60 protein-coding genes, 1 tRNA gene and 1 pseudogene (2 of these 62 running past the window's edge) are annotated in these 54,589 nt (G+C 63.7%); 22 read left to right on the top strand and 40 right to left on the bottom strand.

Translation table 11 applies throughout. The features are described from left to right. Positions 1-639 carry the 3' portion of a YeiH family protein gene (locus ASE11_RS04065; protein ID WP_056266551.1) on the top strand. The gene continues 375 nt to the left of window position 1, outside the view, so 639 of the gene's 1,014 nt are visible here — the last part of the coding sequence; the start codon falls outside the window, past its left edge; the stop codon is at positions 637-639. Positions 640-650: 11 nt separating this feature from the next. On the opposite strand, the gene ASE11_RS25715 is transcribed toward ASE11_RS04065, so the two are convergent. Beyond that, positions 651-920 carry a hypothetical protein gene (locus ASE11_RS25715; protein ID WP_156406228.1) on the bottom strand — a complete coding sequence of 90 codons (270 nt, stop codon included), beginning with the start codon at positions 918-920 and terminating at the stop codon, positions 651-653. A 128-nt stretch (positions 921-1,048) separates the two neighbouring features. Here ASE11_RS25715 and gdhA point away from each other — a divergent pair, with 128 nt between their 5' ends. Next, positions 1,049-2,392 (top strand): NADP-specific glutamate dehydrogenase, encoded by a 1,344-nt coding sequence (gene gdhA / locus ASE11_RS04070; RefSeq protein ID WP_056266556.1) that lies wholly within the window; start codon positions 1,049-1,051, stop codon positions 2,390-2,392. A gap of 564 nt (positions 2,393-2,956) precedes the next feature. Here the strand turns inward: gdhA and ASE11_RS04075 are convergent. From ASE11_RS04075 to ASE11_RS04110, 8 genes are all read right to left on the bottom strand, one after another. Then, positions 2,957-4,555: an MFS transporter gene (locus tag ASE11_RS04075; RefSeq protein ID WP_056266559.1), complete on the bottom strand. Its 1,599-nt coding sequence runs from the start codon at positions 4,553-4,555 to the stop codon at positions 2,957-2,959. A gap of 94 nt (positions 4,556-4,649) precedes the next feature. Continuing rightward, a complete protein-coding gene (locus tag ASE11_RS04080) occupies positions 4,650-5,630 on the bottom strand; it encodes a D-2-hydroxyacid dehydrogenase family protein (RefSeq protein ID WP_235501187.1) in 981 nt (326 codons plus the stop codon). Positions 5,631-5,643: 13 nt separating this feature from the next. After that, complete coding sequence (locus tag ASE11_RS04085) at positions 5,644-6,609, bottom strand: Bug family tripartite tricarboxylate transporter substrate binding protein (RefSeq protein WP_056266562.1); 966 nt, start codon at positions 6,607-6,609, stop codon at positions 5,644-5,646. Positions 6,610-6,653: 44 nt separating this feature from the next. Next, positions 6,654-7,112 carry a MaoC family dehydratase gene (locus tag ASE11_RS04090; protein WP_056266565.1) on the bottom strand — a complete coding sequence of 153 codons (459 nt, stop codon included), beginning with the start codon at positions 7,110-7,112 and terminating at the stop codon, positions 6,654-6,656. Positions 7,113-7,129: 17 nt separating this feature from the next. Then, positions 7,130-8,086: an alpha/beta fold hydrolase gene (locus tag ASE11_RS04095; RefSeq protein ID WP_056266568.1), complete on the bottom strand. Its 957-nt coding sequence runs from the start codon at positions 8,084-8,086 to the stop codon at positions 7,130-7,132. 59 nt (positions 8,087-8,145) lie between these two features. After that, positions 8,146-10,452 (bottom strand): acyl-CoA dehydrogenase, encoded by a 2,307-nt coding sequence (locus ASE11_RS04100; RefSeq protein WP_056266572.1) that lies wholly within the window; start codon positions 10,450-10,452, stop codon positions 8,146-8,148. A gap of 1 nt (position 10,453) precedes the next feature. Continuing rightward, a complete protein-coding gene (locus ASE11_RS04105; protein ID WP_056266576.1) occupies positions 10,454-11,674 on the bottom strand; it encodes a CaiB/BaiF CoA transferase family protein in 1,221 nt (406 codons plus the stop codon). 95 nt (positions 11,675-11,769) lie between these two features. After that, positions 11,770-12,948 carry a CaiB/BaiF CoA transferase family protein gene (locus ASE11_RS04110; RefSeq protein ID WP_056266579.1) on the bottom strand — a complete coding sequence of 393 codons (1,179 nt, stop codon included), beginning with the start codon at positions 12,946-12,948 and terminating at the stop codon, positions 11,770-11,772. A 176-nt stretch (positions 12,949-13,124) separates the two neighbouring features. Here ASE11_RS04110 and ASE11_RS04115 point away from each other — a divergent pair, with 176 nt between their 5' ends. The 7 genes from ASE11_RS04115 to ASE11_RS04145 all read left to right on the top strand — a co-directional run bounded on the left by ASE11_RS04115 (position 13,125) and on the right by ASE11_RS04145 (position 19,206). Further along, positions 13,125-13,994, top strand: a complete 870-nt coding sequence (locus ASE11_RS04115) for a fumarate hydratase (protein WP_156406229.1) — start codon at positions 13,125-13,127, stop codon at positions 13,992-13,994. A 4-nt stretch (positions 13,995-13,998) separates the two neighbouring features. Further along, a complete protein-coding gene (locus ASE11_RS04120; protein ID WP_056266582.1) occupies positions 13,999-14,637 on the top strand; it encodes a fumarate hydratase C-terminal domain-containing protein in 639 nt (212 codons plus the stop codon). 123 nt (positions 14,638-14,760) lie between these two features. Beyond that, complete coding sequence (locus ASE11_RS04125; protein ID WP_056266587.1) at positions 14,761-15,435, top strand: flavin reductase family protein; 675 nt, start codon at positions 14,761-14,763, stop codon at positions 15,433-15,435. Positions 15,436-15,466: 31 nt separating this feature from the next. Continuing rightward, a complete protein-coding gene (locus ASE11_RS04130; RefSeq protein WP_056266591.1) occupies positions 15,467-16,447 on the top strand; it encodes a Bug family tripartite tricarboxylate transporter substrate binding protein in 981 nt (326 codons plus the stop codon). Between the two features lie 128 nt (positions 16,448-16,575). After that, on the top strand, positions 16,576-17,805 hold the full coding sequence (locus ASE11_RS04135; protein WP_056266849.1) for a CaiB/BaiF CoA transferase family protein: 1,230 nt from the start codon (positions 16,576-16,578) through the stop codon (positions 17,803-17,805). Next, a complete protein-coding gene (locus ASE11_RS04140; protein WP_321166258.1) occupies positions 17,805-18,413 on the top strand; it encodes a glutathione S-transferase in 609 nt (202 codons plus the stop codon). The genes ASE11_RS04135 and ASE11_RS04140 overlap by 1 nt, the downstream gene beginning before the upstream one ends. Beyond that, positions 18,406-19,206, top strand: coding sequence for an enoyl-CoA hydratase-related protein (locus ASE11_RS04145; protein ID WP_082585510.1), 801 nt, complete (start codon positions 18,406-18,408; stop codon positions 19,204-19,206). The genes ASE11_RS04140 and ASE11_RS04145 overlap by 8 nt, the downstream gene beginning before the upstream one ends. A gap of 21 nt (positions 19,207-19,227) precedes the next feature. Here ASE11_RS04145 and ASE11_RS04150 read toward each other — a convergent pair whose 3' ends face one another. From ASE11_RS04150 to ASE11_RS27060, 9 genes and pseudogenes are all read right to left on the bottom strand, one after another. After that, positions 19,228-20,034: an amidohydrolase family protein gene (locus ASE11_RS04150; RefSeq protein WP_056266599.1), complete on the bottom strand. Its 807-nt coding sequence runs from the start codon at positions 20,032-20,034 to the stop codon at positions 19,228-19,230. Beyond that, on the bottom strand, positions 20,031-20,672 hold the full coding sequence (locus ASE11_RS04155) for a carboxymuconolactone decarboxylase family protein (protein WP_235501188.1): 642 nt from the start codon (positions 20,670-20,672) through the stop codon (positions 20,031-20,033). Before ASE11_RS04155 ends, ASE11_RS04150 begins: the two co-directional genes overlap by 4 nt. 19 nt (positions 20,673-20,691) lie before the next feature. Further along, positions 20,692-21,663, bottom strand: a complete 972-nt coding sequence (locus ASE11_RS04160; protein ID WP_056266606.1) for a LysR substrate-binding domain-containing protein — start codon at positions 21,661-21,663, stop codon at positions 20,692-20,694. 360 nt (positions 21,664-22,023) lie between these two features. Next, positions 22,024-22,242: pseudogene (locus tag ASE11_RS26960) on the bottom strand (3-hydroxyacyl-CoA dehydrogenase family protein); the annotation flags it as partial. Between the two features lie 47 nt (positions 22,243-22,289). Continuing rightward, positions 22,290-23,531, bottom strand: coding sequence for an acyl-CoA dehydrogenase family protein (locus ASE11_RS04165; RefSeq protein WP_056266608.1), 1,242 nt, complete (start codon positions 23,529-23,531; stop codon positions 22,290-22,292). Between the two features lie 101 nt (positions 23,532-23,632). Then, positions 23,633-24,409: an enoyl-CoA hydratase/isomerase family protein gene (locus ASE11_RS04170; RefSeq protein WP_056266612.1), complete on the bottom strand. Its 777-nt coding sequence runs from the start codon at positions 24,407-24,409 to the stop codon at positions 23,633-23,635. Between the two features lie 33 nt (positions 24,410-24,442). Then, on the bottom strand, positions 24,443-25,648 hold the full coding sequence (pcaF, locus tag ASE11_RS04175; protein ID WP_056266617.1) for a 3-oxoadipyl-CoA thiolase: 1,206 nt from the start codon (positions 25,646-25,648) through the stop codon (positions 24,443-24,445). 7 nt (positions 25,649-25,655) lie between these two features. Beyond that, positions 25,656-26,612 (bottom strand): Bug family tripartite tricarboxylate transporter substrate binding protein, encoded by a 957-nt coding sequence (locus ASE11_RS04180; RefSeq protein WP_056266622.1) that lies wholly within the window; start codon positions 26,610-26,612, stop codon positions 25,656-25,658. Between the two features lie 10 nt (positions 26,613-26,622). Beyond that, the gene (locus ASE11_RS27060) at positions 26,623-26,877 is read right to left on the bottom strand and encodes an enolase C-terminal domain-like protein (protein ID WP_414842427.1); all 255 of its coding nucleotides are present in this window, start codon (positions 26,875-26,877) and stop codon (positions 26,623-26,625) included. Positions 26,878-27,169: 292 nt separating this feature from the next. Here ASE11_RS27060 and ASE11_RS04185 point away from each other — a divergent pair, with 292 nt between their 5' ends. Then, positions 27,170-27,391, top strand: coding sequence for a hypothetical protein (locus ASE11_RS04185; protein ID WP_056266626.1), 222 nt, complete (start codon positions 27,170-27,172; stop codon positions 27,389-27,391). A gap of 228 nt (positions 27,392-27,619) precedes the next feature. Here the strand turns inward: ASE11_RS04185 and ASE11_RS04190 are convergent, their stop codons facing one another. Next, complete coding sequence (locus tag ASE11_RS04190; RefSeq protein WP_056266629.1) at positions 27,620-28,042, bottom strand: MarR family winged helix-turn-helix transcriptional regulator; 423 nt, start codon at positions 28,040-28,042, stop codon at positions 27,620-27,622. A 245-nt stretch (positions 28,043-28,287) separates the two neighbouring features. Here ASE11_RS04190 and ASE11_RS04195 point away from each other — a divergent pair, with 245 nt between their 5' ends. Further along, the gene (locus ASE11_RS04195; protein ID WP_056266859.1) at positions 28,288-28,776 is read left to right on the top strand and encodes a tripartite tricarboxylate transporter TctB family protein; all 489 of its coding nucleotides are present in this window, start codon (positions 28,288-28,290) and stop codon (positions 28,774-28,776) included. Between the two features lie 6 nt (positions 28,777-28,782). After that, entirely contained in the window at positions 28,783-30,297 is a 1,515-nt protein-coding gene (locus ASE11_RS04200; RefSeq protein WP_056266634.1) for a tripartite tricarboxylate transporter permease, read from the top strand. 300 nt (positions 30,298-30,597) lie between these two features. Here the strand turns inward: ASE11_RS04200 and ASE11_RS04205 are convergent. Next, positions 30,598-30,673: transfer RNA gene (locus tag ASE11_RS04205), tRNA-Arg, on the bottom strand. Between the two features lie 143 nt (positions 30,674-30,816). On the opposite strand from ASE11_RS04205, the gene ASE11_RS04210 reads away from it, so the two are divergent. After that, complete coding sequence (locus tag ASE11_RS04210; RefSeq protein WP_056266637.1) at positions 30,817-31,665, top strand: c-type cytochrome; 849 nt, start codon at positions 30,817-30,819, stop codon at positions 31,663-31,665. 33 nt (positions 31,666-31,698) lie between these two features. On the opposite strand, the gene ASE11_RS04215 is transcribed toward ASE11_RS04210, so the two are convergent. Genes ASE11_RS04215 through ASE11_RS04225 form a run of 3 tightly spaced genes read right to left on the bottom strand, consistent with a single transcriptional unit; the run spans position 31,699 to position 33,678 of the window. Further along, a complete protein-coding gene (locus ASE11_RS04215) occupies positions 31,699-32,235 on the bottom strand; it encodes a DUF2946 family protein (RefSeq protein ID WP_056266640.1) in 537 nt (178 codons plus the stop codon). 10 nt (positions 32,236-32,245) lie between these two features. Further along, positions 32,246-33,244 (bottom strand): YheT family hydrolase, encoded by a 999-nt coding sequence (locus ASE11_RS04220; protein WP_056266643.1) that lies wholly within the window; start codon positions 33,242-33,244, stop codon positions 32,246-32,248. Then, positions 33,241-33,678, bottom strand: a complete 438-nt coding sequence (locus tag ASE11_RS04225) for a YybH family protein (RefSeq protein ID WP_056266646.1) — start codon at positions 33,676-33,678, stop codon at positions 33,241-33,243. Before ASE11_RS04225 ends, ASE11_RS04220 begins: the two co-directional genes overlap by 4 nt. A gap of 138 nt (positions 33,679-33,816) precedes the next feature. Between ASE11_RS04225 and ASE11_RS04230 the strand changes: the two genes are divergently transcribed. Genes ASE11_RS04230 through ASE11_RS04240 form a run of 3 tightly spaced genes read left to right on the top strand, consistent with a single transcriptional unit; the run spans position 33,817 to position 35,866 of the window. After that, on the top strand, positions 33,817-34,425 hold the full coding sequence (locus ASE11_RS04230; RefSeq protein WP_056266651.1) for a LemA family protein: 609 nt from the start codon (positions 33,817-33,819) through the stop codon (positions 34,423-34,425). Further along, positions 34,422-35,336 (top strand): TPM domain-containing protein, encoded by a 915-nt coding sequence (locus ASE11_RS04235; RefSeq protein WP_056266654.1) that lies wholly within the window; start codon positions 34,422-34,424, stop codon positions 35,334-35,336. Before ASE11_RS04230 ends, ASE11_RS04235 begins: the two co-directional genes overlap by 4 nt. Positions 35,337-35,338: 2 nt before the next feature. Continuing rightward, the gene (locus ASE11_RS04240; protein WP_056266658.1) at positions 35,339-35,866 is read left to right on the top strand and encodes a TPM domain-containing protein; all 528 of its coding nucleotides are present in this window, start codon (positions 35,339-35,341) and stop codon (positions 35,864-35,866) included. A gap of 14 nt (positions 35,867-35,880) precedes the next feature. On the opposite strand, the gene ASE11_RS04245 is transcribed toward ASE11_RS04240, so the two are convergent. The 10 genes from ASE11_RS04245 to ASE11_RS04290 form a co-directional block, all read right to left on the bottom strand. Next, on the bottom strand, positions 35,881-36,453 hold the full coding sequence (locus ASE11_RS04245; RefSeq protein ID WP_056266660.1) for a cyclic nucleotide-binding domain-containing protein: 573 nt from the start codon (positions 36,451-36,453) through the stop codon (positions 35,881-35,883). Positions 36,454-36,571: 118 nt separating this feature from the next. After that, positions 36,572-36,988, bottom strand: coding sequence for a F0F1 ATP synthase subunit epsilon (locus ASE11_RS04250; RefSeq protein ID WP_056266665.1), 417 nt, complete (start codon positions 36,986-36,988; stop codon positions 36,572-36,574). Positions 36,989-37,063: 75 nt separating this feature from the next. Beyond that, positions 37,064-38,494: a F0F1 ATP synthase subunit beta gene (gene atpD, locus ASE11_RS04255; RefSeq protein WP_056266669.1), complete on the bottom strand. Its 1,431-nt coding sequence runs from the start codon at positions 38,492-38,494 to the stop codon at positions 37,064-37,066. A gap of 43 nt (positions 38,495-38,537) precedes the next feature. Then, the gene (gene atpG / locus ASE11_RS04260; RefSeq protein WP_056266673.1) at positions 38,538-39,404 is read right to left on the bottom strand and encodes a F0F1 ATP synthase subunit gamma; all 867 of its coding nucleotides are present in this window, start codon (positions 39,402-39,404) and stop codon (positions 38,538-38,540) included. Between the two features lie 31 nt (positions 39,405-39,435). Then, complete coding sequence (gene atpA / locus ASE11_RS04265) at positions 39,436-40,992, bottom strand: F0F1 ATP synthase subunit alpha (RefSeq protein ID WP_056266677.1); 1,557 nt, start codon at positions 40,990-40,992, stop codon at positions 39,436-39,438. Between the two features lie 54 nt (positions 40,993-41,046). Beyond that, positions 41,047-41,580 carry a F0F1 ATP synthase subunit delta gene (locus ASE11_RS04270; RefSeq protein ID WP_056266682.1) on the bottom strand — a complete coding sequence of 178 codons (534 nt, stop codon included), beginning with the start codon at positions 41,578-41,580 and terminating at the stop codon, positions 41,047-41,049. A gap of 29 nt (positions 41,581-41,609) precedes the next feature. Next, the gene (locus tag ASE11_RS04275; RefSeq protein ID WP_056266864.1) at positions 41,610-42,080 is read right to left on the bottom strand and encodes a F0F1 ATP synthase subunit B; all 471 of its coding nucleotides are present in this window, start codon (positions 42,078-42,080) and stop codon (positions 41,610-41,612) included. Positions 42,081-42,208: 128 nt separating this feature from the next. Further along, complete coding sequence (gene atpE, locus ASE11_RS04280; protein ID WP_009519254.1) at positions 42,209-42,454, bottom strand: F0F1 ATP synthase subunit C; 246 nt, start codon at positions 42,452-42,454, stop codon at positions 42,209-42,211. 80 nt (positions 42,455-42,534) lie between these two features. Continuing rightward, entirely contained in the window at positions 42,535-43,404 is an 870-nt protein-coding gene (gene atpB / locus ASE11_RS04285) for a F0F1 ATP synthase subunit A (RefSeq protein WP_056266686.1), read from the bottom strand. Positions 43,405-43,431: 27 nt separating this feature from the next. Beyond that, positions 43,432-43,965, bottom strand: a complete 534-nt coding sequence (locus ASE11_RS04290; RefSeq protein WP_082585513.1) for an ATP synthase subunit I — start codon at positions 43,963-43,965, stop codon at positions 43,432-43,434. Between the two features lie 132 nt (positions 43,966-44,097). Here ASE11_RS04290 and ASE11_RS04295 point away from each other — a divergent pair, with 132 nt between their 5' ends. From ASE11_RS04295 to lipA, 4 genes are read left to right on the top strand one after another with little or no spacing between them, the layout of a single operon-like run. Then, entirely contained in the window at positions 44,098-44,997 is a 900-nt protein-coding gene (locus ASE11_RS04295; RefSeq protein ID WP_056266694.1) for an aminotransferase class IV, read from the top strand. Positions 44,998-45,011: 14 nt separating this feature from the next. Further along, positions 45,012-45,296: a DUF493 family protein gene (locus ASE11_RS04300; protein ID WP_156406230.1), complete on the top strand. Its 285-nt coding sequence runs from the start codon at positions 45,012-45,014 to the stop codon at positions 45,294-45,296. Positions 45,297-45,343: 47 nt separating this feature from the next. Next, the gene (lipB, locus tag ASE11_RS04305; RefSeq protein WP_235501191.1) at positions 45,344-45,985 is read left to right on the top strand and encodes a lipoyl(octanoyl) transferase LipB; all 642 of its coding nucleotides are present in this window, start codon (positions 45,344-45,346) and stop codon (positions 45,983-45,985) included. A 26-nt stretch (positions 45,986-46,011) separates the two neighbouring features. Then, complete coding sequence (gene lipA / locus ASE11_RS04310; RefSeq protein WP_056266704.1) at positions 46,012-47,040, top strand: lipoyl synthase; 1,029 nt, start codon at positions 46,012-46,014, stop codon at positions 47,038-47,040. A gap of 6 nt (positions 47,041-47,046) precedes the next feature. Here lipA and ASE11_RS04315 read toward each other — a convergent pair whose 3' ends face one another. Further along, positions 47,047-47,910, bottom strand: a complete 864-nt coding sequence (locus ASE11_RS04315) for a UDP-2,3-diacylglucosamine diphosphatase (protein ID WP_056266708.1) — start codon at positions 47,908-47,910, stop codon at positions 47,047-47,049. Between the two features lie 49 nt (positions 47,911-47,959). Continuing rightward, positions 47,960-49,126, bottom strand: coding sequence for a galactosyldiacylglycerol synthase (locus tag ASE11_RS04320; protein WP_056266711.1), 1,167 nt, complete (start codon positions 49,124-49,126; stop codon positions 47,960-47,962). Positions 49,127-49,230: 104 nt separating this feature from the next. On the opposite strand from ASE11_RS04320, the gene ASE11_RS04325 reads away from it, so the two are divergent. Beyond that, positions 49,231-50,067 carry a DMT family transporter gene (locus ASE11_RS04325; protein ID WP_056266715.1) on the top strand — a complete coding sequence of 279 codons (837 nt, stop codon included), beginning with the start codon at positions 49,231-49,233 and terminating at the stop codon, positions 50,065-50,067. 119 nt (positions 50,068-50,186) lie between these two features. On the opposite strand, the gene ptsP is transcribed toward ASE11_RS04325, so the two are convergent. From ptsP to ASE11_RS04350, 5 genes are read right to left on the bottom strand one after another with little or no spacing between them, the layout of a single operon-like run. After that, complete coding sequence (gene ptsP, locus ASE11_RS04330; protein WP_056266719.1) at positions 50,187-51,938, bottom strand: phosphoenolpyruvate--protein phosphotransferase; 1,752 nt, start codon at positions 51,936-51,938, stop codon at positions 50,187-50,189. Continuing rightward, positions 51,935-52,204 (bottom strand): HPr family phosphocarrier protein, encoded by a 270-nt coding sequence (locus tag ASE11_RS04335; protein ID WP_056266722.1) that lies wholly within the window; start codon positions 52,202-52,204, stop codon positions 51,935-51,937. The genes ptsP and ASE11_RS04335 overlap by 4 nt, the downstream gene beginning before the upstream one ends. After that, a complete protein-coding gene (locus tag ASE11_RS04340) occupies positions 52,173-52,619 on the bottom strand; it encodes a PTS sugar transporter subunit IIA (RefSeq protein WP_056266726.1) in 447 nt (148 codons plus the stop codon). The genes ASE11_RS04335 and ASE11_RS04340 overlap by 32 nt, the downstream gene beginning before the upstream one ends. Positions 52,620-52,628: 9 nt before the next feature. Then, positions 52,629-53,894, bottom strand: a complete 1,266-nt coding sequence (locus ASE11_RS04345; RefSeq protein ID WP_056266729.1) for an MFS transporter — start codon at positions 53,892-53,894, stop codon at positions 52,629-52,631. Next, entirely contained in the window at positions 53,891-54,514 is a 624-nt protein-coding gene (locus tag ASE11_RS04350; protein WP_056266733.1) for a hypothetical protein, read from the bottom strand. The genes ASE11_RS04345 and ASE11_RS04350 overlap by 4 nt, the downstream gene beginning before the upstream one ends. On the opposite strand from ASE11_RS04350, the gene ASE11_RS04355 reads away from it, so the two are divergent. Then, positions 54,513-54,589 carry the start of a CaiB/BaiF CoA transferase family protein gene (locus ASE11_RS04355; protein WP_056266737.1) on the top strand. Its footprint extends 1,189 nt past the window's final position, so 77 of the gene's 1,266 nt are visible here — the first part of the coding sequence; it begins with the start codon at positions 54,513-54,515; its stop codon lies off the right edge, out of view. The genes ASE11_RS04350 and ASE11_RS04355 overlap by 2 nt on opposite strands.

Genomic DNA, 54,589 nt, shown 5'->3' on the forward strand with positions numbered 1-54,589 from the left:
GCGGTTGCCATCTGCGGCGCCTCGGCTGCGCTGGCACTGGCCGCGGCCATGCCCGCACACCCGCAAAAGGAACGAGCCACCCTGTTCACCGTGATCGGCGTGAGCACGCTCTCCACCCTGGCCATGGTGCTTTACCCGATGATCACGCGCGCGCTGGGCATGGAGCCTGTGGCCGCTGGCCACTTCATCGGCGGCACCATCCACGACGTGGCGCAGGTGGTGGGCGCGGGCTACAGCCTTTCGCACGAGGCCGGCGATGCGGCCACCCTCATCAAGCTCATGCGCGTGGCCATGCTGCTGCCCGTGATAGCGCTGGCCTCCTGGCTGACGCAACGCCATCTGGTGGCCCAGGGAGACGCCGCGGCCATGGGCCCGCGCCCGCCGCTCTTGCCCTGGTTTGCCGTGGCGTTTGCGCTGCTGGTGCTGATCAACAGCACCGGCTGGCTGCCTGAGCGCGTGGTGCAAACCGGTCAGGGCTTGTCGCAGATCTGCCTGGTGGCGGCCATGGCGGCCATCGGCATGAAGACGCACCTGAAAGACATCCTCACCGTGGGATGGAAGCCCGTGGCCCTGATGGTGGCTGAAACCGCCTTTCTGGCGGCTCTGTTCTACGGCATGCTGGTCGTGCAAGGCGCCTGAGCCACGCAGAATCAGCACGCTGAGGCCGGTTCGCGCTCGACCTGATCGAGCAGGCGGACGCTGCCCTCGCGCAGTTCGTTGCCCGTTGAATTGCGAGCGCTCGGACGCTCGTAAGCGAACTCGGCCACACCCTGGATAACGTCCCGCGAGGCGACCAGGAAAGACGGCCGCGACACAGTCGTCTCATTTGCGCAAAGACGGTTTGAGTTCGCTGGCCAGGCGGGTGTGCCCGTCTCAGGCTCGATGCCCACCGCGGCGAGGTTCGAAACAAGTGCATTCACTTGCTGGCGTCACCTGTGGGCCGCTGATGCGCGACCGACTTGGGCGGAAAAATGCACCAATCTGAGACGCTCCTACCAGCCTGATGCGGTTTGCGCATAATCTCATGCACAGTTTTGGAGCACGATAGATGAAATACGCCTCAGCGCAACACTTCCTTGAAGACGTCACCCGGCGCAACCCTGACCAAACCGAATTCCACCAAGCCGTCTCTGAAGTGATGGTGAGCCTCTGGCCCTACATCCAGAAACACCCCAAATACGCCGAACAAGGCCTTCTCGACCGGCTTGTGGAGCCCGAGCGCGTGGTGATGTTCCGCATCTCCTGGGTCAACGACCACGGCGATGTGCAGGTCAACCGGGGCTACCGCATCCAGCACAGCTCGGCCATCGGCCCCTACAAGGGCGGCATGCGTTTCCATCCTTCGGTCAATCTGTCGATCCTGAAATTCCTAGCGTTCGAACAGACCTTCAAGAATGCGCTGACCACCCTGCCCATGGGCGGCGGCAAAGGCGGTTCCGACTTCGACCCCAAAGGCAAGAGTCCGGGCGAGATCATGCGCTTTTGCCAGGCTTTGGTGAGCGAGTTGTTTCGCCATGTCGGGGCCGACACCGACGTGCCGGCAGGCGACATTGGCGTGGGCGGCCGTGAAGTCGGCTTCATGGCGGGGATGATGAAGAAGCTCAGCAACCGCTCGGACTGCGTGTTCACTGGCAAGGGCTTGTCTTTCGGCGGCTCGCTGGTGCGACCTGAGGCCACTGGCTACGGCACGGTGTACTTTGCTCAGGAAATGCTCAAGCAGCAGGGCCGCAGTTTCGACGGCTTGCGCGTGAGCGTGTCGGGCTCGGGCAACGTGGCCCAGTACGCGGTGGAAAAAGCCATGGCGCTGGGCGCCAAGGTGGTCACCGTGTCCGATTCGAGCGGCACAGTGATCGACGAAGACGGCTTCACCCCGGAAAAACTGGCCGAGCTGATGGAAGTGAAGAACCACCTGTACGGGCGCGTGAGCGAATACGCCACCCGAACGAAGAGCCGATTCGAGGCCGGGGTACGCCCCTGGGCCGTTGCAGTGGACGTGGCGCTGCCTTGCGCGACCCAGAACGAACTCGACGCAAACGATGCCGACACGCTCATCAGGAACGGCGTGATCTGCGTGGCCGAAGGCGCCAACATGCCGACCACCATGGACGCTGTGGAGCGCTTTGAAGCGGCGGGCGTGCTGTATGCGCCCGGCAAGGCCAGCAACGCCGGAGGCGTGGCAACCTCGGGCCTTGAGATGAGCCAGAACGCAATGCGCCTGTCCTGGCCGCGCGTCGAGGTCGACGAACGCCTTCACACCATCATGGTGGGCATCCACGAGGCGTGCCGGCTGCACGGCCGCCGTGCCGATGGCTCGGTGAGCTACGTGGACGGCGCGAACATCGCCGGTTTCGTCAAGGTGGCCGACGCCATGCTCGCGCAGGGCGTGGTCTGAAGCGACACCCGGCGACGCGGCCAGAAGGGTGACGCTGGTGTGAAGGCCGCTTCGACAAGCGCGACTTCATCTACAACCGTGAGCGCGACGAGTATCGATGCCCTGCCGGGCAGACGGTCATTCGCCGCTTCACCACCGTCGAGGACGGCACTCCGGCGGCCCGACGACGCATCAGCCGTTGGGAGCATGAAGACGTTCCAGAGATCGTCCAGGCACGCCGTGACGGGGCGCCCGAAGCCTCTCGACTTCGACAGCGCAAGGTGGAGCACTTGTGATTGCCACTTCGCTGCCGTCAAGCCACTGCAATTGCTACGGGGTGTTCGGCCGAGCACCGAAGTTGTTTGCGCACAGCCTCGACTGGACTCGGACATTCGTCGTTGAACCGTACCTCTGGTTTTGAAAAGTCCGGAAGTCGGGGAAGTGGCTGTTGGGTACAGCCACCGATGCAGTCCGAAAGGCGGCTGTATTGAGGTGCTGCGGTCATGGGGCTTTCACGACGCGGCTGGCGCCGCGCCACCAACCGCTTCCCCATCACGGAATCCACCCCTGAACACGATGCACCGCTCAGGAGGCCCCCGCCGTCGTCTCCATCAGGCTGCGTGTGACGCGCGGCGGCTCCTCACCGAGGTGAAAAGCCAGCTTGCGGTCACGCAGCGCGACGTCGGCGGCGGTGACGCGGTCGAAGCGCCGCAGGTGATCGGTCCAGGACTCGTCGATGATGACCTCGACAAAACGGCTGGGTTCGTGGATGTCGTGCAGCAGCTCCCACGACAAGGCCCCGTGGCGCAAGCGGCTGCGGCGCCCCTCGCCCAGCATCAGGCCGCGGAAGTCGGCCGCGCGTGCCGGATCGATGCGGTACTCCACCATCACCATCACATGGCCCCGGGGCGGTGGTTCTGTGATCTGGGGCGCCGGAAAAATGCGCTTGGGCGTGAGGTCGTCTTCCAGGCCGGAGTCGGGCATCAGGCGGTTGGCCAGAAACATGGAAAGCAGCCCGGTCACGGAAGCGATGCCCAGGCTGACCGGCACGCTGGTCCAGGTAGCGACTTGCCCCCAGATTGCAGCACCCAGGGCGCTGGCGCCCATGATCGCCATCTGGTACATGGACATGCCGCGCGCGCGCACCCAGTCGGGCAGGCCCATCTGGATCGAGACGCTGAGCGTGTTGGCGGAGGTGATCCAGGCCGCGCCGCCCAGAAACATCGCGGGCACCGCCACCCAGACCTGGTCGGTCAACGCCATGGTCGCCATGGCGCCCGCCTGCAGGGCCGTGCCGCGCAGGACGAGACCGTCGCGCGGATACCGGCGGCGCAAGGCGGGCAGAAACGCCGCAGAAGCGATGGCGCCCGCGCCCATGGCGGCCAGTAGCAGGGTAAAGGTACCGGCACCGCCGCCCTGCATGCCTCGCGCCAGCAGGGCCAGCAGCGCCAGCAGTGCGGTTGAGTGGAAGAAGAAGATCGAGATGCGCAGCAACACGCCCTTCAGGTGGTAGGACTGGGCCACGTACTGCAGGCCCACCCGCATTGCGGTGCCCAGGCGCTCGCGCCCCAGCGGGTGCGGCTTGTGCTCGTGCTTCCAGCGGCTGATGATGACCGCGGCCACCACAGACAACACCGCGTTGAGCAGGAACACCCAGGCGCTGCCGGCGCTGGCGATCAGCGCGCCGGCCAGCAGCGGGCCGATGATGCGCGAGGCGTTCATCGACACGCCGTTGAGTGCCAGCGCCGCAGGCAACTGATACCGGGGAACGATCGTGGGCACGATGGCCGAGAACACCGGCCAGCGCATCGCCATGCCGATGCCGTTGAAAAACGTCAGTGCCAGCAGCAGGGCCGGGGTTATCGCGCCCAGAAAGATGAAGGCGCTCAGAATCGACGCCACCACCGCCACCCACAGTTGGGTGAAGAGGAAGAAGTGCTTGCGGTTCAGGCCGTCGGCCAGCGCGCCGCTGGGCAGACCCAGCAGGAACACCGGCAAGGTGGACGCCGTCTGCACCAGCGCGACCCACAGCGGTGTTGTGGTGAGCGAAGTCATCATCCAGGCTGCCGCCACATCGCTCATCCACATGCACACGTTGGCCATGAGCCAGGTGATCCACAACATGCGGAAGAGTGGCTGGCGCAGCGGTGCGATGGGAGACAGATCGTCGTCGGAGCGGGGCATAGGGGCACTAATGTAGAGGCCGGGATTCCTTTCTGGTGGGAAAGGCTTGAATCACCCCGTGAAATTGAGTGCCGCCAAGGACGCACAGAGTGACTCAATCGTCCAGCAGAAGCATTGATCGGCCCTCTATCCATGCCCCTATGTTTTCAATCACACCCGCATAAAAAGCTGCCAGATTTTCCTGCGTGGCATAGCCCAGATGGGGTGTGAGAACCACGTTGTCAAGTCGACAAATGGGGTGCTGCTTTGGCAGTGGTTCCTGCCAGAACACATCCAGCCCGGCGCCACCGATGTGACGCTGAGACAACGCATCCAGCAGAGCGAGCTCATCGACCAGACCCGCTCGCGCGGTATTGATGAGATAGGCGCCCGGTTTCATTTGCGAAAGTCGATGAGCAGACACCAGGCCGGCCGTGCTTTCACTGAGCACAAGGTGCAGGGACAACACATCCGACTGGTCGAACAGGGCGTCGCAACTGACCAAACTCGCTCCTGCTGTTTGCGCGCGCTCCTGGGTGAGGTGGGGGCTCCAGGCGATCACCTTCATGCCCATGGCCCGACCCACCTGTGCCATTTGCCGACCAATGTTTCCCAAGCCTGCGAGCCCAAGCACACGACCGGACAAGGTCTCAGCCAACACAGGTTGCCACTCTCCGCGCAAGAGCGCCTGGTGTGATGGCAAGACGTTTTTTGTCAAAGCCAGGATGAGCGCCCAAGCCGTTTCGGCTGTGCCGGTGCGGCCGGTGCGACCTCCGAGAGCGCCCGTGACCACGATGCCACGACGGCGACACGCGTCCAGATCGATCGCCGCGTTGCGTTGGCCGGTGGTGGCCAGCAAGCGCAGCCTTGGAAGCCGCTCAATCACACGCCCTGGGAATGCCGTTCGCTCTCGCATGGCCACCACCACGTCCGCGTCTCGCAGCCACTCGACCAGCTCGTCTTCGCTGCGCGCTGACCGTGTTTGAAATCGCAGTTGAGGCTCACCAGGCAGAGCGTCCCAGTTCGCCAGACCCCGAGCAACCCCCTGGTAGTCGTCGAGAACAACAATTACCAGGGAAGGGGCGCGGCCGGTCATCTGTAGCAACGCGTCAGTTGAGCGTGATGTTCGCCTTCTTCACCACGGCACCCCACTTGAGGGACTCCTGCTGCATCAGCGCACGGTATTCCTCGGGGGTCGTTGACGATGCCTGAGCGCCCATGGTGGCGATGCGTGCAACCACCTCGGGCGTCTTGAGCGTGGTCACGAGTGCGGCGTGCATTTTCTGCGTAATGGCCTGAGGTGTCCCTTTGGCAGCAATGATGCCGTAGCTGGATTCCGAGACCACACCAGGCAATCCCAGTTCAGCGGTGGTGGGCACATCGGGCAAGGACTCGTTTCGACGCGGTGCGGACACCGCCAGTATCTTGATCCCACGGCTGGTGAACGGTTTCACCGCCGACAAGTCTGCAGCCAACACCTGAATTTCCCCACTCAGCAACGCAGTGATCGCAGGTGCCGCGCCTTTGTACGGCACATGCATCATCTTGATCCCAGCCTCTTGCGCAAACAATTCGGCGCCCAGGTGGGGCGTGGTGGCATTGCCGGCCGAGCCATAGTTCATCGCACCAGGATCTTTCTTCGCCAAAGCCACCAGCTCTTGCAAGGTATTGACCGACACCTTGGGGCCCACTGTGATGACCTGCGGAACACGGGCTACCAGCGACACGTAGTTGATTTCATCCACCACGTAGGGCATTTTCTGCAGGTGAGGCAACACGGTGATGCCACCCGGCACGCCGAAGCCGAAGGTGTAGCCGTCTGGTTCCGCCTTGATGGTGGCGTCCATACCGATCACACCACTGGCCCCTGCCTTGTTGTCCACCACGATGCTCTGCCCCAGCACCTCACCGAGACGGGGAGCAATGGCTCGCGCAAGTTGGTCCACCGGGCCTCCGGGTGGATAGGGCACGATGAGTTTGATCGGGTGGGCTGGCCAGCTGGTCTGAGCCTGCACAGGTGCCACGAGGCCAGCCAAGATGGCCGAGCCGAGGGTGAGAAGGAATCGTTTGTTCATGTCATGTCTCCTTGGATGGTTGAACAGGGTGAGGGGTGAGTGGCTCATTCGTCCTGCATCAGCAGGATGAATTCGGCCACGAGCGCCGGGCGCTCGCTGCCTTCAATTTCAAATTCGCACACGGTGGCCATGCGCGTGGCCGCGCCCACTCGCTCAGCGGTCTTCAGCGTCTGGTGCAAGCGCACCCGTGAACCGACCGGGACGGGTGCGGTGTAGCGCACCCGATCCGATCCGTAGTTCAGACCCTTGCCTCGGCGCTCGACGCGAAAGATGTCGCGTTGCATCCGGGGCACCAGCGACAACACGAACAACCCGTGGGCAATGGTCTTGCCATGAGGCATCTCCCGGCTCGCCCTCTCGGTGTCCACGTGGATCCAGAAGTCGTCACCCGTGAGCGCGGCAAATCCATCAATGTGGCGCTGTTCGATGGTGAACCAGTCGCTGGTGCCGAGCTTCTGGCCGACATGGCCCAGCAACTCGCGAGGGGTTTCAAGTTCCAGCATGGCGCTGCCCGGCCCGCTCAGGTGGCGTGCCGGCGCAAGAAGGCCAGCACCGTTCTGTTGAACACGGCGGGTTGCTCCCAGTTCGCACAGTGCCCGGCTTCGGGCACGATCACCGCCTCGGCATGAGGCATGTGAGAGGCCTGCATGCGCAACAGGGCCGGCGGGGTGTAGAGGTCACCATCACCCGTCATCAGCAACGTGGGTGTCTTGATGCTTTCGAGCCGTTCCCAAGTCAGTTCATGGGGTCGCTTGGCGCTGATGCGTGGGCCGACGCTGGCCTCCTTGGACAGCTTGACCCATGCCGCCACGCCCTCTGGGTTTCCGGCGCGGTACGAAGGATGCAGCTCCTTGACCTCCACCGGCAAGGCGTTGAATTCCTTGGGACGCAGGCGGCGGTTGGCCTCCAGGTAGTCCTTTTCCGAGTCGGCAATGCCCAGGTAGGAAGAGGCAATGGTCAGGCTGCGCAGCTTATGCGGATACACCAGCGCGAAATCCAGCGCGAAGAAGGCACCATGGGCAATGGCCACCAGATGCACTTTGTCGAGCTTGAGGTGTTCGATCAGTTGATTCAAGTCTTCGAACGCAGCGCCAGGTTCTTGCGGATTGCCGGATTCGGACCGGAAATAGCCGCGTCGCGAATAGCCGATGGCACGGTAGCCCGCCGCAGCGAATACAGGTTGCTGGTAACCCCAGCCGGCACCGCTTTGCGAGCCCGCATGCATGAAGATGACCGGCTGGCCATTGCCGCCCGTGTCCCAGTACCACAGCTTGGCTCCACCCACATCGACCGTGCCTTCAAAGCTCGGGGCAGGGTTTGGCATCTCGGCCGGCACCCACACGGGCCCTGCAGCGGCGGAAGCAGGCAAGGGCAGCGCCGCAGCACCCGCCGCACTGCCCGCGACGGCCATCAACTTGAGCCAATCCCGGCGCTGGACGCTTCCCGTGGTGCTTGCGCCGAAGGTGAGGTTGGTCATCCTGTTGTCTCCTTGTCGTGGCGGGGTTCAAATTGCTTCAATTGAGAACAGATGCCTGCTCAGCTGGGCAGGTCGAGCACGACCTTGGCCAAGATGTTTCGCTGAATCTCGTTGCTGCCTGCAAACAGCTTGGCGTTCATCGCGTTGAACAGCGGCGCCATCACATGCATGTCGATTTCGTCGGTCAATGCCCTGTCGCGCATGGACCCGTAGTCCTGCGCCGACTCGATCAACAACAGCGCCAGGCGTTCGTAGGTCTCGGTGGACCAGATCTTGAGCATGGAAATCGATGGCGGGATCGGCTCTCCGCGCTTGGCAATCTCTGCGAAGCCGGCGTAGGCAGCGCCCAGGTCGGCGGTGTCGAGTTGCAACTCGGCAAAACGGGCAACAAAGGCCGGGTCATCGAACAAGCCGCGCTGGCGGGCCAGCTTCTCGACCTGGTGCAAGGTGTGCTGCGAATGTTTGGGGCTGCCGGTGAACAGGCGCTCGAATCCCAGCAACGCCTTGGCCACGGTCCAGCCTTGGTTGAGTTCGCCCACCAGGTTGTCGCGCGGCACACGCACGTTGTCGAAAAACACCTCGCAGAACTCGTGTTCAGCCGCAATGTTGCGAATGGGCCTAACCGTGATGCCCGGCGTCTTCAGGTCCACCAGCAGAAAGCTGATGCCGGCTTGCTTCTTCACCGTTTTGTCGGTCCGCACCAGCATGAACATGTGGGTGCCATCAGAGCCCCAGGTGGTCCAGGTCTTCTGCCCGTTGACGACAAAATGGTCTCCCTCCGATACCGCCTCGGTGCGCACAGCGGCCAGATCGGATCCGGCATTGGGCTCCGAATAGCCCTGCGTCCAGACATGTTCGCCGGACAGCACCTTGGGCAGAAAGCGCTGCCGCTGTTCCTCTGTTCCAAACCGCATCAGGATGGGCCCAATCATCACCAACCCCTGGTCGGGCGGTCGCGCCACTCCCCATGCCTCGGTCTCCTCGATGTAGGCGATCAGTTTGTCGGCCGGCAAACCCATGCCGCCGTGCTCGCGTGGCCACGCGGGCGCCAGCCAGCCCAGCCGTGAGAGCGTCATGTACCACTCGCGCGACTCTGCCCAGGTCTGCCGGTACGGCAGGTGACGCCTGTGTTCGGGGTAGTGCTGCGCGAACAGCTCGCGCACCATGGCGCGAAACTCGGCCTCTGGCATGGTCTCCCAAACCAGATCGTTCGGAAACTCGCGGCGATGAAGGTGAGCAACATCGCTGAGAACAGGCTCGGACCGGTTGGCACTTGATGTAAGCGACATCCAGCGACGCCGGTGCGACGCGGCATTGCCCCAGCGGCTGGCCAGGGTCATCGCGCGCTTGAAGTACAGGCCGACGTCGTACTCGTTGGTGGTGCCAATGGCGCCGTGCAACTGGATGGCCATGCGGGTGGTCTCGGTCGCGGCCTGGGCACACCGGGCCTTCACGCGGCTGGCCACCGAGGCCAGGTTTCCATCGTTTACCGTGCCCAGTCCGTCACGCAGACAGGCTGCCGCCAGTTCGACCTGGATCAGCCCATCCACCAGTCGGTGTTGCAAAGCCTGAAAAGTCCCGATCGGTTTGCCAAACTGCACACGGGTGGTGAGGTAGTCGCGCGTCAGCTCCAGGGCGCGGCGGGCGATCCCCAGCAGCTCGGCCGCTTGCGCGATGCGCGCAAGGTCGTTGGCATGGTGCAGAGCAGCCAACGCGTCGTCGCCTTGTGCGAGCAACTGCGCCTCGGCATTGTCCAGGCCCAATGTGGCGATGGCGCTGCCATCAACACCAGCGTCGCACGCCAGTGAGAGGCCTGCCGCACCGGCCGCCACCCAGAACAGGCCCATGCCGTCTTCGACGACGGCACAAACGATCCAGCCATCGGCGCCCGGGCCGGGCCTCACAAAACGCTTCTGGCCGGTAAGAGCAACACACCCACCATCCATGCGAGCGCTGGTCATGCCCAGACCGGCCTCGACTTCACCGGCACTCTCCTGCCAGGCGAGTCCGGCCACCGTGGCGCCCGACTGAATGCTGTTCAGCAGCTCATCCCTCAAGTCTCCAGGTGGCAGCCGTGCCAACAAGGCCAGGGGCTGCACCCCGGCGTCCACCAGCGGCTCCGGCAACAAGTGGCGCCCGGCCTCTTCAGCAATGGCAGCCACCTCGGCAATGCCGAGACCGAGGCCACCATCTGCCTCCGGCACGAGCACAGACAGCCACCCGAGTTCGGCCAACTGCAGCCATACCGCGCGGTCAAAACCACCGCCAGCGTCTTCAAGCGCCCTCACCCGCTGGCGCTGGTCCTGGGCGCCCAAGTAGCCACTGGCGCTGTCCCGAAACATGGTGATCGACTCCATGTCGTTCATTTCAGATCACCCCTTTTTGTCGGAGCTCGGTCAAGCGCGCTTCGCTCAGAGACAACCGCTCGCGCAACACCTCTTCGGTGTGCTCCCCCAGCATCGGCGGTGCTCGGTGGTATTGCACGGGTGTGGCCGAGAACTTCACCGGGTTGGCCACCTGTGGCACCGTGCCGGTCGCCGCGTGGTTCATCTCCATCTGCATCCCCCGGTGAACGATCTGCGGGTCGGAGAACACGTCAGCAAAACCGTTGATGGGCCCACTCGGCACACCAGCAGCCTCGAAGGCTTCATGCCAATGGCGCACATCACGCCGTACCAATTGTTCGGCCAACATGGGCACCAGCACCAGACGGTGTTGAGCCCGCAGGGGGTTGGTTCTGAATCGTTCATCACTGGCCAGTTCAGGCACGCCCAGCACCCGACAGAAAGCGACAAACTGCGTGTCATTGCCAACCGCCACCACGATCTGGCCGTCAGCGCATTCAAAGGATTGCCAAGGGCAAGTGATGGGAGATGCATTGCCCAGGCGGGGTGGCTGCTGCCCCGACAACAAATACATCATGGCCACATGCGAAATGGAAGCCACCTGGGCATCGAGCAGCGCAAGGTCGATATGCTGCCCCTCACCTGAAACCATGTCCCGGTGGCGCAGGGCAGCCAGGATGGCGCTCACAGCGTAGAAACCCGCGGTGATGTCGCCCACCGAGTAGCCCACGCGCATGGGACCACCGCCTGGTTCACCGCCGGCGTGACCGGTGATGCTCATCAGTCCGCTCATCGACTGAAAAAGGGGGTCGTAGCCCGGCAGGTGGCTGTAGGGGCCGGACTGACCGAATCCGCTGATCGAGCAGTACACCAGCCGAGGATTCACCGCGTGCAAGGCAGAAAAATCCAGTCCGTATCTGGCGAGATCACCAGCCTTGAAGTTCTCGATCACGATATCGCTGCTGGTCGCCAGCTCGCGCACCAGCGCCTGGCCAGCGGGTTGGGCGATGTCGATCGTGATGGAACGTTTGCCGCGGTTCATTGCCAGAAAAGACGAGGTTTCAGAGGTCTCGTTGCCTCGCGCGTCGCGTGCCCTCAAGCCTTGATGTCTTACATCGTCGCCACGGCCGGGACGTTCAACCTTGACGACGTCTGCGCCAAAGTCGGCCAGCATCTGCGCGGCCCAAGGGCCGGAAAAAACGCGACTCAGATCCAGCACACGTACGCCATTCAAACTGCTCATCGCATCGATCCTCTTGTGTATTGCCATCGTCTGTGCATGGATCGGAATTTAGATGCGTGCGCACCATCGAGCCAGACACCCGACAGGCAAAGCAGCTATGCGCCGTCCGCATGCGGCGCCTGAGCGAAGCGCAGAATGTCCGCGCGGTGTTGGTCAAGCTGCGGCACAGCGGGCAACCGGGCCGGGTAGCCACATGTCGAGAGCAGAATGGGTGTCACGGGCGCACGTTGTCCGCCCGCTCCCTCGATCTCGGCCATGACGCCACGACTGACGACCTGCGAATCCGCCAACATGGCCGCCACATCGTTGAGCGGACCAGCGGGAACGCCAGCAGCATCGAGCAGGGCGAGCCAATGTGCCACTGGCGCAGTGACCAGCACGCGCTCGATCACCGCCTTGAGATCGGCCTGGTGGCGAACACGCTGCGCTCTTTCAGAGAACCGTGCGTCCTGCTGCAGCTCGGGCTGGCCCAGCACTCTGGCGAGGCTGGCGAACAGGTGGTCGGAGCCCGCCGCAATCACCAGGTGCCCATCGGCCGCATGAAACGAATCAAAGGGAGCGGTGCCCGGGTGGCGCGAGCCGAGCGGTCCAGGTGAAACGCCCGAACACCAGTACTCAGGAATGGCCCCTTCAAGCAGGGCAATCTGGGTCTCCAGCATCGACACATCGACATGGCAGCCTCGACCCGTTCGTTCGCGTTGCAACAATGCCGCCTGTATGCCGTTGCAGGCGAACAGCGCCGCAGAAAGATCACCGATGGACGAGCCCACCCGCACTGGCTCCGCGTCCGGGTGGCCCGTGATGCTCATCATGCCGCTCATGCCCTGCACCACCACGTCGTACGCTGCGCGGGTTCGGTAGGGGCCGGTCTGCCCGAAACCCGAAATGGACGCCAGCACCAGTGCCGGGTGCCGCGCTGACAACCACTCGTATCCGTAGCCCATCTTGTCCAGAACGCCCGGTCGGAAATTTTCCACCAGCACGTCGGAACGCGGCAGCAACTGCTCGAACACAGTCCGATCGGCGGGCTGCTTCAGGTCGAGCGCAATCGATTCTTTGCCCCGGTTGATGGCCGCAAAGTAGGCCGATCTGCCGTCAGCACCCATGGGCAGAAAATGCCGGGCCTCGTCACCGCCGTTGGGCAGCTCGACCTTGATCACGCGGGCGCCCAGGTCGCAAAGCATCATCGTGCAGTACGGCCCTGACAGCACCCGGCTCAGATCCAGCACCACCAGGCCGGCCAACGGTCCATCGCCTTCGCGATTCTTCAACATGCTGTGTCTCCAATATCTGGGGGCCATGCTCACCAGCTATCGGCTGTGCCACAACATCCATGAGCGCAAAGCTGTTATGTCGGCATCGCGAGGTCGTCCATTCACTCGACATGCGACATAGCAGGTTTGCCAAAGCGCCCAACACGGCCGCCATGGCGCTTCCTACACTGAGCACCATGCCGATATCCTCAGAGACCATCAAGACCGTCACCGCACAGCTGTACGACCGTGCGCTGCGCGGCATTCCCGAGGACGCCGAAGCTGCCCTGCGCTCAGCAAGCCTCAGCGAACGCAACGAAACCGCGCGGCACACGCTGAGGCTGATGCTGGAAAGCGCCGACGCAGCCCAGCGTCAGCAGCATTTCGTGTGCTCTGATGCAGGGATTCCGGTGTATTTCGTCAAGGTTGGCGCCCAGGCAAATTTCGCGGGCGAGGTGCGTCGCGCCATCACAGAAGGCTTCGCTGAACTCGTCGCCAGCATCCAGCCGCCACTGCTGCCCCACGTGACCCATCCGCTGACCCTGGAGCGTGGGTACCAGGGAAAGGGCATGCCCATCGTCACCTTCGATCTGGTCGACGACTGCGACTTTGTCGAGATCATCTGCTCGCCCAAGGCGCTGGGCTCGGGCCGTTGGGCAGCGCTGGAGATCTTCACCCTGCCAGACCTTCAGGTCATCGAAACCTTCGTCATCGATACCGTGATCAAGGCGGGCGCCCAGCCCTGCCCGCCGGTGGTGATCGGCGTGGGCGTGGGTGGCACCTTCGACTACGCCGCGAAGATGGCCAAGGAGGCCACCCTCCGTCCCATCGGCCAGCGCCACTCCGAACCCATGGTGGCCGCCATGGAACAGCGCTTGGCCGAGGCCGTGAACATGACGGGATTCGGTCCCATGGGTACCGGTGGCGACAGCACCGCCATGGCGGTCAACGTGGAGTACTGCGCTGGCCACGGTTTCACCCCGGTCGCTGTCGCCTTCAACTGCTGGATCAACCGCCGCACCCGTGCCCGCCTGTACAACGACGGTCGGGTCGAGGTGCTTGAGTGACGCCATGACGCTGCGGACCCATCAACTCAACTTTCCTTTGAGTCGCAGCGATGCACTCAGCCTGAGGGCGGGTGACCAGGTGGTGCTCGACGGCGAGATCGTTGTGACCGCGGGCTTGCCCACCCACCAGCGGCTGTTGCGTTGCCTGGACGGCGAGGAACTTTTGCCCATGGATCTTCGCGGCGCCTCGGTGTTCCACCTGGGCAGCTTCACCCGCGAGGTCGAGGGCCGGCTGGAACTGCTCTACCTGAATCCCACCACCAGCACGCGCTTCAATCCCTATATGCCACGTCTGGTGCGTGGATTCGACTGGCATGCCGTGGGCGGTAAAGGCGGACTGGACACCGCCTGTTCCCAGGCTCTGCAGGAAGTCGGCTGTGTCTACCTGTCGTTCCTGGGTGGCGGATGCACCCTGCTGTCACAGGCCGTCACCGAGATTCTGGAAGTGGGCTGGAGCGACATGCTGACGCACTACCGACTGGTGCGTCTGAGGGTGAAAGATCTGGGCCCGGCCACTGTCGCCATCGACGCCCACGGCCGCAGTCTCTACGACGAGGAGCATGCGGCTGCCCGGCAACAACGCGGCCAGATTCTGGACCATCTTGCCACCCAGCGGAACAAGGCACGCCAGAGCATCTCATGAGCCCCTGATTGCCTGCGCAGCGACAAGGCGGGGGACGACCCCCACGGGCTCATCACCCCGCGCCAGTGACCGAAATCAACGTGATCTTGCACCGTGTTGTGCCAACCCAGGAGTCGTGAAACCATGCCAACAGAAAATGGCTTTACCTGCATCGACGGCGACCGCCTCGACACCGAAACCGCCTACCGCCTGCTGGTCGGCTGCGTCGTGCCCCGGCCCGTGGCCTGGATCACCTCCGTCAACGGCGATGGCCTGGTGAATGCCGCGCCCTTCAGTTCCTACAACTACGTGGCCACCAGCCCTCCCATGCTGGCGGTGAACATCGCCACGCGACCTGGCAGCGGTCTGACCAAGGACACCGCCTTCAACATCGCCCTCACCCGCGAATTTGTCGTCAATGTCGCGACCGAGCACGACATGGAATTGATGCACCGCAGCGCGCAGGAGTTCGGGCCCGAGGTGAGCGAACCAGAAGCCCTGGGCATCGCACTTTTGCCCAGCCACCATGTGAGGGCACCTCGCATCGCCAGTGCACCGGTGCAGATGGAATGCCGACTCGACCAGATCATCACCCTGGGCAAGGGCATCAACACGCTGTACATCGGGGAGGTGGTGGCCTTTCACCTGTCTCATGCGGTCTACGACGGCAAGCGGGTCGACTCCGTCGCGATGCGTCCGGTGGCCCGTCTGGGCGGTCCGTTCTACGCGGGCCTGGGCGAGATCCATCACCGCCCCATGCTGCAGCGCCCCCCCGGTGGTGAAGGCTGGGCGGATACCGCAAGAGCGTCAAGAGACTGATTCCCCACAACCATACAAACTGGAGACACCCATGTACATCAAATCAAGCACCACCCGTCGCACCTTCGTCATCGTGGGCGCACTTTGTGCGTTGCCGATGGCCCACGCGCAGTCCGTGTTTCCCGCGCGGCCGATCACGCTGGTTCACCCCTACGCTGCCGGTGGCCCGGCCGACACCATGGCCCGCGCGCTGGCCAAGCAAATGGAATCCCGGCTGAAGCAGCCTGTCATCGTCGAGGCCAAGGCAGGCGGCGCAGCCACCATTGGCACTGGCCACGTCGCGAGGTCCAAGCCAGACGGCCACACCTTGCTCCTCGGCACCTCGGCAGGCCATGTGGTGACGCCGCTCATGCAGCGAATCCCCTACGACGGGATCGGCGACTTCTCATTCATCGCCGTGGTGGCCAACCAGCCCAACGTTCTGGTGGCCCACCCCTCGCTGGGCGTGGAGAAGCTGCAAGACTTGGTGGCCCTGGCACGAAAACAACCCGGCACCCTGAACTACGCATCCGCCGGCACGGGTGGCGCCACCCACCTGGGCGCCGAAGCTTTCGCTCAGGCGGCCCAGATCAAGATCACCCACGTTCCTTACGGCGGTGCTGCGCCGGCCCTGAAAGATCTGCTGGGTGGCCAAGTGCAGTTGGGCATGCTCAACCTGGCGGCCACCAAGGCCTTCATCGCTGATGGCCGACTCAAGGCCCTGGCCTACGGAGGAGCCATGCCCTCCCCTTTGATTCCCCATGTGCCAACCTTGTCGCAAGCCGGCTACGCTGCCACCGCAACCTCCACCTGGTACACGCTGGCGGCCCCCAAGGGCACACCCGCCGATGTGATCGAGACGCTGCACCGGGTCGTGGCAGACGCCAGACAGGACCCGGCCTACCTCGCGGTTCTGGATGGCATGGGCGCCGAGCAGATGGACCTTTCGCCGGCAGAAACCACCGCCTTCGTGAAGCGGGACCAAGCGGCCATGACGACCTTGCTGACCCACTTGAACCTGCTCGCCAAATGAGTGACCGGCTTGCATCGATCTGAGTGAATTGCGTGAGTCCGCATCTCAGGATTGCTTCGCAGCCTATAGCCCCACGGCGCGATGCGGCCTAGAGTCGAACCGAATCTCATCGACACATTCCCATGCACATGAACACCTCCACCGGCCCCTTGTCACACGTGAAGGTCCTGGACCTCAGCCGCATTCTGGCAGCGCCTTGGGCGGCCCAGGTTCTGGCGGACCTGGGCGCCGACGTCATCAAGGTTGAGCGCCCCGGTGCCGGCGATGACACCCGCTCCTGGGGCCCCCCTTTCCTCAAGAGCGCCGATGGGCAGAACACCAAGGAAGCGGGTTACTACCTCGCTGTCAACCGCGGCAAGCGCTCCATCACCTTGAGCCTGGACAAGCCCGAGGCCCAGCGCATCGTGCGCGAGCTTGCCCAGCAAGCCGACATCGTGCTTGAGAACTACAAGGCCGGCACGCTGGCGCGCTATGGGCTGGACGAAGCTTCGCTGCGCCAGCTCAATCCACGCTTGATCTATTGCTCGGTCACAGGCTTCGGGCAAACCGGCCCACGCCGTGACCAACCGGCTTACGACTTCCTGATCCAGGCCATGGGTGGCCTGATGAGCATCACCGGAGAAAAAGATGGCAAACCCGGTGGTGGCCCCCAGAAGGTGGGTATTCCCATCGTCGATCTGATGACCGGCATGTACACCGCCGTGGCGGTGCTGGCAGCAATGGCTCGGCGCAACGAAACCGGCGTCGGCGACTACATCGACATCGGCATGCTGGACGTGCAAGTGGCGACCCTGTCCAACCAGGCCATGAACTACCTGGTGTCGGGCAAGGTGCCGGCGCGCAACGGCAACGCGCACCCCAACATCCAGCCCCAGGACGTATACGGCTGCGCCGACGGGGACGTGATCCTGGTGGTCGGCAACGACGGTCAATTCGCGAAACTCTGCGAGGTGCTCGGGCACAACGAATGGCCCCTGGACGAACGGTTTTCCACCAACGCACAGCGGGTGCGCAACATCGCCGAGCTGTCGGCCATGTTGCGCGAAGCCTTCGGGCAGCGGCAGCGCGACGACATGATCGACGCGCTGGACAAGGCCGGCGTGCCCTGCGGCCCGATCAACAACGTGGGCGAGGTGTTCAAGGATCCCCAGGTGGTGGCGCGGGGCATGCTCAAACACGTGCCCCACCCCAGTGGAGTGGATGTTCCCCAGGTGGCCAGCCCGATGCGGTTTGGCAATACCCCGCTGCAGACACTGTCGCCGCCACCGCTGCTGGGCCAGCACACCGAGGCCATCCTGTCGGAGCTGGGCTATGGTCACACCGACATTGAGGCCTTGCAGGCCGCAGGGGTGGTTTGATGATGCAGCTTCACTGGTCCCCCAAGTCACCCTACGTGCGCAAGGTCATGGTGTGTGCCCACGAGCTCGACCTGCTGCCCCAACTGGAGCTGGTACGTTCCGTGGCCGCCATGCTCAAGCCCAACGAACGCCTGATGCGGGACAACCCCCTGTCCAAAATTCCCACGCTGGTGCTGGACAACGGTTTCACCCTGTTCGACTCGGGTGTGATCTGCGAGTACCTGGATGATCTGGCCAAAGGTTCGCTGTTCCCCAAGGACGGGACCTCCCGATGGCCGGCGCAGCGCTGGCAAGCCTTCGGCAACGGTCTGCTGGACGTGCTCATCCTCTGGCGCAACGAACGCGAACGCGAGACACCCCTGCAGCCGCTGCTGGATGCCTTCGCGCTCAAGACAGAGGCCTGTCTGCGCCAGCTGGATGCCGAAGCGGCGTCCCTGACCGATGCGCCCCTTACCATCGGGCACATTGCCATCGGCTGCGCCCTGGGCTACATCGACTACCGTTTCGACAGCCTGGGCTGGCGTGCCAAAGCCCCTCGGCTCGCCACCTGGCACCACACGCTGCGTCAGCGCCCATCCTTCGAGGCCACGGAGCCCATCGATGGCTGAACATGGTGATCCTCAGGAGACAACGGCATCGGCCGTCGTCTGCAGCCGACACGGTCCGGTGGGATTGCTCAGCATTTGTCGGCCTGAGCGCCGCAACGCCCTGAACCTGCGCGTCAAGCGCGCCATCGTCGAACATCTCCAGCGCCTTGGCGCAGACGCGGCTGTGCGCGCCGTCGTCATCACCGGCTCGGACGGCTACTTCGTGGCCGGCACCGACATTGCCGAGATGGAGCACATGTCACCCACCGACCACGTGCTGGGCGCCACGGATGAGGTGTTCCATGTCATCCGGCGCTCGTCCAAACCCGTCATCGCTGCGGTCGAAGGCTACGCACTGGGGGGAGGCTGTGAACTCGCGTTGGCCTGCGACATCGTCATCGCCGCCGAGGACGCCCGTTTCGGACAACCGGAGATTCGTGTGGGCATCATGCCCGGCGCAGGTGGCACTCAACACCTGCTGCGCGCGGCCGGCCGCTACAAGACGTTGCTGTGGTCCTTGACCGGCGACATGATCCCGGCGCGCGAGGCTTACCTGGCCAACCTGGTCAGCGAGTTGGTACCCAAGGGTGAAGCACTCACACGGGCCATGGCCATTGCCGAGCAGATCGCCGGCATGCCACCCTTGGCGGTGCAATCCATTCGCGACGCCGTTCGCTGGGGAGGTGACGCGCCGCTGGAGTCGGCCCTGGCCATCGAGCGTCGCTTGTTCGAGCGCCTGTTCGACAGCCGGGACCAGAAGGAAGGCATGCGCGCCTTTCTGGAGAAGCGGGCTCCCGCGTACCAGGGCCGCTGAACGGCGGCGCCGGTACGCCGTTCAGCCGTACAGCGCTGCCGGATTGGTCTGCAGGATCTGATGCACCATCGCGTCACTGCCGGTCCAGGCCTTGAAAGTGGTCAACAAGACGGCGGTGTCCGGCTCGGGATGGACACGCAGATGAGGCCAGTCGCTGCCCCAGACCAGCCGCTCCGGATGGGCCTGCTGCAGCGCGCTGTGGAACGGGCGCCCCAGTTCGAAGTCGGGCGCATTCAACAGGTTGCGATACGCGCACAGCTTGACCCATGCCCGACCACTTTCAACCAAGGACAACAGGACACGAAAGCCCGGTGCATCCGTGCCCGCATGCACGTCAAAGCCGCCCATGTGGTCGATGACCACCGGGACCGGCAAGGCACTCAAGGCATCGGCAATGTCGGGCAGCACCTGGCAATCGGTCCACAACTCGGCGTGCAACCCGGCATCTGCCAGTTTCGGAGCGAGCGCGAGCAGATCGTCCATGGCGGCGCTGCCAGCGAAGTTGGTACCGGCGCCACTGCGGTGGCTGAAGCGCGCAGCCCGCACGCCCTTGCCGCGCAACAACTTCAGATCAAGCGCCGTGTCTTTTCGCAGGACCACCACGCCGCGCAACTGGTCGTGGGAAGCCAGCACATCCAGCAACAGGCTGAAATCGTCCCCATAGGCGCTGGGATGCACCAGCACGCCATGGTGGAGCCCCAGCCGGTCCAGATGCGCCAGGTAGGTACCCACCGGCGCCTCGGGAGGTGTGTAACTGCGATCCGCCGCCAGCGGAAAGGCGGCGTACGGTCCGAACACATGCGTGTGGCAGTCCCAGCCGCCGATCACGACAGGCTCCTTTGCGGCAAAGGAAATGCGGGTGCCACACCTTCAGGCAGCGGTATTTCATGCGCGTTCAGCGTCATGGCCACCATGGTGTAGTAACCGACCAGTGCCGTGAGTTCAACCACCGTGCGTTCGCCGAAGCGCTCCAGTGCCTGCGCATAGGTGGCGTCGGAGACGGAACGAAAGCGGTTCAATTCGGTCGCGAACTGGATGATGGTGGACTCGTCGTCGGTGAGGCCCACCGGCATCGATTGCACCAACAACGCGTCAATGATCGGTGCTTCGATACCAAGCTTTTCGGCCTCGACGCGGTGGGCATACCACTCGAAGGGCGACTGACAGGCGCGGCCGGTCACGAGAATGGCCAGCTCGGAAAGGCGTGGTGTCAACGAGGTGTTGTATCGCAGGAACTCGCCAAGTGCCTGCCAGCGATCGGCCAGCTCAGGGCTGTGCAACGCGGCACGCAACGGGCCCACGATCTTGCCGCGCCGGCCGGAGACCACTTTGTCGTGGACGCGCCGCTGGTGCTCGTCCATAGTTTCTGATGTGGGAAATGAAATTCGTGACATGGTGGCTTGAATCCTTGTGGAGTGTTCAAGCTTAGACCGACCATGAGCGATCGGCCAGCGCACGACGCGCATCTCAGCTATGTGTCCCGGATCACGACGACGCCGACTCGGAGCGCCACATGCCCTTGCGCGCCATGTCGTCGACGATATCGACAATGCGCGATGCCACCGCTGAAACAGCACGAGGCGGTCCCTTGAACTTGGCCGTGGCCATCACCACCGTGCGTTGAAATGGTGGATTCACGATGTGCGCAGCCTGCACACGACCTTCGGCCACTTCGGTCCAGACCGCATGAAGTGGCAACACGGTGTACAGCCGCTCGCGCTCCACCAGCAATTTTTGCAACGGCAGCGAATCCGCCTCGATCACAGGTGCCAGGTTCAGGTGCTCCCGGCGCGCCACGGCGTCGAGTGCGGTGCGCAGTCCATTCGGTGCGCTGGGCAGGATGAAGGGCAATCGGTCGAGTGCCTTGAACGGCACCTCGGAAGCGGCCGTCAACGTGTCGCCGCGCGGGCCGATGAGATAGCTGTCAACCGTGGCCAGGACCTGCTCGTGTTCCGACACCGTGGCGCCGTAGCGGTAGAGGATGGCGATGTCGACACGTGCGTCGGACAACCACTCTTCCACCTGGCCGCTGGAGCCTTCCAGCACTTTGAGATTGACTTGCGGGTGGTGCTCCCTGATCTCGGTGAACAGGCGGCCAACCAAAGGGTTCGCTATCGATGGCAACGAACCCACGGTGACGCGACCGGTCGGTTCGCGAGCGCCCCCACGGATATCGGTTTCCAGTTGTTCGGCCGCCTCCAGCAACGCCTTGACCTGCGGAAACAACGTTTTCCCCGAGTCAGAGAACTCGACGCCACGACCGGTGCGGTTGAAAAGGCGCAAGCCACACTCGCGCTCCAGGGCATTGATCTGTCGGCTCAGCAAGGACTGGTTGCTGTCCAGGAAGATCGCGGCACGGGTCAGGCTGCCCAGTTCACCAATCGCCACGAAGGCGCGCCACTTGTGCAGGTCCGCGGCGATGTTCAGTTTGAATTCGGTGGCTTTGGGAGTCTGCATGGGTGAACGTGGACAAGGCGCAGGGTGCGGATTCGGACATTTTGCCCAGATTGAATCCGGGGTCAAAAATGCCGGGATGTGCCAGCGCCCATCAGCGGCTGACCGGTTCAAGCACACGCCGGATGGCGCCACGATGAACTTCCCGTTGAAGCCATGCCGAGGCGCGGTACCGGTCTTCGCCGCAGGTGGGTTGCAAGTTCGACAACACCTGAAGCACCAGCGGCAGCCCGACCTGCCGGCCCCATGCAAGCGGTCCAGCAGCGGTTCGGCCACACCAAGACGCCCTTCAATGCAGATGCGATGTGGCGCCGGACCGGCACCAAGTTCGCTGACATGAACCGACTCGGAACCTTCGCGATAGACCGCATCCAGCGTTGCAGGAGATCCAGCACCCTCCTGCAGCAACCTCAGGGCTTCACCGCAATAGGGTCGTGCGATGCGGTTGACGATGAACCCTGGGGTAATGCCCATCCCCATGGTGCCCGCGCCGATGACCCACACGCTTCGATCTTGAGCTACCGCGGGAATTGTCTGGCTGCTCTCCATCATTGCTCGGGTATCTCCTGTGTACCCGAGCATTCTGAGATTCCCGCTGTGGTCTGACTACGGGCTGCAGGGCAATCCTGTCATGCGTTCTTTCGCATATCGACGGCTGCGCGCTTGGCCAGTTCGAGCTTGGCAATGGCATTGCGGTGCACCTCGTCGGGACCATCGACCAGACGGACCGTGCGCTGGTGCGCATAGGCCTCCGCGAGCCAGAAGTCCTGGCTCACACCTGCGGCGCCGTGGGCCTGGATGGCCCAGTCCACCACCTTGCAGGACATGTTGGGCGCGACGACCTTGATCATCGAAATTTCCGCCCTGGCCTCCTTGTTCCCTACCGTATCCATCTTCCACGCGGCATTGAGCGTCAGCAGTCGCGCCTGGTCGATGAGACACCGGGACTCGGCAATGCGTTCATGCCAGACAGATTGCTCTGACAGAGGCCGACCGAAGGCGACGCGCGAACGCAAACGATCACACATCATCTCCAGCGCCCGCTCGGCCGCTCCGATGGACCTCATGCAGTGGTGAATGCGTCCGGGACCCAGTCGGCCTTGCGCAATCTCGAACCCCCGGCCTTCCCCCAGGAGCACATTGCTGACGGGCAAACGAACGTTCTCCAGCAGAACCTCCATGTGGCCGTGCGGTGCGTCGTCGTAGCCCAGTACCGACAAGTGGCGAACCACCGTCACGCCGGGGGTGTTGCGTGGAACCAGCACCATGGATTGCTGAGCATGCCTCGCTGCGTCCGGATCGGTTTTCCCCATCACGATGAATATCTGGCAAGCCGGATTGCCTGCGCCCGAGGAAAACCACTTGCGACCATTGATCACATACTCGTCGCCTTCGCGCTGAATGGAACACTGTATGTTGGTTGCATCCGAAGAGGCCACCGCGGGTTCGGTCATCAGGAAAGCCGATCTGATCTGCCCGGCCAGCAGCGGCACCAACCAGGCCTCTTTCTGTTCTACGGTCCCGTACCGCTCCAGCGTCTCCATGTTGCCCGTATCCGGCGCGGAGCAATTGAAGACTTCACCGGACCAGGTCACACGCCCCATGATCTCGCAAAGGGGCGCGTAGTCCAGATTGGAAATGCCTCCCTGCCCTTTGTACGGGTGCGGCAGGAAGAGGTTCCAGAGGCCAGCAGCCTGAGCAAGCGGCTTGAGCTCCTCGACCAATGGGACCGCCTGCCAGGGGTTGCCGGTACGACGCAAGGTCTCCATCTCGTGGTGGTGGCGAGCCTCATTGGGGTAGATGTGCTGGTCAAAAAAAGATCGAAGGCGATCGATCAAATCCTGTGACTTCGGTGATGGTTCGGCAAACATTGTTGACTCCTGGGAGGGCTGTGAGACGCGACTGCGTGTGCTCGATTACACCCAGTGCGCGCTCGGCCGACGATCACCCGTGAGACATCTCGGAATATTTCTCAGCGACCGACAAACACCGGTGGACGCTTCTCCGCAAAGGCGCGTTGTGCTTCCTTGGCGTCTTCGGTTTTGCCGATCTGAGCGGTCATGTCCTGCTCGTAGCGATAACCATCTCGCAGGCTCATGCCTTCGATGACGTTCATGGTGTGTTTGCCCATGCGCGTGGAGACAGGACTCTTGGATGCGACCACCCTTGCGATCTCCAAAGCCGTTGGCATCAGCTCTTCGGGAGCAACACACGCCTCGACAATACCCAGCCGGTAAAGCTCCGCACCATCCACGCGCATACCGGTCAAGGCCATGCGCCGAAGTCTGGAATGGCTGAACAATCGCATGGCGTGGCTGCACCCACCCAGAAGCCCGACATCGACCTCGGGAAGACCCAGACTCGATTTTTCAGAGGCCACCAGGATGTCGCTGGATGCGGCCATGGCCAGCCCGGAACCCAGGGCTGCGCCATTGATGGCGCAAATGACAGGCTTTGCACACTCGCGAATGGCGTGAAAACACTCACGGGTTCGACGCGAGTGCGCCGGCAGATCACCGGGCCCCTTGATGACCGAAGCACGCCCCTTGAGATCGGCGCCCGCGCAGAAAACCTTGCCGGCACCCGTCAAGACCACTGCACGAACCTCATCCATCTCCGAGATGCGATCGAGTGCCAGCATGAGTTCGTCATTGAGCGTCCGCGTCAGTGCGTTCACGGGAGGCGCATCCATGGTCAATGTGGCGACGTAGTTGTCGAGGTGGAAGTGAAGCTGGGTCAAGTCGTTCATGGGCACTCCTTAGGTCGAATAGATGGCAAAAAGTCAGACACGTTCCAGGACAACCGCGATGCCTTGGCCAACACCAATACACATGGTGCAAAGTGCATATTGGCCACCGCTGCGGTGCAACTGGTTGATGGCGGTTGTGACAAGGCGGGCGCCTGAAGCGCCCAGCGGATGCCCCAACGCGATGGCGCCTCCGTTGGGGTTGACTCTCGGGTCGGTGTCGGAGAGCCCAAGCAAACGCAATACCGCAAGGCCCTGAGCAGCAAAAGCTTCGTTCAGCTCGATGACATCCATCTGGGCCAGCGATAGTCCCGCCAGCGCGAGCACCTTGGTCGTCGCAGGCGCGGGACCGATGCCCATGACCCTCGGCGGCACACCGGCTGTTGCCATGGCGACAACCCGGGCGCGGGGGGTCAGCCCATGACGGCCCGCTGCGCGCTCGTCGGACATGAGCAGCGCGCACGCACCATCGTTCACCCCGCTGGCGTTGCCCGCAGTCACCGACCCGTCAGGTCGTACCACGCCTTTGAGTTTGGCGAGCGCCTCCATCGTGGTGTGACGGGGGTGCTCATCCTTCTCGACAACAATTGGCCCCCCCTTTTTCTGTGGCACGAAAACCGGCGTGATCTCAGAAGCGAAGTAGCCGCCTTCCTGTGCGGCGAGGGCTTTCAGCTGAGACGACAAGGCCATCAAATCTTGGTCCTCACGCGAAATGCCGTGCTCCTGCGCAACGTTTTCAGCAGTCTCCGGCATGGTGTGAACACCGTGCGCTGCCTTCATCGCGGGGTTGATGAAGCGCCATCCGATCGTGGTGTCTTCAACACGGTTGGAACGCGAAAACGCACTCTCTGCTTTGGGCATGACGAACGGTGCACGGCTCATGCTCTCCACCCCGCCGGCAACCATCAATCCGGCCTCGCCCGATTTGATGGCGCGTGCCGCTGTGCCAATGGCGTCCATGCCCGAACCACAGAGTCGATTGACCGTGCTCCCCGGGACCGATACCGGCAAGCCGGCGAGCAAACTCGACATTCGAGCGACGTTCCGGTTGTCCTCCCCTGCCTGATTGGCACAGCCGAAGATGACGTCGGTCACGGCTTCCCAGTCCAAAGCAGGATGCCGCTCAAGCAAAGCCCTCAGGGGAACTGCTCCCAGATCGTCCGCCCGGATCGACGAAAGAGCTCCCCCGTGTCGTCCAAAAGGTGTGCGCACCGCGTCGCAGATGAATGCATGGCTTGCCATGGGTTGCTCAATCGATTTTCGCGCCCGAATACCGGATCACAGCCTGCCACTTCCTTGACTCGCTCGCGATCAGGGCGGTCATTTGTGCAGGCGTGTTGCCTTGAGGAATCACGCCCACCTTCGCCAGTTGCTCAGTCACTTCTGGCGACCGGAGAACCGCGTTGATCTCCCGATTCAAGCGTTCGATCACAGACGCCGGTGTCTTGGCGGGGACCGAGATGTAGTTGATCGGCGCAGCGTCAAAGCCCGGCAGGGTTTCGGAAATGGTGGGTGTGCCGGGCAGTCGATCCGAGCGCTGGGTCGTGGCAACGCCCAGCGCCTTCAATGCGCCCGAATCGATGTGGGGCTTGAACACCGCGATGCTGTCTATCGCCATCTGCACATGTCCAGCAAGCAGATCCGAAACAGCTTGCCCTGTTCCACGGTAGGGAATGTGGACGACATAGACACCCGCAGATTGCTTGAAAAGCTCACCGGCGAGATGACTGCTCGCACCCGTCCCGGCGCTGGCGTAGTTGACCTTTCCGGGCCGGGATTTCGCATACTGGATCAGATCCTTGACTGAGGCGACGGGAACATCTTTGTGCACAACCAACACGTTGGGCACCACTGCCACCGACGACACAGGGAGCAGATCGGTTTTGGGGTCGTACGGAAGTTTGGCCATGAGATAGGGATTGCTCATCTGCGGACCAGGCGTGGTGTACAGCAACGTGTGGCCATCTGCCGGCGCCTTGGCGACAAGATCAGCACCCAGCGTTGCACCACCACCAGGCTTGTTTTCAACCACGACCGGTTGCCCCAGGCGCGTTGAAAGTGGACCTGCCAACGCACGGGCAACAATGTCTGACCCCCCACCCGCGGCAAAGGGAACGATCAACCGAATCGGACGCGAAGGAAAGTCCTGTGCCGATGTGGCAGCTGTCCCTGTCACGAAAATGATCGCAAGTAACTGTTTGATCATGGCGGGGCTCCTATTGAAGTTGAAAAGTGACGCCACAGCCTGGACCGTCGGGCAGCGTGAGGGCGCCGTCCTGAACCGGCAGCGGCGCAAAGGGATCGTTCTGGAGGTGCAAGTGTTCGTCCAACTCGCACGCATGCGGCAAGCGCCATATCACCGTCGCGGCCTGCAGACTCATAGCCTGCAACAACGAAGGGCTGGCGCTCCAGCACCGTGGGTAGAGATCGCCGGAATGGCGTGGCAGTATCCCAACCCCTGCACACCCGATTCATCTTGAAGCCGGACAACCCGGCCTTCAAGCTCCGGTACCTGGGCTCGCGCAAACTTCCATGTCGGATCGTTCAGCGCTTGCCTGCAACTGTCAAATGTGGCGGCGGCAATGATCACGTCAGCGTCAGTTCAACTGCCGTCGACAAAAGTCCGCAGGCAACAGCGATCGCAAAGCCCGTAGAGAAGAAGCGTCGACCACAGGTCATCATTCATGTCTCCCATTTGTCTTGTATGCAGCAGAGGGCGAAGCCACGCTGCTGAAAGTCTAGGGTGACCATGAAAATGGAGCTATGCACGATTCCGACAAGGCTGCTATGCGGGCAGTCGCCCGCATTGAACATGATCCTGTCCGCAAGACAAGCCACATTGAATGTCCCACGGCGAACGCGGGTCGAGAGCAGCAATTCATCCCTGACGTGAGCCGTCGTTTCTGGGACCTGGTCTGGCTGGCCTTGATTGAGCGACAGGCCTGGATGGTCGAGCGGTCGCTTGAGGCATTGCTCGCCGAATAACCGGTTGGGACGCTCGCAAGCCTTCAAGCGTCAGTGTCGAAAGTCCGGGCCCAGTCTTGAGCTGCGCTCAGGATCGCAGTGGCGGCTCGGAAGCAATTGCCACCCGTGATCGCGAACGCGCGTACGCGCGCTGTTTGGGGTTGAATCCGGTGACTGGCTTTGGCTCACACGCCCGCCTTCTGAGTTGCTGCGGTCATGCTGGGGCGCACGCAGCGCCCAGCAACGCTCTCAGAAGCCCACGTCCACGCTGGACGCCAGCATCACGGCTTCGACCAGCGCGGAAAGCTGGGCCGAATGCTGTGCCGCCAGCCGCGCCATCTTGCGCCGGGCGGCGGGCAAGAGATGCACCTCGACCTGGCGACGATCGTGTTCGCTGGGCTTTCGCCGCACCAGGCCGGCCTCCTCGCAACGTGTGACCAGCGCCACCGCGCCATGCACCTGCATCTGCAGGCGCTCTGCAATCTCGGAGATGCTGGCCCAGTTGCGGCCCTCAAAACCCTGCGTGTGCAGCATGAGCTGGTACTGCAGCGCTGTAACGCCTTCCTCGCGTGCCGCGTCCTCGCTGAAGCGCAGAAAGCAGCGCAGCATGTAACGGAAGTTGGACAGCGCTTCGTAGCGGCGCTTCTCGTCCGACTCTGTTGTCTTGGTCATGTCGCATTTCCCCCTCATGACGCCATGAGGCAGAGGGACTATATCAGCGCGCCCGGTTCTCCTTGATGATTCTTGTCATCAGGGAAATTACTCATGTCATGATCTAATTTACTTCATAACATGATGCATCTGATCGGCAACCGATCCCTCTCGGACCTTCTCCCTGTGCCGGTCATGTCCCGTGAATTTCTTGCCCGTTGATGGGTGAGAGGTTTTGTCATTTCCGCTTCACCACCACCTTCACGATGCAGATCAAGAGTCGCACGGATTTCGTTTCCGGATTGATGTTCATGGCGATCGGCACGGCCTTCGCCGTGGGCGCAACCAACTACACGGTGGGCTCTGCAGCCCGAATGGGGCCCGCCTACTTTCCGCTGATGCTTGGCATCCTGCTGGCCTTGATGGGGACGGGTGTCGTCGCCTCTTCCATGGCCAGCGGCCGGCCCGACGGCGGACCCATCGGGCGCATCGCCTGGAAGCCGCTTCTGTTCATCGTCGGCGCGAACCTCCTCTTCGGCATCTTGCTGGGCGGTGTGCAGACACTGGGCGTGCCGGCCATGGGGCTGATCGCGGCCATCCTCGCGGTGGTGGTCATTTCAAGCATGGCCGGCACCCAGTTCAGATTGCGCAGCGCGCTGATCCTCGCGCTGATCCTCGCGGTGAGTAGCTACCTCGTTTTCGTCCTTGGCCTGAGCTTGCAGTTCCAGGTCTGGCCCACCTTCATCGGCAACTGAACCACCATGGAACTACTTGACCATCTGAGCCTCGGCTTCGGCACAGCGTTCACGTTGCAGAACCTGCTCTACGCCTTCATCGGCTGCATGCTGGGCACGCTGATCGGCGTGCTGCCGGGGGTTGGCCCGACGGCGACCATCGCGATGCTGCTGCCCGCCACGTACGGGCTGCCGCCGGTGGCCGCGCTGATCATGCTCGCCGGCATTTACTACGGTTCGCAGTACGGCGGCTCCACGACCGCCATCCTGGTGAATTTGCCGGGTGAAGCGTCGTCCGTGGTAACGGTCATCGACGGCCACAAGATGGCCCAGAACGGCCGCGCGGGGGCCGCACTGGCGGCAGCGGGCCTGGGCTCGTTTTTTGCCGGCACCGTGGCTACGCTGGTGCTCGCGGCATTCGCGCCGCCGCTTACCGAGATCGCCCTCACATTCGGGCCCGCCGAGTATTTCTCCCTGATGATCGTTGGCCTGATCGGCGCCGTGGTGCTGGCCTCGGGCTCGCTCCTCAAGGCGCTGTGCATGGTGGTCACCGGCCTGCTGATCGGGCTGGTGGGCACGGACGTCAATTCCGGTGTGGCGCGCTTCTCGTTCGATATCCCCGAGCTCACAGACGGCATCAGCTTCATCGCGATCGCGATGGGCATCTTCGGCTACGGCGAGATCATCGCCAACCTGGCCAAGCCGGACCAGCAACGGGAAGTGTTCACCGCCAATGTCAGCGGGCTGTGGCCGACAGCGCAGGACTTCCGCGACATGACGCCCGCGGTGCTGCGCGGCACTGCCCTGGGCTCGGCGCTGGGCATTCTTCCGGGCGGGGGCTCGCTGCTGTCGGCTTTCGCGTCGTACACGATCGAGAAGAAACTCAAACCACGGCCAGGGGAAGTGCCGTTTGGCCGCGGCAACATTCGAGGCGTGGCGGGCCCCGAAGCGGCCAACAACGCGGGCGCGCAGACTTCGTTCATTCCGCTGTTGACGCTTGGCATCCCTGGCAATGCGGTCATGGCGCTGATGGTCGGCGCGATGACCATTCACAACATCCAGCCGGGTCCGCAGGTCATGACCAGCAACCCTGAACTGTTCTGGGGGTTGATCGTCTCGATGTGGGTCGGGAACCTGATGCTCGTCATCCTGAACCTGCCGCTGATTGGTCTGTGGATCAAGCTATTGACCATTCCGTACCGCTGGCTCTTCCCGGCCATCGTGCTGTTCTGCGCCATCGGCGTCTATTCCACGAACAACAACACCTTCGACGTCTGGATACTGGGGTGGTTCGGCATCGTGGGTTACATCTTCTACAAGCTGGAATGCGAACCGGCACCCTTGCTGCTGGGTCTGATTCTGGGTCCGATGATGGAGGAATACCTGCGCCGCACGCTGCTGATTTCGCGGGGCGACTGGGGCGTCTTCGTGTCACGCCCGATCTCTGCCACGTTGCTCGTTGCGGCCTTGGTGCTGCTGGCTGTTGTGTTGCTGCCAAGTGTGAAGAAGGGTCGCAAGGAGGCCTTTGTCGAAGAGGGCTGATGGTGCGCCTGTTGGCTTCCGTTGAGAACTGACCCACTGGGTGTTCCACTGTTGATTCATCAGCACAACTGAGCCAAAAGTCCAAGGGTCAAAAATGACGGCATCAGAACGTCGAGCGATCAATGGCGGGCCATGAGTGGGCCATGGATGGGCCATGGATGGGCCACAGGAAATGTTCAAGAGGGCTTCTGACTCTTGCCCATCGAGCTTCTCGGGGCCCAATGCTCTTGCCGAATGAGTGGCATCGGATTCACGCGACTTCGGCATGGGCCACGAAAGGCTGACGTAAGTCGATGATTTTGGTGCGGCTGGCGGGGATCGAACCCACGACCCTCGGCTTCGGAGGCCGATACTCTATCCACTGAGCTACAGCCGCAACCACCTGAATTCTATCAGGCGAAGGATATTTGAAAGGTCTGTGCAGAGGGGCTTGGCTATAATCGAAGGCTGTTCCGACCCCTTCCACGCGGGCAAGCTCCGTCGGTTTGTTGACCCGCCTTGCCACCCCTTGAGGACACCATGAGCGACCACGCGCACGAACACCACACCGGCCCGATCAAGACACCTTCGCAGTTGCTGTGGACGTCGTTCTTCGCATTTGTCGCTCCCATCTTCATCATCATCGGCCTGGTCTATTTCGTGACCACGGGCAACAAGCCCGCCATGGGCGCGGGCGACCCCGAACTGGCCATTGCGCAGCGCATTCAGCGCGTGGGCACGGTTGAACTGCGCGACGCCAACCGTCCACTGGCCACGGGTGAGGCGGTTTACGCCGCCCAATGCGTGGCCTGCCACGCCGCCGGTGTGGCTGGAGCGCCCAAATTCGGTGACGCAGCCGCCTGGGCGCCTCGCATCGCCACCGGGTACGAAGCCTTGCTGACGTCAGCACTCAAGGGCAAAGGCGCGATGGGCGCTCAAGGTGGTGGCGCCTACCGCGACGCGGAGATCGGCCGTGCCGTGGTGCACATGGCCAATGCCGCTGGTGGCAAATTTGCTGTGCCCGAGGCGGCCCCCGCCGCCGCGCCGGCTGCAGCTCCCGTTGCGGCACCGACTGCCGCGCCAGCACCAGTTGCTGTGGTCGCAGTTGCGCCAGCGGCTCCAGCGCCGGCAGCCAGCGCCACGGTGGCCGCTGGCGCGGGTGAAGCGCTCTACAAGCAAGCATGTTCGGTCTGCCACGTGGCCGGTGTGGCTGGTGCGCCCAAGTTCGCCGACAAGGCTGCCTGGGCTCCACGCGTGGGCCTGGGTCTTGAGGGTCTGACTGCGAGCGTGATCAAGGGCAAGGGCGCCATGCCGCCCAAAGGAGGCACCGCCGCATCCGACGCAGACATCAAGGCGGCCGTGCAGTACATGCTGGCTGCGGTGAAATAGATCCGCAACCTCGGTGCAACTGAAAAGCCGGCTTCAAGCCGGCTTTTTTGCGTGTGGTGGTTGGGGGCTGCGCACGAACCGGCCCCGGGTGGGCAAATCGGCGGCCAACACGCCCTGCGGGGACCACAAACGGGCATCCACAAGATCGGCGGCCTGCACCATGTCGGCGCTGTGCACCAAGCCAATGCCGAGATCGGTCACCAGGTACAGCTTGCCGGTTTCGTCGAGCAGACTGTCCTGCACATGCACCAACACGCCGGTGTGGCTGAGCACGCGTCCATCGGGCTGAAGACGCCAGATCCACGGTGTGGCTTCGAGCTCCACGTAGACACGCTGAGGTCCGTTCTGGAAGTACCACTGCCCTTCGTCATCGGGCGCGTAATTGCGCTGAATGAAGTCGATCAGTTTTTCATGCCGCAACAGCGAGCCCTTGCTCGCGGGAAACGCGCCGGCGGCCTGCACGCGGTCGTCGCGCATGTACCAGTTGCCACGCGCATCCAGTCCAAGCCAGCCGAAGCAGTTGGGTACGTTGGGCCACTTGGCCATGGCGGCCTTGACGATGTCGTCCATGGATGTCCGATCAAAGGTGGGCGAGCAACCAGTGTCCCACGGCTTCGGGCATGGCGCGCACATGGCCAGGCACGCCGAGCGCCCCGTGCGAGACGGGAAAGCCCACATGACCTCCCTGCGCCGGCTGCCACAAGGTCACGTGCCGGCCGACTTGTTGCGGTGTCGGCAGGGACACCGCAGGAACGAAAGGATCGTTGCGTGCATTGAGCGCCAGCGCGGGCACACGGATCTGGTGCAACACAGGTTTGGCCGAGGCCCGCGACCAGTAGTCCTGCGTGTCGCGAAAGCCGTGCAGGGGCGCGGTGAACAGGTTGTCGAATTCGAAGAGATTGCGCGCGGCCAGCAGTGCATCGCGGTCAAACAGACCGGGATGCTGTTCCAGTTTCTTCAAGGCCTTGGGCACCATGCTGCCCAGGAACATGCGGGTGTAGACCAGTCGGTTGAAACCGCGCCCGATGGCGTGGCCGCCAGCGGCCAGATCGAGCGGAGAACAGACAGAGGCCACGGCCCGGACATGCTGACTGGCCGACGCTCCCATTTCGGCTGCCCAGCGCATGAGCGCATTGCCACCGAGCGACACACCGACAGCAAGCAGGGGCCGCCCGGGGTTTTCGGCGGCAAAGCGCTTGAGGATCCAGTTGATCTCTTCGAAGTCACCCGAGTGGTAGGCCCGCGGCGCGCGGTTGAGCTCACCCGAGCAGCCGCGGAAGTGGGGCACGGCGAAGGCCAGTCCGTTGGCCGCTGCAAAGTCGGCGAAGGCCACCGCATACTGGCTGGCTGACGAGCCCTCGAGTCCGTGGAACAGCACCAGCAAGGGCGCACCCGTGGGTGAAGCGTGCTGCGCCTGATCGACGTCGATGAAGTCGCCATCGGGTGCAATCCAGCGACTGCGCGTCCACCGGGGCACGGGGCCGAAATGTCGACGGCTGGCCAACGCGGCCCACAAGGTCTGCGCATTGCCACCGGGCAGCCACCACGGTGCGGCGTAGGGAAAGCCGTCAGGTTTCAATGCAGTATGGGCTTGGCGGTGAGGACTTCGGGTGGCTCGGTGCGCATGCCCGGGCTGGCGTGGTGCGCCACCATGCGCCAGCCTTGCGCCGTCTTGGCATACACGTTGGTGGCCACCACCCAGGCATGTTGAAAGCCATCGTCGCTCATCACGGCCACACGCTCGACCACGCTGTGCACACTGCAGGCACCTGCGTCCAGGCGCCGCACTTTTTCGGGTGTGGCCTGCACGCTGCCATTGGAGAACATGGCCTCGAACGCCGAGCGCACCGCTGCGTGGCCCACCATCCGTGGTCCGCCTGGGTGCACGCACACGATGTCGTCCTCGTCGGCCCAGCAGGCCATGAGGCGTTCGATATCGGCGTGTTGCAGAGCGTCGTAGAACGCGGCTTCCGTGTCGTCGGGGGAGCCCGGCGGGAGTTTGGGTTTTCGCATGCGCCGTATTTTGACGGCAGCGCCGATCTTGCGCGAACGATCGCACCGCCCAGTGCCACGCCGCGGGGGTATAGTCCCGCAGATTCAAGGCTCGACCAGAGCCTCAGCATGAACGGCCCGCCGGCCATTGGAGGTTTTATGCACACATCCTTGCGCTCCGTCACCACCTGGGTTGCCGCCCTGTTGCTCTCGTTCAGCCTCACGGGCTGCGGCTACAACGACTTCCAGAGGCTGGACGAACAGACGCAATCGGCCTGGTCCGAGGTGCTCAACCAGTACCAGCGCCGTGCCGACCTGATCCCCAACATCGTGGCCACGGTCAAAGGCGAGGCCAACTTCGAGCAGGAGACGCTCACGCGCGTGATCGAGGCGCGCGCCAAGGCCACCAGCATCCAGGTGACGCCCGAGACACTGAACGACCCGGCCGCCATGCAGCAGTTTCAGAACGCGCAGGGAGAGCTGGGCAGTGCGCTGAGCCGCCTGATGGTGGTGGTGGAGCAGTACCCCAACCTCAAGGCCAACCAGGGCTTCAGCGACCTGCGCGTGCAGCTGGAAGGCACCGAGAACCGCATCACCGTGGCACGCAACCGCTACATCCAGACGGTGCAGGAATACAACGTGCTCTCGCGCAGCTTTCCCACCAACCTCACCGCCATGGTGTTCGGCTATGGTCCCAAGGCCAATTTCCAGGTGGCCAACGAAGCGGCCATCTCCGCACCGCCCACGGTGGACTTCAAGAAGCCATGACGCGCTTCTGGGCCCGGTGCCTGATGGCGCTGGGACTGTGGTGGGTGGTGGCCTTCGCGTCGGCCCAGGGTCTGGTGCCCGTGCCGGCGCTGACTGCGCGTGTGATCGACCAGACCGCCACGCTGGACGCCGCGAGTCTTGCCGCCATCGATGCCAAGCTGGCAGCGTTCGAACAATCCAACGGCTCGCAAGTGGTGGTGTTGATGGTGCGCACCACCGCCCCCGAAGACATCGCCGATTTCACCCAGCGCGTGGGCGATGCCTGGAAGATCGGGCGGGCCGACGTGGGGGATGGCGCGTTGTTCGTGATTGCCAAGGACGACCGGCGTTTGCGCATCGCCACGGCCAAAACGCTCGAAGGTGCGATCCCCGACCTGATGGCGCGCCGCATCCTCGACAGCGTTGTGACACCGGCGTTTCGCCAGGGCGATTACGCGGGCGGCATCCATGCCGGCGTCGACCAGATCCTGGCGCGCATCCGCGGTGAAGAGCTGCCCCTGCCCGATGCGGCGGCGGCGCAACGAGCGGCGGGCTCCAGCAATTTTGAGTGGATGGACGCACTGATCTTCCTCGTGTTTGCCGTCCCCATGCTCTCGGGCTTGCTGCGTGGCATGTTCGGCAACAAGCTCGGCACCGTGTTCACCGGAGTGGGCGCGGGTGCGCTGGCCTGGGTGCTCACCACCGTGCTCTGGGTGGCCATCGGCGCCGGCTTGCTCGGCATGCTCGCGGCGCTGTTCATGCAGTTCCTGCCAGCGGCTTCCATGGGCAGCTCAGGCCGTGGGGGCCGCGGCGGGGGTTGGGGTGGCGGTGGTTTCGGCGGAGGTGGTTTTGGTGGCGGCCGCGGTGGCGGCGGATTCAGTTCCGGGGGTGGCGGCAATTTTGGAGGCGGTGGCGCCTCGGGCGGCTGGTGAACATGAACAAGCTGCTGCGCATCTTCAAGCACCGCTGGATGGACCGCTCGGACACCGTGCGCGCGGTGCCCGACGACATGGCCGAACGCATCGCACGCCGCGTGGCGGCCAGCGAAGGGCGTCACACGGGCGAGGTCCGACTGTGTGTTGAAGCCTCGCTGCCGCTCAGCTACCTTTGGCGCATGGGATCGGCAACACCCCTGCCCGCCGTGGTGCGCGAACGAGCCCTGACCTGGTTCGGGCGTCTGCGCATCTGGGACACCGAGCACAACAACGGCGTACTCATCTATGTGCTGCTGGCCGAGCACGCCATCGAGTTCGTGGCCGACCGTGCGCTCTCGCGCCGCGTGAGCCCGGTGGAGTGGCAGTCCATCGTCGATCGGCTCGCTTCGCGCCTGCGTGCGGGGGAATTCGAGGACGGCCTCACGCAGGCGCTGGAAGAGGTGTCCGCCTTGCTGGTGGCGCATTTTCCAGCCGATGTCGGGACCGAGCGCCCCAACGAGCTCCCCGACGCGGTTGTTCGCCAGTAAACCGAGCCAGCGGCTCAGCCGCCCATGCGTTTGTCCAGCGGACTGCGGCTGTTCATCACCACCTGCAGCTCCTGCTGCAAGGCCTTGTTCATCTGGGCAAAGGTCTTGAGCTTGCGGGTGGTTTCGCGCAAGCGGTCGGCCATGCGCTTGGAGATGGCCAGCAGCAAGCGCGACCCCAGGCGAGGATCTTCCTTGAGCAGTCGCATGAGCGCGGTGCGCGAGAGCACGGCGGCGGCGATGTTGGTGTTGGCGGTGCAGGTGGCCGAGCGCGGCGCACCGTCGAGCACACCCATCTCACCAATCAGGTGGCCCGGTCCCATGATGTTGACCACCATGCTTTCGTGCAAGCCAGGCAACTCGTTCTCCACGGCGATGTCACCTTCGAGCACCAGCAGCATGTAGTCGGTCTGCCGGACCTCCCCCTCCTGGATGATCACCGTGCCCGCCTTGATCAGCTTCGGTCGCATGTAGCCCACCACCTTGAGGGCATCACCCAGCGTGAGGTCGGCCAGGGCCGAGGGTGTGACCAACAACCGCGCGGCCACCTCTTCGGGCGCCAGTTCCGGACTTTGAAAAATCGATGACATCGTCTGCCTTTGTTCGCACTCACATGGTATTCGGTTACATGTTGCAGCGAACAACAGGCAAAAAAAAGACCGGCCTGCAGCCGATCTTTTCACGCGGAGCAGACCGAGGCCTGCGCGCTCACTTCTTCTGCCGATATTTGCGCAGTGCAGCGATCTGGGCCGCCATGACCGCCAGCTCCGAAGTGGCCTTGGCCAGATCGATGTCGCTCTTGGCGTTCTTCAAGGCTTCTTCAGCCTGCTTGCGGGCATCAAGGGCCTTGGCTTCGTCGAGGTCCTTGCCACGGATCGCTGTATCGGACAACACCGTGATGTGGTGCGGCTGCACTTCCAGAATGCCACCGGCCACGAACACGAACTCTTCTCCGCCGTCGGCTTTTTCGATGCGCACGGCACCGGGCTTGATGCGGGTGATGAGCGGAATGTGACCGGGCAAGATGCCCAGCTCGCCCGCTTCACCCGGCAGGGCCACGAACTTGGCTTCGCCGGAAAAGATGGAAGCTTCGGCGCTCACCACATCGACGCGGATGGTGCTCATAGGGTCTCCTGTTGAAAATGGCTGGAAAGCAAGCAGCGGGGCGACCGGCAAAAGCCAGTCGCCGCCTTAGCTGGCTCAGGCCATCTTCTTCGCTTTCTCAAAGGCTTCGTCGATGGTGCCGACCATGTAGAACGACTGCTCAGGCAGGTGATCGCACTCGCCAGCGGTGATCATCTTGAAACCACGAATGGTTTCGGCCAGCGTCACGTACTTGCCGGGCGAACCGGTGAACACTTCCGCCACGTGGAACGGCTGCGACAGGAAACGCTGGATCTTGCGCGCGCGGGCCACGGCCAACTTGTCTTCCGGTGCCAGTTCGTCCATGCCCAGGATGGCGATGATGTCGCGCAATTCCTTGTAGCGCTGCAGGGTGTTCTGCACGGCGCGGGCGGTTTCGTAGTGCTCTTGACCCACGACCAGTGGATCCAGCTGGCGGCTGGTGGAGTCCAGAGGATCGACCGCGGGGTAGATGCCCAGCGAAGCGATGTCACGGCTCAGCACCACGGTGGAATCCAGGTGAGCGAAGGTCGTGGCGGGAGACGGGTCGGTCAAGTCATCAGCTGGCACGTACACGGCCTGGATGGAGGTGATCGAGCCGACCTTGGTGGAGGTGATGCGCTCCTGCAGACGGCCCATCTCTTCGGCCAGCGTGGGCTGGTAGCCCACGGCGGAAGGCATGCGACCCAGCAGGGCGGACACTTCGGTACCGGCCAGCGTGTAGCGGTAGATGTTGTCCACGAAAAACAGCACGTCACGGCCTTCGTCGCGGAACGACTCGGCGATGGTCAGACCGGTCAGGGCCACGCGCAGGCGGTTGCCTGGAGGCTCGTTCATCTGGCCGTACACCATGGCCACTTTGGACTCACCCAGGTTCTCCAGATTCACGACGCCGGAGTCGGCCATCTCGTGATAGAAGTCGTTGCCTTCGCGGGTGCGTTCACCCACACCGGCGAACACCGACAGACCGCTGTGGGCCTTGGCGATGTTGTTGATGAGTTCCATCATGTTCACGGTCTTGCCCACGCCGGCGCCACCGAACAGACCCACCTTGCCGCCCTTGGCAAACGGGCAGATCAGGTCGATCACCTTGATGCCGGTTTCCAGCAGCTCCTGCGAAGGCGACAGCTCGTCATAGGCCGGGGCCTTGCGGTGGATGGAAGCGGTGAGCGCCTGGTCAACCGGACCGCGCTCGTCGATGGGCGCGCCGAGCACGTCCATGATGCGACCCAGCGTGGCCTTGCCCACGGGCACCATGATCGGCTGGGCGGTGTTGGTCACCACCATGCCGCGGCGCAGGCCGTCGGACGAGCCCAGCGCGATGGTGCGGACAACGCCGTCGCCCAACTGCTGCTGGACTTCCAGCGTCAAGGCAGAGCCTTCCATTTTCAGGGCGTCGTACACGCGGGGCATCTGGCTGCGTGGGAATTCCACGTCCACGACGGCGCCGATGCACTGAACGATCTTGCCCTGAACACCGGTGTTCATTTGTGCGGTAGCTTGAGACATGATGGGTACCTTTTCGTTTCTCGGATTCTGTTGGGCAGCTGCTTCAGACCGCTGCGGCGCCGGCTACGATTTCCGAAAGCTCTTTCGTGATCGCAGCCTGGCGCGTCTTGTTGTAGACCAGCTTGAGTTCGCTGATGACGCTGCCGGCGTTGTCGGTGGCGGCCTTCATGGCCACCATGCGCGCGGACTGCTCGGACGCCATGTTTTCGGCCACGGCCTGGTAGACCTGGGCTTCCACGTAGCGCAGCAACAGCTCATCAATGACGGCCGGTGCATCGGGTTCGTAGATGTAGTCCCAGTCGCGGCCACCGGCCCCGTTGTGCAGCGTGCCCGCATTCAGCGGCAACAGCTGCTCGACCACCGACTCCTGCTTCATCGTGTTGATGAATTTGGTGTAGCACACGTAGACGGCGTTGACGCGACCTTCGGTGTACGCATCCAGCAGCGTCTTCACCGGGCCAATCAGCTTGTCCAGGTGCGGGGTGTCGCCCAGACCGGTCACGCTGGAAACCACCTTGGCGCCGATGCGGTTCATGAACGCCAGGCCCTTGTTGCCGATGGCGACCACTTCAGCCGTCTGTCCCCGGGCTTGCAGGTCCTTGAGCTGGGTGGTCACCGCACGCAAGACGTTGGTGTTCAAACCGCCGCAGAGACCCTTGTCGGTCGTCACCACCACGAAACCGGCGACCTTGGAGTCGTTGGTCTGCATGAAGGGGTGCGTGTACTCGGGGTTGGCTCGGCTCAGGTTGCCGGTGATCTGGCGCACTTTCTCCGCGTAAGGCCGGGCCGCACGCATGCGTTCCTGCGCCTTGCGCATCTTGGAGGCGGCGACCATTTCCATGGCTTTGGTGATCTTCTTGGTGTTCTCCACCGATTTGATCTTGCCGCGTATTTCCTTGCCTGCTGCCATTGTGTTTCCTCTAAGAAGTCAATGGGCCGGATCAGTAGGTGCCGGTTTTCTTGAAGTCAGCAATGGCTGCTGCCAGTTGGGCTTCCGCGTCCTTGTCCATGGCCTTGTCGTTTTCCAGCTTGGCAAGCAGGGCTGCATGCTTGTCCTTGAGGAAAGCGTGCATGCCGTTTTCGAACGAGAGCACCTTCTTGACTTCGATGTCGTCCAGGTAACCCTTGTTCACGGCGAACAGCGTGGACGCCATCAGACCGATCGACTGTGGGCTGTACTGGGCCTGCTTGAGCAGTTCGGTCACGCGGGCACCGCGGTCGAGCTGCTTGCGGGTGGCTTCGTCCAGGTCGGAAGCGAACTGCGCGAACGCAGCCAGTTCACGGTACTGGGCCAGGTCGGTACGGATACCGCCGGACAGGCTCTTGATCAGCTTGGTCTGGGCAGCACCACCAACGCGCGACACCGAGATACCGGCGTTGATGGCAGGGCGGATACCGGCGTTGAACAGGCTGGTTTCCAGGAAGATCTGGCCGTCGGTGATGGAGATCACGTTGGTCGGCACGAAAGCGGAAACGTCACCGGCCTGCGTTTCGATGATGGGCAGTGCGGTCAGCGAGCCGGTCTTGCCCTTGACTTCACCCTTGGTGAAGGCTTCGACGTAGTCGGCGTTCACACGAGCGGCACGCTCGAGCAGACGGCTGTGGAGATAGAACACGTCGCCTGGGTAGGCTTCGCGGCCTGGTGGGCGGCGCAGCAGCAGCGAGACTTGGCGGTAAGCCACAGCCTGTTTGGACAGGTCGTCGTACACGATCAGGGCGTCCTGGCCGCGGTCGCGGAAGTACTCGCCCATGGTGCAGCCAGAGTAGGCCGACAGGTACTGCATGGCAGCGGATTCGGAAGCCGAAGCGGCCACGACGATGGTGTATTCCATCGCGCCAGCCTGCTCCAGAGCGCGCACCACGTTCTTGATCGACGAGGCCTTCTGGCCGATCGCGACGTAAACGCAGGTCATGTTCTGACCCTTCTGGTTGATGATCGCGTCGATCGCCACAGCGGTCTTGCCGGTCTGGCGGTCGCCGATGATCAGCTCGCGCTGGCCACGGCCCACCGGCACCATCGAGTCGATAGACTTCAGGCCGGTCTGCACCGGCTGGTCCACCGATTTGCGGGCGATCACGCCGGGTGCCACCTTCTCGATCACGTCGGTCATCTTGGCGTTGATCGGGCCTTTGCCGTCGATCGGAGCGCCCAGGGCGTTGACCACACGGCCAATCAGCTCGGGGCCGACCGGCACTTCCAGGATGCGGCCCGTGCACTTGACGGTCTCGCCTTCGGAAATGTGCTCGTACTCACCCAGAATCACGGCGCCCACGGAGTCGCGCTCCAGGTTCAGCGCCAGGCCAAAGGAAGGCACGCCGTCCTTGTTGGCCGGGAATTCCAGCATCTCGCCCTGCATCACATCGGACAGGCCGTGGACGCGGACGATACCGTCGGTCACCGACACCACGGTGCCCTGGTTGCGCACATCGGTCGATGTGCCCAGTCCCTCGATGCGGGACTTGATCAGTTCGGAAATTTCGGCGGGATTGAGTTGCATGACTCTTTCCTTCTTTCGTTAAATGGTGAGCAGGCGGGCGCGGGGTGACAGCGGTCAGGCCGCGGTCAGGACGGTTTTCATGTGTTCCAGGCGGGCTTTGATCGAGGTGTCGAGCACTTCGTCGCCCACCACCACGCGAATGCCGCCGATCAGCTCGGGCTGCAGTTCGACCTGGAGGTTGAGCTTGCGGGCAAAGCGCTTTTCCAGCACGCCGGAGAGATCGGCCAACGCGGCGCTGTCGATCGCAAAAGCGCTGTAGACCACCGCATCAAAGGCACCTTGCTGCGCGTTCTTCAAGGCGCGGAACTGATCCGCGATTTCAGGCAGCGCGGCCAGACGGCCGCTGTCGATCACGGTGCGCAGGAAATTCTGCGCCATCGCGGGCAGGCTCGTCTTGATCACACCGGTGACCAGGCTGAACACCTGTTCGGGCGTGGTCCTGGGGTTGTCGGCGTATTGGCGAAGCTGCTCATCGGCAGCCACCGACGCCAGCTCGTCGAGCCAGGCGGCGGTGCCTGCCGCACCAGAGCCAGAGGCCTGGAACAGCGCTTCCGCATATGGGCGGGCAATGGTGGCGATTTCGGCCATGGTTTACCTTTGAATGCCGTGTCGGTGGATCAAAGCTCGGTCTTCAGGCGACCCAGCAACTCGGCGTGAACGCCGGCGTTGACTTCGCGCTTGAGGATCTGCTCGGCACCCTTGACGGCCAGCGCGGCGACTTGCTCGCGCAGGGCTTCGCGGGCCTTCACGACCTGCTGCTCGGCCTCTTGGTGAGCGGCAGCCACGATCTTGGTGGCTTCATCGGTCGCACGCGCCTTGGCCTCTTCGATCACGGTTTGCGCACGGCGCTCGGCATCGGCCAGACGGGTAGCGGACTCGTTGCGCGACTTGCTCAACTCCTCTTCCACCCGCTTGTTGGCCACGGCCAGTTCGGACTTGGCTTTTTCAGAAGCCGCCAGCCCTTCGGAAATCTTCAACGCACGCTCATCGAGCGCTTTGGCAATCGGGGGCCACACGAATTTCATCGTGAACCACACCAGGATCGCAAAGACGATGGCTTGCGCAAAGAGGGTTGCATTGATGTTCATCGCAACGCCTTTCTGTGTGTTGACAAGAGTGGTGACGCACTTGTTGCCCAAGAGCGCGGAGGAAGGCCAGACAGATCAGGGGTTCTGATCACGGCCCACACACGCGCCGCCTCGGGCAGCAAACCCGATTACAGCGTGAAGGGGTTGGCGAAGGCGAACAGCAGGGCAATGGCCACGCCGATCAGGAAGGCGGCATCGATCAGACCGGCCAGAATGAACATCTTGGTCTGCAGGTCGTTCATCAGCTCGGGCTGACGGGCCGACGATTCCAGAAATTTGCCGCCCATCAGCGCGATGCCGATGGATGCGCCGATGGCGCCCAGACCGACGATGAGACCGCAAGCCAGTGCGACAAGACCCAGAACGTTTTCCATGATGACTCCTATGAGATGAACGAAAGTTGAGAAAAGGAAAGAGAGAAACGAGAACTCAGAGCGAGGACAGGCCGCGCAGATCAGTGAGCGTCATGCGCCTGCCCGAGATAAATCAGGGCCAGCATCATGAAAATGAACGCCTGCAAGGTGATGACCAGAATGTGAAACAAGGTCCATACCGTGCCTGCGATCACATGTCCAACGAAGAAAAGTCCACCACCGAGCGACAGAGAAGCAAAGCCTCCCAGCAACGCGATCAGCATGAAGACCAACTCACCCGCGAACATGTTTCCGAACAACCGCATGCCGTGGGAGACCGTCTTGGCCACGAACTCGATCATTTGCATCAGGAAGTTGACCAGGCCCAGCAGCACCGCCCAGATGGGGTTCTTGCTGGTGCCGAAGGGTGCGGTAACGAGTTCGTGCGTCCAGCCGCCGATGCCCTTGATCTTGATGTTGTAGAACAGGCACATCATCAATACGGAAACGGACAGGCCGAGCGTGGTGGAGAGGTCGGCGGTGGGCACCACGCGCAGGTAGTCGGGGTAGCCCATGGCAGGGCCGGCGGCATGCCAGATGGAAGGCAACAGGTCAACCGGCAGCATGTCCATGAAGTTCATCATGAAGATCCAGACAAACACCGTCAGCGCCAAAGGCGCCACCAGCTTGCGGCTGTGCGCGTTGTGAATGACCGCCTTGGCCTGCGTGTCGACCATTTCAACCAGCATCTCCACGGCCGCCTGGAACCGACCAGGAACACCGGCGGTGGATTTGCGAGCGGCAAGCCACAGCACGAAGCAGACCAGAGCACCGATCAAGGAACTCACGATCACCGAGTCGATGTTGATGATCGAAAAGTCGACGATCGACTCTTGCTTCTTGTTGGACAAATGAACCAAGTGGTGGCGGATGTATTCGCCAGGGGTCAGAGCGCTGCCTTCAGTTGCCATGTTCGTTTGCACCGATTTGTCGGAAATTCAACCGTTTAGATTTGCGCGCCGGGTCTGGATCCAGAATCCAAACCAGTACACCTTGAGAACCAACACCAGGCCTGCCAACAGGCCCATCCAATTCAGCTCGGGGACGATCCAGGGGGCCGACCACAACATGGCCACCACCAGCAGAACTTTGACCCCCTCCCACAACAAAAAACCAGCAAATGCAGCCTGCGCATAACCCGCCAACAGGCGGCTCAACGCACTGGAAGTCAGGCCGTAGGCCATCAAGGCCGAGGGCACCACCACCGCTGCCGCGCCGTACAGGACCGACCACGCCACCGAAGCCGATTGCGTGAACAACCCAGCCAGCGCGCCAGCAGCCAACCCCACCAGCAACTGCACGACCACCAGACGCCACAACGAGAAGTGCGGCTGGCTGGCTCGCCACTGTTGCGCTTCCTCGCGCGTCAGCGGCTTGAATTCGGGCTCTTGCGCACCATCTTCCCAATCAGCCGGGCTCTCGGCCGGGCTTTGGGTCTGCGACTCCGGGTCGACGCGTTGCATTGTCGACATGGAAGGTTACAGACAGGTTACGGTTGGGCGACGTTCGCAAAGCCGCTGATTATACGTAGAAACCCCATGGCTCCGTCAAGGCTGAGCAGCGCTTGCCTGTGCATCGCTGGCGCTGCCACCGATAATCTTTTGATGAATGCTGCGAACTGGGGCACACCTCCCGATCTGCCCGACACCCTCTGCTACCTCAACGGGGAGTTCACCGCGTTGCGTGATGCTCGGGTCAGTGTGCTGGACCGAGGCTTCATATTTGGCGACGGTGTGTACGAGGTGCTGCCCTGTTACGCCACTCGACCGTTCCGGTTCGAACAGCACATGGCACGCCTGGACCGGTCGCTGGCCGAACTGCGCATCGCCAATCCGTTGCCTCGCGCCGAGTGGGCGTCTGTTGCGCAGCACCTGTCGCAGTCGCTGCGAGACACCCAGGGCGCAGTCAATCAGTTGATCTACATACAGGTCACCCGGGGCGTGGCCGTGCGAGATCACGCCATGCCAGCCGGTCTCATGCCAACCGTGTTCGTGATGGCCAGCGAAATGAAGCTGGCCACCCCTGAGCAACGCGAGCACGGCGTGGCCTGTGTCACGGCCGACGATTTCCGCTGGGAAAAGGCTCACATCAAAAGCACCAGTCTGTTGGGCGCGGTGTTTGCGCGCCAGATCAGCGTGGACGCCGGCGCCGTGGAAACCGTGATGTTCCGCGGCGAGCACCTGAGCGAGGCCGCTTCGAGCAACGTGTGGGTGGTGAAGAACGGTGTGGTCATGGGCCCGCCCAAAGACAACCTCGTGCTGGAGGGCATCCGCTTCGGGCTGATCGAGGAGATCTGCCGGGCTCAGGGTCTGCGGTTCGAGTTGCGCCCCATCACGCGCGCCGAGGTGCTCGATGCCGACGAGCTGCTGCTGTCATCGGCCACCAAGGAAGTGCTGCCCGTCACCCGCCTGGATGGTCAGCCTGTGGGTCAGGGCCGACCCGGCCTCACCTACACACGCCTGTACGCTGGTTACCAGCACGCCGTTGCCGCTCTGACGGCATGAACTGGAGAAACACCATGGAACAACCCCGCGAGATTCCGCCCGAACAATCGCTCATCGAGTACCCCACGCAATTTCCCATCAAGGTGATGGGTGCGAATGTGGAGGGCTTCATCGATGCCATGGTGCACGTGGCCAAGGCGTTTGATGCCACCTTTGACCCCGGCACTGTGGAGCAGCGCCCCAGCAAGGCGGGCAACTACATGGGACTGACGTTGAGCGTGCACGTGACCAGCCGCGAACAGCTCGACGAGCTCTACCGCACGCTGACCACACACCCGATGGTCAAGATCGTCTTGTGAACATTCGTTCACTCGGTCAGGTGCCGTACGACACCACTTACAAAGACATGCAGGCCTTCACGGCCGAGCGCAGGTCCGAAACCCCCGACGAACTCTGGATCTGCGAGCACCCGCCCGTCTTCACCCAGGGCCTGGCCGGGCGCGTAGATCACCTGCTCGCCCCGGGCACCATCCCCGTTGTGCAGACCAACCGCGGCGGACAGGTGACCTACCACGGCCCCGGTCAGGTGGTGGCGTATCCGCTGATCGACCTGCAGCGCGCGGGTTACTACGTCAAGGAGTTCGTCTACCGGGTCGAAGAAGCGGTGATCCGCACGCTGGGCGCGTTCCAGGTGACGGGCCACCGGGTGGCGGGAGCGCCAGGCATCTACGTGCGGCTGGACGATCCGTTCAGCCACGCCATGTTGCCGCAGCGCCCACAGCGGCGCGTGCCCGGGGAGCCAGCGCCAGAGCCCGACTTCACCGGGTTGGGCAAGGTCGCCGCGCTCGGCATCAAGGTCAGCCGGCATTGCACCTACCACGGTGTGGCGCTCAACGTGGCGATGGACCTGCAACCCTTCGAGCGCATCAACCCCTGCGGCTACATGGGCCTGCGGACGGTGGACCTTTCTACAATCGGGGTGGCGGTTTCCTGGGACGAGGCCGCGCACGTGCTGGGCCAGAAGCTCAGCGCCACCCTCTCACCCTGACTTCAAGCGCGATCCGCGCCGCCGCCATGAACCGCACCGACACGCCCGCCCCTGAAACCGCCGCTGCCACCGCAGACACCACGGTGCGCGAAGCCCAGCCCGCCGCCAGCTACGACGCCACCGCCAAACAGAAGAGCCAGGCCAAGACGGCGCGCATCCCCATCAAGATCGTGCCGGCCGAGGTACTGAAGAAGCCGGAGTGGATCCGCGTCAAGGCAGGCAGCCCGACCACCCGGTTCTACGAAATCAAGGACATCCTGCGCGCCAACAAGCTGGTGACGGTGTGCGAGGAGGCGAGTTGCCCCAACATCGGCGAGTGCTTCGGCAAGGGCACGGCCACCTTCATGATCATGGGCGACAAGTGCACGCGGCGCTGCCCGTTCTGCGACGTGGGCCACGGGCGCCCCGACCCGCTGGACGTGAATGAGCCCGACAACCTCGCCAAGACGATCGCGCAGCTCAAGCTGAAATACGTGGTGATCACCAGCGTGGACCGCGACGATCTGCGCGATGGCGGTGCCGGCCATTTCGTGGCCTGCATCGAGAAGACGCGAGCCCTGTCGCCGCAGACGCAGATCGAGGTGCTGGTGCCCGACTTCCGCGGCCGCGATGACCGCGCACTTGAGATCCTCAAGGCAGCACCGCCCGATGTGATGAACCACAACATGGAGACCGTGCCACGCCTGTACAAGGAAGCGCGTCCGGGCTCGGACTACCAGTTCAGCCTGAACCTGCTCAAGAAGTTCAAGGCGCTGTTCCCCGACGTGCCGACCAAGAGCGGCCTGATGGTCGGCCTGGGCGAGACGGACGAAGAAATTCTGGAGGTCATGCGTGACATGCGCGCGCACGGCATCGACATGCTCACCATCGGCCAGTACCTCGCGCCCAGCGGCCACCACCTGCCGGTGCGCCGCTACGTGCACCCGGACACCTTCAAGATGTTCGAGGTCGAGGCCTACAAGATGGGTTTCAGCCACGCCGCTGTGGGCGCGATGGTGCGCAGCTCGTACCACGCCGACCAGCAGGCGCACGACGTGCTCAACACCGCACGCTGAGCCGGTTCAGACCACCGCAGGCTGCAGGGCGGGGGCGGTGCCCAGCACCTTGGCAGCCGGCTGGCTCGGCAAACCCGACCAGTCCAGGATTTCGAGCCGACCATCGGCGTGTTCGACCAAGGCCGTGAGGCTCTCCACCCAATCGCCGTCATTGCAGTACAGGATGCCGTCGATCGTGCGGATCTCGGCGTGGTGGATGTGCCCGCACACCACGCCGTGCACGCCTCGCTCACGCGCCTCGCGCGCCACCGCGTCCTCGAAGTCGCTCACATAGCTCACCGCGCGCTTGACCTTGAGTTTGAGGTAGCGCGACAGGCTCCAGTACGGCAGCCCAAGACGGGCGCGCGTGGAGTTGAGGTGTCGATTGATGCGCAAGGTGAGCTCATAGGCCCAGTCGCCCACATGGGCCAGCCACTGGGCGCACTGGATCACGCCATCGAAGTAGTCGCCGTGCGTGATCCACAACAGACGCCCGTCCGCGGTCTTGTGGATGGCTTCCTCAACCACTTCCACACCACCGAAGTTGTGCCCCAGGTACTTGCGTGCGAACTCGTCGTGGTTGCCCGGCACGAAGACCACCCGCGTGCCTTTGCGCGCCTTGCGCAGCAGCTTCTGCACCACATCGTTGTGGGACTGCGGCCAGTACCACTGTCGTCTGAGTTGCCAGCCGTCGATGATGTCGCCCACCAGGTAGAGCGTGTCGCACTCCACGCGCTTGAGGAAATCCAGCAGTGGAATCGCCTGGCAGCCCGGCGTGCCCAGGTGCAGGTCCGATATCCACACGGTGCGCACGCGCAAACCATCGGGCGCATCCACATCGGCGTCCGTTGAGTCCGCAGGGCCCAGCAAAGGAAGGAGATCTCGTCGCATGGAGGTTCAGTTTGAAGATCGCTTGCGACGCGTCAATGAAGATTCGGCGTCAATCGCATGACAGCGCGGGCTCGGCCAATGGTTGCGCCACGGCTGCATGCCGCGCCTTCAGGATGGCCGCCAGACGCTGCGGCACCTCCAGCGCTGCGCGGTTTTCGACGGCGGCGACGCGGCGCTGAAATTCCGCCAGCCGGGGCAGCAGCTGGCCCACCGCGACACCAATCTGGCTGAAACTGCGCAGGGTCAGGCCCACGCCTTGCTGACGCACCCACTCGGTGTTCCACCGCTCCTGCGGCATGGTCCAGGCGTTGCGCGCAACAATGACGGGCAACCCCATCTGCACCGCCTCGCTGATGGCACCAGGACCTGGTTTGCCGACAAAAAAATCGGCCAGCTGCATCCAGCGCGCCACATCGGGCGTGAAGCCCACCACCACGCGCGGCGCCACCGCAGGCATGGCACGCAGCGACTGGGCCAGCGCCTCGTTGCGGCCGCACAGCAGGATCAGCGGCACATCGGGCAACGCCGCAGCGATCCGCTTCATGGCGCGTGAACCCTCGCCACCGAACATCACCAGCCCCACCGGCCGTGCAGGGTCCAGCCCCAGGGCAGCCCGCTCGCGGGCGCGGTCCAGCGGCGCTGGTGCGTGGAAAGTGGGGCGCAGCAGCATGCCGCTGACACGGTGCACCTGCGCCGAGGGAACCCCGGCCTGCAGCGCCTGCGCGTGTGCATGGGCCGTGCCGCAAACAACATACTGTCCGGTGCCCGGCTCCACCCAGAACACAGGCGGGTGATCGGCCATGTCCGTCAACACCGTGACGAACGGCGTCTGCGGTTGAGCCAGGGCCAGGCTGTCGTGCAGCGCGCGGTTGAAGTTCGGAATCAGCGAGACCACCATGTCGGGCTTCGTCTCGCGCCAGTGAGCGGCCAGCCGCTCCACCAGCAGGGGGTGGCTCCAGCGGATGGCGCGCTGCAGCAGCTTGAGCTCTTGCGAGAGACCCAGCGTGAAGCCGCTGGCCAGGCGCTTGTTGTAGAGGTCTTCGGGATCGAAGCCCATGACGCGGCGGAACCGACCCGCCGGGTCGATCACTTCGGTGAAGTTCACCTTGCGCACACGCCAAGGCAAGCCTTGGGCCTCGATGGCCAGTGACAGCGCCTCGGCGGCGGCACGGTGACCGCCACCTGCGTTGAACCAGACCAGATCGACATTGAGCATGCGGCGATGGTGCGATGCCGCTGCGACGACCGCATGACGACACAATGACGTGCGTGTGACGCCGCACTCACGTCAATGCACGCACGGCGCGGTAACCTATCCGCATGAACGCCAACCTCCTTGCCCTGGGCGCGATCGCGCTGTGGGCCTCCCTCGCCGCACTCGGTGTGGCCCTGTCGCACGTGCCGCCCTTTCTGCTCACCGGGCTCTCGCTGCTGGTCGGCAGCCTGATCGCGTTGCCGCTCTCGCGCTTCGACTTCCGCCAGTGGCGCGTGCCCCTCAGCACGCTGGCTCTCGGGGTCTACGGCCTGTTCGGCTTCCACTTCCTGCTCTTCATCGCCCTGCGCCATGCGCCGCCGGTGCAGGCCAACCTGGTCAACTACCTCTGGCCGCTGGGCATCGTGGTGATGGCGCCGCTGTTCCTGCGGGACGTATCGCTCACCGGCCGGCACGTCTTTGCCGCCCTGCTGGGTTTTGCTGGCGCGGCGCTGGCCATCCTCGGCGGCGCGGGCGATGCGGGCGACACCCGTTGGGCCTGGGGCTACATCCCGGCGCTGGCCTCGGCCTTCATCTGGGCCAGCTACTCACTGATGACGAAGCGTGTGCGCGCCTTCCCCACCGCTGCCATCGGCAGCTTTGCGCTGCTCTCGGGCGCGCTCTCGCTGCTGTGCCACGCGCTGCTGGAGCCCGCCGTCTCGCTCTCGACCCAGGACATGCTGCTCATCGCCGTGCTGGGCCTGGGACCGCTGGGTGGTGCGTTCTTTCTGTGGGATGCGGCACTCAAGCGTGGCGACGCGCGTCAGATCGGCGTGTTGAGCTTTCTCACGCCGCTGCTCTCCACGTTGACACTGCTGCTGGTTCGCTCAGAGATGCCGAGTCCGGCGATCGGACTGGCGGCGCTGATGATCGTGGGCGCGGCGGTGATCGCCACGCGACGCTGACTGACGATTCGGCGTCGGGCCGCCCCAAGCCGGATCAGCCCCCGGACCCGGCAAGGACCGGGGCCCTTCCCCGTCCTGGGGCAGCGACCCGCGCAGCGGCGGAGCGTGGGGGCCAACGTTCAGTCGGTCATCAGTGCTGCGGGATCTTCCGCCGCCAGCACGGTCTGCGCCCACGTCTGCAGCCTTGTCGTGTCGCAACGCAATATCTGTTGCTTGACCGCAAGGATCTGCGAAGGGTGCATGGAAAAACTGCGCAGGCCCAGGCCGAGCAGCAGGCGCGTCATGGCCACGTCGCCCGCCATTTCACCGCACACGCTCACGCCCTTGCCCTGCTCGTGGCACTGCGCGATGGTGTTGGCCAGCAGGTGCAGCACGGCAGGGTGCACCGGGTCATAGAGGTGCGAGACGGCTTCGTCGGCGCGATCGATCGCCAGCGTGTACTGGATCAGGTCGTTGGTGCCGATCGACAGGAAGTCGAAGTGCTTGAGAAACAGCGGAATGGTGAGCGCCGCCGCGGGCACTTCGATCATGGCGCCCAGCTTCACCACCCCCTGGCGCACACCCGCGGCCTCCAGTTGTTCGCGGGCGCGATGCACCAGAGCGAGCGTCTGGCGGATTTCGCTCGCGTGCGCGAGCATGGGAATGAGCAGGTGCACCGGCCCGTGCGCGGCCGCGCGCAGGATGGCGCGCAACTGCGCGAGAAACATGGCCGGATCCGCCAGGCTCCAGCGGATGGCGCGCAGGCCCAGTGCCGGGTTGAGGTGGTCTTCGCCAGCGCGTTGGGCCACACGGTCCAAGGGCTTGTCGGCCCCCACATCCACCGTGCGAATGGTCACCGGCAAGCCCTGCATGCCCTCGACCGCGCGTTTGTAGGCCTGGTACTGCTCTTCCTCGTCGGGCAGTTTGCCGTTGCGCCCCATGAAGAGGAACTCGCTGCGGAACAGGCCCACGCCCACGGCTCCGGCCTTGAGGGCGCCCACGGCGTCCTCGGGCTGTTCGATGTTGGCCAGCAGTTCTATCTTCTGTCCGTCGAGCGTGACGGCGGGCGTGTTCTTCAGGCGCGACAGGCGCTCGCGCTCGACTTCGCCCTGGCGCTGCTTGAAACCGTATTCGGCCAGCAGGATGGGCGAGGGGTCGATCACCACCACGCCGGCATCGCCGTCGATGATGACCCAGTCGTCCTGCTCAATCAACTGGCTGGCCGAGCGCGCGCCGACCACCGCCGGGATGTCCATGCTGCGCGCGACGATGGCGGTGTGGCTGGTCTTGCCGCCCACGTCGGTGACGAAGCCGGCAAACACGCTCTGCTTGAACTGCAGCATGTCTGCCGGCGAGAGATCGTGCGCAATGAGCACCAGCGGCACGTCGACCGCGCTGTCCTGCCCGGGGCGCGGCTGGCCCACACCCACCGGGGACGTCACGCCGCGCATCACCCGCAGGATGCGCTCGACCACCTGCTCCAGATCGGCCTTGCGCTCTCGCAAGTAGGGATCTTCCATTTCGTCGAACTGGCGCGCGATCACCTCCAGCTGGGTGGTGAGCGCCCATTCGGCGTTGTAGTGGCGCTCGACAATCCAGTGCTTCACGCCGTTGGTGAGCTGCTCGTCCTGCAGCAGCATCAGGTGCACGTCGAGCAAGGCGGTGAGTTCGGGGTGCGCGTCCGAAGGACCCAGGTCGTGCAGGCTCTGCTGCACCTTCAGGATTTCGGCTGCGACCTCGTTGCGCGCATGGCGCAGCCGCTCGATCTCGCCGTCGACCTGCTCGGTCTGCACGAAGTAGTGCGCCACGTCGATGCGGCTCGACGCCACGATCACCGCGCGCCCGATGGCAATGCCCCGGGAGACGGCCAGACCGTGAACGCTGAAACTCACTCACCCTCTCCGAACTTGTCGTTGATCAACGCGATGAGCGCATCCATCGCGACCTGTTCATCGGCCCCGATGGTCTCGACCTCGACCGTGCTGCCCAGACCCGCCGCCAGCATCATCACGCCCATGATGCTTTTGGCGTTCACGCGGCGGTCGCCGCGCGACATCCACACATCGCTGGCAAAGCTGCCAGCGAGTTTGGTGAGTTTGGCCGAGGCGCGTGCGTGCAGCCCGAGCTTATTGCTGATGGTCACGGTGGTCTTGATCATGGGTGGCTCGTCTGGCCTGGTTCTGCGGAGCGGTCACCGCCACCTGAATCACCCCCTGCGTGGCGCCGATCATGGCGCGCGAGATCAGCGCGTCCAATGACTCGTGGCGGTACGACACGGTGCGCAGCAGCATGGGCAGGTTCACGCCCGTAATCAACTTGGAGTTGATGCCGTCGATCAGTTTTTGCGCCACATTGCACGGCGTGGCGCCGAACACGTCGGTCACCACCAGGATTTGCGGCAGGTGCATCTGGCGCATGAGCGCGCGCGCCTGTGCCAGCGATTCTTCGGGCGGTACGTTGGGTTGGACATCCAGCGCCGAGATAGCCTCGGTGCTGTCGGGGAACACATGCATGACGCACTGACGCAAGGCCGAAGCCAAGGGTGCGTGCGCGATGATGAGGATGCCGTTCATGGATGCAGTTTAGCCGGCCTGCGCTCTGGGGCGGGTACGCCAGGCGCGCCAGAAAGCGAGGTAGGCGAAGACGCAACACACACCAAAGATCGCAATGGCGCCGCGGTAGCGATCGGCTTCGCTCCAGCCGAACACCATGAGTGCTTCGATCAGCAGGCCAATGCCCCATTGCACACCAAACACCCCGCCGAAGATGGCCAGGTTGTAGGCCGACAGCGCACGACCCGCCGCCTCGGCGGGCAAGGCCAGCGCCACAGCGGGCTGAGACAACGACACAAAGGTGCTGGTCACGCAGAACAGCGCCCACAACTCCCAGCCCGCGTCCGAGCCCAGCAACACGATGGCCGTCAGCACGGCGAAGCTCGATGGCAGACCCCAGGCGATCAGCCGCTCGGGCCGCAGACCGCGGCGCGCCAGGTTGGGGCTGACCACGCCCCAGAGCCAGAAGGTGCAGAGCATCGACAGGTTGATGCCGAACAGGCCGGTGGCCGCTTGCTGCGGGGTGTAGCCCGCCACTTTCACCATCCACGGCCCCGCCCACAGGGTCTGCACCGCCACCATGCCGCCGTAATTGACGAAGCCGATCGGCAGCATCTGGCGGAAATAGGCGTTGCGCCAGATGAAGCCGTAGCCCTTTGAATCCGACGGTGGATCCTGCAGCGAGGGCGGCGCCGCCTGGCGCCAGCGCGGCACGATGAGCGCGATGCCCACCATCGACAGCCCAATCAGCCCGGCCAGCATCCAGAACAATCCACGCCAGCCGGTGTAGGGCATGAGCCACTGCACCGGCAAGGTGGCGGCCACCATGCCCAGCGATCCGGTCATGAGCATCCAGGAGTTCGCCCGCAGCTGCGTGGCGGGCGTGAGCCAGCGGCGAAAGCCGGTGAGCGGCGCCATCAGGCAGGCGCTCACGCCCATGCCGGTAAGCATGCGCGCGGCCAGCAAACCCGAGAAACTCGTGGCCAGCGCAAAGGCCATGCAGCCGAGCACCGCCACGGTGAGAAATGCCAGGATCACCTTGCGCGGACCGTGGCGGTCCAGCCAGTTGCCCAGGGGCAACTGGGTCATTGCGAAGCCCAGAAAGTAACCGCCGGCCAACAACCCGAGGTCGCCAGCGTTCAGGTCCAGTTCCGCGCTCAGCGTGGGCGAGAGCGTGGCCGTGATGGCTCGCACCAGCGCCGAGAAAAAATACGCGATCGCAAAGGTCAGGAAGACGATGATCGCGGCCCGCGTCCCCAGCGCGTCGCCGGCGGCGTGTGTCGGTGCGCGGGTCATGGCAGCTTCAGTCCATCAAAAAACGTGGTGCTCACCTCGTCACTGGGCGCAACGCCATACATCGCCGCCTGGAACACCTGCGAGCCCCGCGCGAAGTACACCGCGCGGCTCTGCACCGGCTGACCTTGCGGATCGATGCCCAGCGCGGTGATGCCTTGCGCCAACGTCGAACCGGCCACAGTGGCTGCCCAGCGGTGCGCCGGATCGGCCTGCAGTGCCGGGTCGACGCGGATGGCTGCGAGCGCGGCGCGTTGCCAATCGGTGAGCGTGGCGGGCACTGCAGCGGCGTCTTGCACATCGGCCCAGGCCAGGGCAAAGGTGAGGCCCCCAGCCTTGCAGCTGTGCATGTGCAGCACCGTGGGTGCGCCACCCAAAGGCACCGAGCGCTCGGCAGTCTCGGGCTTGCACGGCATGAGCGCCTGCACAGGCGTGCCCTCGGGGCGCAGTTCACGCCAGTTGAAGGTGGGGTTGCAGGCGGTCAGCGCCAGGGCCATCAGCACGCCGATGGGCCAAGGTCGGCACATGGCGCGGTGGGATGCAGGTGAAGACATGGGATGGAGAGAGGCACGCCACAGCGGGGACACCGCGGTGCCCACAGCGTCGAGCACAATGGCAAACATGAATGCTCTGGATGGTATCCGCATACTCGATTTGTCCCGCGTGCTCGCCGGCCCCTGGTGCACGCAGACGTTGGC

It is taken from the genome of Hydrogenophaga sp. Root209 (assembly GCF_001428625.1).
Classification (GTDB): Bacteria; Pseudomonadota; Gammaproteobacteria; order Burkholderiales; family Burkholderiaceae_C; genus Hydrogenophaga.

What these genes read in the sequence shown, in the direction of transcription:
- ASE11_RS04095 (WP_056266568.1), bottom strand. Translation starts at nt 8,086, where the DNA reads ATGACCAACCTCACCTTCGGCGCAAGCACCACGGGAAGCGTCCAGCGC.
- ASE11_RS04200 (WP_056266634.1), top strand. Translation starts at nt 28,783, where the DNA reads ATGGAACTACTTGACCATCTGAGCCTCGGCTTCGGCACAGCGTTCACG.
- ASE11_RS04300 (WP_156406230.1), top strand. Translation starts at nt 45,012, where the DNA reads ATGGAACAACCCCGCGAGATTCCGCCCGAACAATCGCTCATCGAGTAC.
- ASE11_RS04180 (WP_056266622.1), bottom strand. Translation starts at nt 26,612, where the DNA reads ATGATCAAACAGTTACTTGCGATCATTTTCGTGACAGGGACAGCTGCC.
- ASE11_RS04145 (WP_082585510.1), top strand. Translation starts at nt 18,406, where the DNA reads ATGGCTGAACATGGTGATCCTCAGGAGACAACGGCATCGGCCGTCGTC.
- ASE11_RS04230 (WP_056266651.1), top strand. Translation starts at nt 33,817, where the DNA reads ATGCACACATCCTTGCGCTCCGTCACCACCTGGGTTGCCGCCCTGTTG.
- ASE11_RS04275 (WP_056266864.1), bottom strand. Translation starts at nt 42,080, where the DNA reads ATGAACATCAATGCAACCCTCTTTGCGCAAGCCATCGTCTTTGCGATC.
- ASE11_RS04290 (WP_082585513.1), bottom strand. Translation starts at nt 43,965, where the DNA reads ATGTCGACAATGCAACGCGTCGACCCGGAGTCGCAGACCCAAAGCCCG.
- ASE11_RS04125 (WP_056266587.1), top strand. Translation starts at nt 14,761, where the DNA reads ATGCCAACAGAAAATGGCTTTACCTGCATCGACGGCGACCGCCTCGAC.
- ASE11_RS04085 (WP_056266562.1), bottom strand. Translation starts at nt 6,609, where the DNA reads ATGAACAAACGATTCCTTCTCACCCTCGGCTCGGCCATCTTGGCTGGC.
- ASE11_RS04335 (WP_056266722.1), bottom strand. Translation starts at nt 52,204, where the DNA reads ATGATCAAGACCACCGTGACCATCAGCAATAAGCTCGGGCTGCACGCA.
- ASE11_RS04130 (WP_056266591.1), top strand. Translation starts at nt 15,467, where the DNA reads ATGTACATCAAATCAAGCACCACCCGTCGCACCTTCGTCATCGTGGGC.
- ASE11_RS04215 (WP_056266640.1), bottom strand. Translation starts at nt 32,235, where the DNA reads ATGGACGACATCGTCAAGGCCGCCATGGCCAAGTGGCCCAACGTACCC.
- ASE11_RS04210 (WP_056266637.1), top strand. Translation starts at nt 30,817, where the DNA reads ATGAGCGACCACGCGCACGAACACCACACCGGCCCGATCAAGACACCT.
- ASE11_RS04195 (WP_056266859.1), top strand. Translation starts at nt 28,288, where the DNA reads ATGCAGATCAAGAGTCGCACGGATTTCGTTTCCGGATTGATGTTCATG.
- ASE11_RS04245 (WP_056266660.1), bottom strand. Translation starts at nt 36,453, where the DNA reads ATGTCATCGATTTTTCAAAGTCCGGAACTGGCGCCCGAAGAGGTGGCC.
- ASE11_RS04350 (WP_056266733.1), bottom strand. Translation starts at nt 54,514, where the DNA reads ATGTTTGCCATTGTGCTCGACGCTGTGGGCACCGCGGTGTCCCCGCTG.
- ASE11_RS04320 (WP_056266711.1), bottom strand. Translation starts at nt 49,126, where the DNA reads ATGCTCAATGTCGATCTGGTCTGGTTCAACGCAGGTGGCGGTCACCGT.
- pcaF (WP_056266617.1), bottom strand. Translation starts at nt 25,648, where the DNA reads ATGGCAAGCCATGCATTCATCTGCGACGCGGTGCGCACACCTTTTGGA.
- lipB (WP_235501191.1), top strand. Translation starts at nt 45,344, where the DNA reads ATGCAGGCCTTCACGGCCGAGCGCAGGTCCGAAACCCCCGACGAACTC.
- atpD (WP_056266669.1), bottom strand. Translation starts at nt 38,494, where the DNA reads ATGTCTCAAGCTACCGCACAAATGAACACCGGTGTTCAGGGCAAGATC.
- ASE11_RS04075 (WP_056266559.1), bottom strand. Translation starts at nt 4,555, where the DNA reads ATGCCCCGCTCCGACGACGATCTGTCTCCCATCGCACCGCTGCGCCAG.
- ASE11_RS04135 (WP_056266849.1), top strand. Translation starts at nt 16,576, where the DNA reads ATGAACACCTCCACCGGCCCCTTGTCACACGTGAAGGTCCTGGACCTC.
- atpG (WP_056266673.1), bottom strand. Translation starts at nt 39,404, where the DNA reads ATGGCAGCAGGCAAGGAAATACGCGGCAAGATCAAATCGGTGGAGAAC.
- ASE11_RS04165 (WP_056266608.1), bottom strand. Translation starts at nt 23,531, where the DNA reads ATGTTTGCCGAACCATCACCGAAGTCACAGGATTTGATCGATCGCCTT.
- ASE11_RS04340 (WP_056266726.1), bottom strand. Translation starts at nt 52,619, where the DNA reads ATGAACGGCATCCTCATCATCGCGCACGCACCCTTGGCTTCGGCCTTG.
- ASE11_RS04080 (WP_235501187.1), bottom strand. Translation starts at nt 5,630, where the DNA reads ATGACCGGCCGCGCCCCTTCCCTGGTAATTGTTGTTCTCGACGACTAC.
- ASE11_RS04155 (WP_235501188.1), bottom strand. Translation starts at nt 20,672, where the DNA reads ATGCGCGTCGTGCGCTGGCCGATCGCTCATGGTCGGTCTAAGCTTGAA.
- ASE11_RS04270 (WP_056266682.1), bottom strand. Translation starts at nt 41,580, where the DNA reads ATGGCCGAAATCGCCACCATTGCCCGCCCATATGCGGAAGCGCTGTTC.
- ASE11_RS04110 (WP_056266579.1), bottom strand. Translation starts at nt 12,948, where the DNA reads ATGTTGAAGAATCGCGAAGGCGATGGACCGTTGGCCGGCCTGGTGGTG.
- atpE (WP_009519254.1), bottom strand. Translation starts at nt 42,454, where the DNA reads ATGGAAAACGTTCTGGGTCTTGTCGCACTGGCTTGCGGTCTCATCGTC.
- atpB (WP_056266686.1), bottom strand. Translation starts at nt 43,404, where the DNA reads ATGGCAACTGAAGGCAGCGCTCTGACCCCTGGCGAATACATCCGCCAC.
- ASE11_RS04235 (WP_056266654.1), top strand. Translation starts at nt 34,422, where the DNA reads ATGACGCGCTTCTGGGCCCGGTGCCTGATGGCGCTGGGACTGTGGTGG.
- ASE11_RS04295 (WP_056266694.1), top strand. Translation starts at nt 44,098, where the DNA reads ATGAATGCTGCGAACTGGGGCACACCTCCCGATCTGCCCGACACCCTC.
- gdhA (WP_056266556.1), top strand. Translation starts at nt 1,049, where the DNA reads ATGAAATACGCCTCAGCGCAACACTTCCTTGAAGACGTCACCCGGCGC.
- ASE11_RS04105 (WP_056266576.1), bottom strand. Translation starts at nt 11,674, where the DNA reads ATGAGCAGTTTGAATGGCGTACGTGTGCTGGATCTGAGTCGCGTTTTT.
- ASE11_RS04120 (WP_056266582.1), top strand. Translation starts at nt 13,999, where the DNA reads ATGACGCTGCGGACCCATCAACTCAACTTTCCTTTGAGTCGCAGCGAT.
- ASE11_RS04345 (WP_056266729.1), bottom strand. Translation starts at nt 53,894, where the DNA reads ATGACCCGCGCACCGACACACGCCGCCGGCGACGCGCTGGGGACGCGG.
- ASE11_RS04185 (WP_056266626.1), top strand. Translation starts at nt 27,170, where the DNA reads ATGCACGATTCCGACAAGGCTGCTATGCGGGCAGTCGCCCGCATTGAA.
- ASE11_RS04225 (WP_056266646.1), bottom strand. Translation starts at nt 33,678, where the DNA reads ATGCGAAAACCCAAACTCCCGCCGGGCTCCCCCGACGACACGGAAGCC.
- ASE11_RS04115 (WP_156406229.1), top strand. Translation starts at nt 13,125, where the DNA reads ATGCCGATATCCTCAGAGACCATCAAGACCGTCACCGCACAGCTGTAC.
- ASE11_RS04190 (WP_056266629.1), bottom strand. Translation starts at nt 28,042, where the DNA reads ATGACCAAGACAACAGAGTCGGACGAGAAGCGCCGCTACGAAGCGCTG.
- ASE11_RS04090 (WP_056266565.1), bottom strand. Translation starts at nt 7,112, where the DNA reads ATGCTGGAACTTGAAACCCCTCGCGAGTTGCTGGGCCATGTCGGCCAG.
- ASE11_RS04315 (WP_056266708.1), bottom strand. Translation starts at nt 47,910, where the DNA reads ATGCGACGAGATCTCCTTCCTTTGCTGGGCCCTGCGGACTCAACGGAC.
- atpA (WP_056266677.1), bottom strand. Translation starts at nt 40,992, where the DNA reads ATGCAACTCAATCCCGCCGAAATTTCCGAACTGATCAAGTCCCGCATC.
- lipA (WP_056266704.1), top strand. Translation starts at nt 46,012, where the DNA reads ATGAACCGCACCGACACGCCCGCCCCTGAAACCGCCGCTGCCACCGCA.
- ASE11_RS04240 (WP_056266658.1), top strand. Translation starts at nt 35,339, where the DNA reads ATGAACAAGCTGCTGCGCATCTTCAAGCACCGCTGGATGGACCGCTCG.
- ASE11_RS04160 (WP_056266606.1), bottom strand. Translation starts at nt 21,663, where the DNA reads ATGCAGACTCCCAAAGCCACCGAATTCAAACTGAACATCGCCGCGGAC.
- ASE11_RS04140 (WP_321166258.1), top strand. Translation starts at nt 17,805, where the DNA reads ATGATGCAGCTTCACTGGTCCCCCAAGTCACCCTACGTGCGCAAGGTC.
- ASE11_RS04100 (WP_056266572.1), bottom strand. Translation starts at nt 10,452, where the DNA reads ATGAACGACATGGAGTCGATCACCATGTTTCGGGACAGCGCCAGTGGC.
- ASE11_RS04250 (WP_056266665.1), bottom strand. Translation starts at nt 36,988, where the DNA reads ATGAGCACCATCCGCGTCGATGTGGTGAGCGCCGAAGCTTCCATCTTT.
- ASE11_RS04325 (WP_056266715.1), top strand. Translation starts at nt 49,231, where the DNA reads ATGAACGCCAACCTCCTTGCCCTGGGCGCGATCGCGCTGTGGGCCTCC.
- ASE11_RS04170 (WP_056266612.1), bottom strand. Translation starts at nt 24,409, where the DNA reads ATGAACGACTTGACCCAGCTTCACTTCCACCTCGACAACTACGTCGCC.